The 44,992-nt window shown below is 66.8% G+C and carries 28 protein-coding genes and 2 pseudogenes; 12 read left to right on the top strand and 18 right to left on the bottom strand.

Going from position 1 to position 44,992, the window contains the following annotated elements; all coding sequences use genetic code 11:
- Positions 1 to 1,018: 1,018 nt before the first annotated feature.
- Positions 1,019 to 2,235, top strand: a protein-coding gene (locus F8M74_RS28860; RefSeq protein WP_228560345.1) for an IS3 family transposase whose coding sequence is annotated in 2 segments (ribosomal slippage) — positions 1,019 to 1,361 and positions 1,361 to 2,235 — 1,218 coding nt in all. Because the reading frame shifts where the segments join, the coding sequence is not laid out codon by codon here.
- A gap of 288 nt (positions 2,236 to 2,523) precedes the next feature.
- On the opposite strand, the gene F8M74_RS28855 is transcribed toward F8M74_RS28860, so the two are convergent.
- Positions 2,524 to 3,936, bottom strand: a complete 1,413-nt coding sequence (locus F8M74_RS28855; protein WP_141256260.1) for a serine hydrolase — start codon at positions 3,934 to 3,936, stop codon at positions 2,524 to 2,526.
- Between the two features lie 1,661 nt (positions 3,937 to 5,597).
- On the opposite strand from F8M74_RS28855, the pseudogene F8M74_RS28850 reads away from it, so the two are divergent.
- Positions 5,598 to 6,600, top strand: a pseudogene (locus tag F8M74_RS28850) (integrase core domain-containing protein).
- Between the two features lie 527 nt (positions 6,601 to 7,127).
- Positions 7,128 to 8,537 (top strand): hypothetical protein, encoded by a 1,410-nt coding sequence (locus F8M74_RS28845; protein ID WP_141256259.1) that lies wholly within the window; start codon positions 7,128 to 7,130, stop codon positions 8,535 to 8,537.
- Between the two features lie 773 nt (positions 8,538 to 9,310).
- Here F8M74_RS28845 and F8M74_RS28840 read toward each other — a convergent pair.
- The 3 genes from F8M74_RS28840 to F8M74_RS28830 form a co-directional block, all read right to left on the bottom strand.
- The gene (locus tag F8M74_RS28840) at positions 9,311 to 9,649 is read right to left on the bottom strand and encodes a hypothetical protein (RefSeq protein WP_141256258.1); all 339 of its coding nucleotides are present in this window, start codon (positions 9,647 to 9,649) and stop codon (positions 9,311 to 9,313) included.
- A gap of 273 nt (positions 9,650 to 9,922) precedes the next feature.
- Positions 9,923 to 11,041: an aldo/keto reductase gene (locus tag F8M74_RS28835; RefSeq protein ID WP_141256257.1), complete on the bottom strand. Its 1,119-nt coding sequence runs from the start codon at positions 11,039 to 11,041 to the stop codon at positions 9,923 to 9,925.
- A gap of 612 nt (positions 11,042 to 11,653) precedes the next feature.
- Positions 11,654 to 12,091, bottom strand: a complete 438-nt coding sequence (locus tag F8M74_RS28830) for a hypothetical protein (protein WP_225888708.1) — start codon at positions 12,089 to 12,091, stop codon at positions 11,654 to 11,656.
- 1,064 nt (positions 12,092 to 13,155) lie between these two features.
- Here F8M74_RS28830 and F8M74_RS28825 point away from each other — a divergent pair.
- Entirely contained in the window at positions 13,156 to 14,151 is a 996-nt protein-coding gene (locus F8M74_RS28825) for a deoxyhypusine synthase family protein (protein WP_141256255.1), read from the top strand.
- Positions 14,152 to 14,730: 579 nt separating this feature from the next.
- On the opposite strand, the gene F8M74_RS28820 is transcribed toward F8M74_RS28825, so the two are convergent.
- From F8M74_RS28820 to F8M74_RS28805, 4 genes are all read right to left on the bottom strand, one after another.
- On the bottom strand, positions 14,731 to 15,930 hold the full coding sequence (locus F8M74_RS28820) for a hypothetical protein (RefSeq protein WP_141256254.1): 1,200 nt from the start codon (positions 15,928 to 15,930) through the stop codon (positions 14,731 to 14,733).
- Between the two features lie 422 nt (positions 15,931 to 16,352).
- A complete protein-coding gene (locus tag F8M74_RS28815; protein WP_141256253.1) occupies positions 16,353 to 17,567 on the bottom strand; it encodes a methyltransferase in 1,215 nt (404 codons plus the stop codon).
- A 228-nt stretch (positions 17,568 to 17,795) separates the two neighbouring features.
- A complete protein-coding gene (locus F8M74_RS28810) occupies positions 17,796 to 18,146 on the bottom strand; it encodes a calmodulin (RefSeq protein ID WP_141256252.1) in 351 nt (116 codons plus the stop codon).
- A 183-nt stretch (positions 18,147 to 18,329) separates the two neighbouring features.
- Positions 18,330 to 19,724, bottom strand: a complete 1,395-nt coding sequence (locus tag F8M74_RS28805) for an ELWxxDGT repeat protein (RefSeq protein WP_228560344.1) — start codon at positions 19,722 to 19,724, stop codon at positions 18,330 to 18,332.
- A 558-nt stretch (positions 19,725 to 20,282) separates the two neighbouring features.
- Between F8M74_RS28805 and F8M74_RS28800 the strand changes: the two genes are divergently transcribed.
- Positions 20,283 to 22,952 (top strand): DEAD/DEAH box helicase, encoded by a 2,670-nt coding sequence (locus tag F8M74_RS28800; RefSeq protein WP_141256250.1) that lies wholly within the window; start codon positions 20,283 to 20,285, stop codon positions 22,950 to 22,952.
- Positions 22,953 to 23,170: 218 nt separating this feature from the next.
- Positions 23,171 to 25,276, top strand: a complete 2,106-nt coding sequence (locus F8M74_RS28795; RefSeq protein WP_141256249.1) for a serine hydrolase — start codon at positions 23,171 to 23,173, stop codon at positions 25,274 to 25,276.
- Between the two features lie 331 nt (positions 25,277 to 25,607).
- Here F8M74_RS28795 and F8M74_RS28790 read toward each other — a convergent pair whose 3' ends face one another.
- On the bottom strand, positions 25,608 to 26,573 hold the full coding sequence (locus F8M74_RS28790) for a hypothetical protein (protein WP_141256248.1): 966 nt from the start codon (positions 26,571 to 26,573) through the stop codon (positions 25,608 to 25,610).
- Between the two features lie 36 nt (positions 26,574 to 26,609).
- On the opposite strand from F8M74_RS28790, the gene F8M74_RS28785 reads away from it, so the two are divergent.
- Entirely contained in the window at positions 26,610 to 27,080 is a 471-nt protein-coding gene (locus F8M74_RS28785; RefSeq protein WP_141341610.1) for a hypothetical protein, read from the top strand.
- Here the strand turns inward: F8M74_RS28785 and F8M74_RS28780 are convergent.
- The 6 genes from F8M74_RS28780 to F8M74_RS28755 all read right to left on the bottom strand — a co-directional run bounded on the left by F8M74_RS28780 (position 27,071) and on the right by F8M74_RS28755 (position 34,591).
- Positions 27,071 to 27,952 carry an NAD(P)-dependent oxidoreductase gene (locus tag F8M74_RS28780; protein WP_228560340.1) on the bottom strand — a complete coding sequence of 294 codons (882 nt, stop codon included), beginning with the start codon at positions 27,950 to 27,952 and terminating at the stop codon, positions 27,071 to 27,073. The two genes, F8M74_RS28785 and F8M74_RS28780, sit on opposite strands and share 10 nt — an antisense overlap.
- A 62-nt stretch (positions 27,953 to 28,014) precedes the next feature.
- A complete protein-coding gene (locus F8M74_RS28775; RefSeq protein WP_141256245.1) occupies positions 28,015 to 28,743 on the bottom strand; it encodes a hypothetical protein in 729 nt (242 codons plus the stop codon).
- Positions 28,740 to 30,704, bottom strand: coding sequence for a serine/threonine-protein kinase (locus F8M74_RS28770; protein WP_216620392.1), 1,965 nt, complete (start codon positions 30,702 to 30,704; stop codon positions 28,740 to 28,742). The genes F8M74_RS28775 and F8M74_RS28770 overlap by 4 nt, the downstream gene beginning before the upstream one ends.
- A 53-nt stretch (positions 30,705 to 30,757) precedes the next feature.
- A complete protein-coding gene (locus F8M74_RS28765) occupies positions 30,758 to 31,033 on the bottom strand; it encodes a hypothetical protein (protein WP_141256243.1) in 276 nt (91 codons plus the stop codon).
- A gap of 864 nt (positions 31,034 to 31,897) precedes the next feature.
- Positions 31,898 to 32,653, bottom strand: coding sequence for a Dickkopf N-terminal cysteine-rich domain-containing protein (locus F8M74_RS28760; protein WP_020478912.1), 756 nt, complete (start codon positions 32,651 to 32,653; stop codon positions 31,898 to 31,900).
- 192 nt (positions 32,654 to 32,845) lie between these two features.
- A complete protein-coding gene (locus F8M74_RS28755; RefSeq protein WP_141256242.1) occupies positions 32,846 to 34,591 on the bottom strand; it encodes a sigma 54-interacting transcriptional regulator in 1,746 nt (581 codons plus the stop codon).
- A gap of 179 nt (positions 34,592 to 34,770) precedes the next feature.
- Here F8M74_RS28755 and F8M74_RS28750 point away from each other — a divergent pair, with 179 nt between their 5' ends.
- On the top strand, positions 34,771 to 37,587 hold the full coding sequence (locus F8M74_RS28750; protein WP_228560338.1) for a carboxypeptidase regulatory-like domain-containing protein: 2,817 nt from the start codon (positions 34,771 to 34,773) through the stop codon (positions 37,585 to 37,587).
- Between the two features lie 208 nt (positions 37,588 to 37,795).
- On the opposite strand, the gene F8M74_RS28745 is transcribed toward F8M74_RS28750, so the two are convergent.
- The 3 genes from F8M74_RS28745 to F8M74_RS28735 all read right to left on the bottom strand — a co-directional run bounded on the left by F8M74_RS28745 (position 37,796) and on the right by F8M74_RS28735 (position 40,560).
- Positions 37,796 to 38,950, bottom strand: a complete 1,155-nt coding sequence (locus tag F8M74_RS28745) for an ankyrin repeat domain-containing protein (RefSeq protein WP_141256240.1) — start codon at positions 38,948 to 38,950, stop codon at positions 37,796 to 37,798.
- A 297-nt stretch (positions 38,951 to 39,247) separates the two neighbouring features.
- The gene (locus F8M74_RS28740; RefSeq protein WP_141256239.1) at positions 39,248 to 39,775 is read right to left on the bottom strand and encodes a DUF1993 family protein; all 528 of its coding nucleotides are present in this window, start codon (positions 39,773 to 39,775) and stop codon (positions 39,248 to 39,250) included.
- Positions 39,776 to 40,209: 434 nt separating this feature from the next.
- Positions 40,210 to 40,560, bottom strand: a complete 351-nt coding sequence (locus tag F8M74_RS28735) for a calmodulin (RefSeq protein ID WP_141256238.1) — start codon at positions 40,558 to 40,560, stop codon at positions 40,210 to 40,212.
- A gap of 499 nt (positions 40,561 to 41,059) precedes the next feature.
- On the opposite strand from F8M74_RS28735, the gene F8M74_RS28730 reads away from it, so the two are divergent.
- From F8M74_RS28730 to F8M74_RS28715, 4 genes and pseudogenes are all read left to right on the top strand, one after another.
- The gene (locus F8M74_RS28730) at positions 41,060 to 42,412 is read left to right on the top strand and encodes a hypothetical protein (RefSeq protein ID WP_163884604.1); all 1,353 of its coding nucleotides are present in this window, start codon (positions 41,060 to 41,062) and stop codon (positions 42,410 to 42,412) included.
- 520 nt (positions 42,413 to 42,932) lie between these two features.
- Positions 42,933 to 43,928, top strand: coding sequence for a DUF2380 domain-containing protein (locus tag F8M74_RS28725; protein ID WP_239005019.1), 996 nt, complete (start codon positions 42,933 to 42,935; stop codon positions 43,926 to 43,928).
- Positions 43,925 to 44,392, top strand: coding sequence for an NUDIX hydrolase (locus F8M74_RS28720; protein ID WP_141256295.1), 468 nt, complete (start codon positions 43,925 to 43,927; stop codon positions 44,390 to 44,392). Before F8M74_RS28725 ends, F8M74_RS28720 begins: the two co-directional genes overlap by 4 nt.
- A 49-nt stretch (positions 44,393 to 44,441) precedes the next feature.
- Positions 44,442 to 44,866 (top strand): annotated as a pseudogene (locus tag F8M74_RS28715) (transposase); the annotation flags it as partial.
- Positions 44,867 to 44,992 lie beyond the last annotated feature (126 nt).

Here is a 44,992-nt window from a genome sequence, read left to right as displayed (position 1 = left end):
CGCCGGGAGTGGGGGCGGGTTCCGGCTCGCCGGCTCCAGTGGATGGGGCAGGGGTGCCCTCGTCAGGGGTGGTGGGCCCGTCACCGGGCACGGTCTCATCTCCAGTCCCGTTACCGCCGCATGCCGCGGACAGCAGCAGTGAGAACGTCGTGACCGCGAATGCCATTCGGAGTTTCCGCAAACTTCGTTGCCTCCAGCGGGCCCCGCGCGAGAGGCACACCGTCACGCTCGGGAGCGGTCTCCCAGACGTGGCGGGCGCCAACCTGAACGGCGGACCCTGCGTCTGTTTGAGTGGAAGGCCCGAGTCTCGCGCCAGCGGGCGAGGACGAGCCTTGTGACGAAACTCCCAACGCACGCGGCGGTTCTGAATTCCTGCGCAGCCACTTCCGCTGTCGCCCCGAGAGGGCGTGCTCGTCAGCGCTTGCCCGTGGGGCCGCTCTCTTGCTGGAGCCCGGGTGTCCGGTCCGCAGTCCCGCCCCGCGGTCCAACGGATGGCGCCGTCGACAATGACCGCGTTGCTGTCAGTGTCTCCGTCGACGACGAGCGCTCCCGTGGTGCCGCACAGCGCGTCTTGGGGCGACTTGACGTATAGGCGGGAAGAGGCCCCTGTTGAGGGTGAGGGCTGGAGCGGAGGGGCCGAGGAGGGCCACTGACGGGGCCTCCCGAGCGATGCTCCCGTCCGGTGGACAGGCCGCTTGAACCCCCTTGGGGTACACGCCTGTCCAGGCCGCGCTCCCCTCAGGTGCGTGGCAGGGCCTGACTCGCTTCTTCCACAGCTCCGCGTCTGCCATGCGCGCCACCTTGCGCGCGCCGGCTCAGCGACGCCAGACGGGGTTCGTGCAGCGAATACGGGCCGACCGGTGCTGCTACTGCTGGACCAGGCCAGCTGTCACACCGCCCAGCGGTCGCAGGCCCTTGCTGCGCAGCTGGACATCCGCCTGCTCTGGTTGCCCAAGCAGCGTGGTGTAGCCCCCTGAAGAGTCGGACAGGCTCGTTCGGCTAGAAAGCGAGTCTGACGATGGAGAAGAAGACCCAAGAGGGAGCCCCGGAGGGGGCGGAGAAGGGCAAGCGCCGTCGGCGGTACTCAGCGGCGGAGAAGCTGCGCCTGGTGACCGAGAGCGAGACGCCTGGCAGCAGCGTGTCCCTGGTGGCTCGGAAGTACGGCATCAGCCCCAGCCAGTTGTTCCGCTGGCGGCACCTGAAGGAGGCGGGCGGCGTATCCGGGCTGCAGGCCGGGGAGGCCGTGGTACCCGAGTCCGAGGTGCAGGCGCTCAAGGCGCAGGTGCGTGAGCTCCAGCGGCTGTTGGGCAAGAAGACACAGGAGGCGGAAGTGCTCCGGGACGCGGTGGAGTTGGCCCGCGAAAAAAAACTACTGTCGCCCGCGGCCTTGTCGAAGCTGGGAGGCATCCTGTGAGCGCGGTGGCCCGGGCCCTCGGCGTGGCCCGCTCCACCCTGCATCGTCCCCTGAGCCCTCGGGAGCCCCGCTGCCTGGGCGCTCATGCCGACGCCGAGGTGCTGGAGGGACTCAAGGCCGTCGCCCAGCAGCGCGCCACGTACGGCTACCGCAGAGCCTGTGCCCTCCTCAACCGGCAGCGCCGGGCGGAGGGGAAATCGCCCGTCAACCATAAGCGGGCTTACCGCCTCATGCGCGACGCCCAGCTCCTCCTGCAGCGGCACACGGGTAAGCCGACACGCACCCATGAGGGCACCATCATCACGTTGAAGTCCAACCTGCGCTGGTGCAGCGACGGCTTCGAAATTCGCTGTTGGAACGGCGAGCGCGTTCAGGTGGCATTCAGCCTCGACTGCTGCGACCGGGAGCTCATCGCGTACCGTGCGTCCGCCGAGCACCCCACCGGCCTCACCATCCAGGACTTGATGGCCGAGACGGTGGAGGCCCGCTTCGGCTCGGGCACCTCGAGGGTGCCACACCCGGTGGAGTGGCTGTCGGACAACGGGCCTGTCTACACGGCCACGGACACCCGCGATTTCGGCCGGAGCCTCGGCCTGCTGGTATGCACCACGCCCGCCTACTCCCCGGAAAGCAACGGCATGGCCGAGGCTTTCGTGAAGACGTTCAAGCGCGACTACGTGTACGTCAATGAGTTGCCCTCGGCTCCCCACGTCCTCGCCCAGCTGCCCGCCTGGTTCGACGACTACAACCGCTGCCACCCTCATCGCGGATTGAAGATGATGTCACCCCGCGAGTTCCGTACTGCCAATTTCCAAGCCTGAGCTGTCCGATTTGACGGGGGCAACTCCACAGCGTCCCGAGCTCAACGCCATGGACCACGTCTGGAGGGAGTTGAAGCTGCACATCTGGCCAATCGCCAGTACCCCAGCGTCGGTGCTCAGGTCGACGCCGCCGTCCTGTGGGTGCTGTCGCTCACTCCCACCCAGGCCCTCCGCAAGGTGGGTATCCTCGCGGAGGCAGCGAGCTCCACGGCGAGGCGGCGGAGGTGGGCCAGGGCGACGGCGTCAAGAGAGTCGTCGTCGTACAGCCCGAGGTCGTAGTCCGAGGCCTTAGGGGATGTGCTCGTTCAGGCGGAAGGCGGACACCCGGCCATCCGGGATGAGCGACACTCTGTAGCGGAGGGTCTTGGGCCCGAACTGCACCAGGTACGTGTAGAGGCGGTCGTCACCCACCACTTCCCGCTTGACCAGGACGAGCGGCCCCGCCGGCGCCAGGCTTTGCAGCAGTTGCTGATAGAACGGCACGGCCTGGCCCCAGAACCACCAGGGGGCGTACGCGAACTCGACTGGCTCCATCGTCCCGGCCCGTGCCTGCTCAAGCAGCGTGGTGAGCCGGGCGGTGACCTGCGGCTCGAGGTCCGGGATGGGGGTCAGCGGGGGCACGGCGAGCGCGGGGTTGACGATGGCAGCAATACCTTCCACGAAGGTCATGGGGTTTGACCCACTCGAGTTGGCCAGCACGACGATGGAGAGAGAGTCCCCGATGAAGCGGGAGTAGGTGGTTCGGAAGCCCTGCCACCCACCGGTATGCTGGTGCAGGGGCTTGCCATTGCGCTCGAGGATTTCCCATCCAAAGCCATAGGGCTGGGTGGCTCCGCTGTTGAGCTTCACGGGGGACAGGATTTCCTGCCAGCTCTCCGGGCTCAGGATGGAGCGCTGCTCCACGGCGGCATCCCAGGCCAGCATGTCCTTCACGGAGAAATAGAGCGCACCGTCCCCGGTGGTGTTGAGGGAAGGCGAAACCCACTCCTGGTTCTTCACCTCGCCGCGGACCACGCGGTAGCCGGCCGAGCGGTTGGGAATGATGTCCGCCTCGCTGATTCCGCGCGCCGTCTTCATTCCGGCGGGCCGGAAGACGTGCTCACCGAGGACGTTGGTGTAGTTGGTGCCCGCGACGCGGTTCACGATGATGCCCAGGAGGACGTAGCCGGAGTTGCTGTAGTTCCACCGTAGACCGGCGGGAAACTCCAAGGGCAACTCGTAGATGAAGTGCGCGAATTCCTCGTCCGTGTAGTCCTTGCGCTCGTCGAGTAGTCCCTCGAGGTCCTGGATGCCGGAGGTGTGCGTCAGCAGGTGGCGCACTGTGATGGGGTGCCACTTGGCGGGCGCGTCGGGGAAGAACTTCGTGATGCTGTCGGAGAGCGAAATCCTGCCCGCCTCCACCTGGTGCATCACCGCCATTGCGGTGAATTGCTTGCCCAGGGAGCCAGATTGGAAGAGGGTGTCCTTGCTGACAGGAACCCGATGCTCCAGATTGGCAAAGCCATACCCCTTTGCCAGCACGACCCTTCCGTGGCTCACGACGCCCACGGCGAGGCCGGGCACATTCTGTCGTTTCTGCTCCGCGCGGACGAAGGTGTCGATCCGCTCGCGGAGCGAATCATGTGCGGCGGCGGGGCGGCTCGTGAACAGGCCTACAAGGAAGACAGCAACCAATGTGATGGATTGCAAGAAACCGCGCATGGGAGCTCCTCATGCCCGGACGGGTATGGGTCACGGGGATGCTCACGAGAACATTGCTCCCTCTGTGCTGTAAATAATTGTGGTGAATTTCCCTTTTGTTGGAAGTCGCAATGCTCAAATCAACCGTGCGATTCGCGTATTCGCACAATGCGCTTCACGCCTGTGGAGGGTTTCTCACGTATAGGCGGGATAGAGGCCCAGTTGAGGGTGAGGGCTGGAGCGGAGGGGCCGAGGAGGGCCGCTGACGGGGCCTCCCGAGGGATGCTCCCGGCCGGTGGACAGCCCGCTTGAACCCCCTTGGGGTACACGCCTTCCCAGGCCGCGCTCCCATCAGGTGCGTGGCAGGAGCCTGGGCCTGTTGGCTGTCTTGAGCCTCAACACCACGCGGCTGGGGTGGCCCTCGGTGCCGGGGCCAACCTCGCACAGGCCGTGGGCAAGCCCAGGTGCTCCAGAATCGCCCGCACCCTGAGGGGCCCCCTTCACGTACGCCAAGACCCTCAAGCCTGCCTCCACACCTCACGCAGGCGAACACGTCAACATCGGACGTCCTCCTCCGCAGCTCTGCCCAGTCCACGTAAGCGTTCACCGTGCCCTGTCGTGCCGGACTCCCTGGGGGCGTGAAACCTCCAGGCCTCGTGAAATGGAGGCGTTCATGGGGCTGGAGAAGGAGTTGGAGATGTCCCGTTGTGCGGAGGCCGACGTGGCGGGACCCGCAGCCAGGGCTCGAAGCGCAGTAGGGGAAGGAATCGGCCCATGGCGGAGCCATTGGCCGTCACAGGTCGGCCGACGAGGGGCGGGCTTGCGCCGACACCGACTTCCCGCCGAGCACGCGAGGGCTCGACGATACCGAACGTGTCGCATGTCGATGACGGGCGGCTCGGCACCGGCCTACAGGCCGAGTCGGCGGTAGCCGAGTCTCTCGTAAACGCGGAGGGCACCGGCGTTGGCGGGGGAGACGGCGAAGACGCCGTGCCTCTCATGCAGCGTACGTTCCAGAATCCCTGTTCGAAGAGGAGATCCGCGAAGGGCAGCTGACCGTGGTGCTCGACGCGTATTCGTCGATGGATCGAGGGGTTCTTTCATTACTACCCGAGTCGTGCTCAGTGCTCGACACCCCTCAGGCTGTTCATCGAGGTGGCAAAGGAAATGCTGCGCAGGGACGGGAAGCCGTCGAAGTAGAAATTTCCTCAAGGTGCTGCTCTTGCAAGGATTCTCCGGGCGGTGTGACGTCCGGGCGACCCAGGTGGTTGGCTGGGCTCGTGTGGGCTGTGGTGGCGCTGAAGTGGGTGCTCGGCGCGTGGAAGACGAGCGCTCCGGGTCTGGTGTGTCAGTTCGGCCATTGGCGAGTCAATCTCGGCACGTTGACGCGTCAATGGCCTCCAAATCGCTTGTCAAAGCAATCTGGACGCCTGGGAATGTCCTGGCCTGCGGACTGCATGGTCATTTCGCCTGGCGCGCTTCAGAGGCCGTTTTTGAGCGCGCCACATCCAAGAACGGACGCAAGCGAAAGAAACCATGAACGCCTCCATACCATCCCGGAAGCAGGGCTCCCGGTGGCTCCCAGCGCTGCTGGGGCTCATCCTGGGAACCTGGTCTGCCCCCCCGATTTTCGGACCAGTTGAAGCGTGAGAGAGTCCTCGCGGCCAGGAGGTAGGTCGGTCGTGAGGAAGAGCAGGTTTACCGAGGAGCAGATGGTCCGCATCCTGAGGGAGGCGGAGGCGCCTGGGGCCAGCGTGGTGGAGGTGGCCCGGAAGCACGGCGTCGCCGAGCAGACGCTCTACCGGTGGCGCCAGAAGTTCGGGGGCATGGAAGCCAGTGATGCGGCGCGGCTCAAGGAGTTGGAGAAGGAGAACGCGCGTCTGAAGAAGCTGCTGGCCGAGAGGGACCTCGAAATCGAGGTCATGAAGGAAATCTTCACAAAAAGTGGTGAGCGCGCCCGTCCGCCGTCGGCAGGTGCGGCACGCCATGGGGAAAGGCGTGTCGCAGCGCCGGGCGTGCGCGCTACTCCAGGTGGCCCGCAGTAGCCTGGGCTACGCCAGTCGCAAGGAAGCAAAGGACGCGGCTCTGGTGGCGCAGTTGCGCAACATCGCCCGGGCACGCCCCAGATTCGGCTACCGGCGAGCCTGGGCCCTGCTGGGGCGCGAGGGGGCCGCGGTCAACGTGAAGCGAGTGCATCGGCTCTGGAGGAAGGAGGGACTGGCGCTCTCTCGGAGACTGCCAAGGAAACGGCTTCGACTGGGGCAGCAACGCCAACCCAAGCCGGAGGGCATCAACTCGGTGTGGACCTGGAACTTCGTGCACGGGCCGCCGAAGTACCTCAGAAGCGACAACGGCCCCGAGTTCATCGCCAAGGCCCTGCGCAGGTGGCTGGAGGCCAATGGCATTCAGACTGCCTACATCGCTCCAGGCAAGCCCTGGCAGAACGGTACCAACGAAAGCTTCAACGGCCGCTTCCGGGACGAATGCCTGTCAGCGGAGTGGTTTTCCACCAGGAGGGAGGCCGTCGTCCTCATCGAGGCGTGGCGGCGCGACTACAACGAGAAGCGTCCGCATAGCAGTCTGGGCTACAAGACACCTGCGGAGGTCGGAGCTCGCCGTGCCCATGCCGGCCCCGTCGCATCATCCCTCGAGCACGGCATCAGCAGCGCCGCAGGACTCTCGTAACGCGTGGTCCGAAGAACGGGGGCAGAACACTGCTGCTCTTGCAGGAAGAACGTCACCGTGTCCCCCTGCCTCATCTGCGGAGGAGAGGGCGCGAACGCGACGTCGGTGGCTCGGATCGTGACGCGAATGTAGTTCATATGGGTTACCTCGATTCTTGAGAGGGGACAGCCTGGTTGCTGCCATGTGAATGGCGGCGCTGCTCCTTTCGAGCATTTGGAGAGATATCGGCTCGAAGTGCATTCGGTATACCGGCCTCTCGGGTATGCGAGGCCCACGGCTTCAGATGGTGCCCAGGCTGTCTCATCAAGAGGCCCGCGCTGCGCTGGGCTCCGCTGACATGTCAGTGACACGCCGATGACGTGTCAGTTCCCGGCAGCCGCCTCGCTTCACAGCGCGGCCCTCGCGGGGCTCGCTCTGAGGCCGCACTATCGCTGGTGTTGGCACCAAGCGTGCACTTCCGTCTGGGCGCAGCACGTGAGGGCCACTCGCTCTCACCTCCAACACCTGAAAACACAGGAGCAGAAATCGTGAGCAAGCTACTCTCCATTGGTTCTCCCAGCCTTGTCGCTGACCTCGTCGGCCAGAATGAGAAGCTGAGCATCTTCCAGGCCTCGCTGGCTGACGGCGCCAGCCTGTCCGGGGTGGATCTGCTCTACCTCAATGGCTTCGAGTTCTCCGGGCAGGAGCTCGTGAAGGCCGGGCTGATCACTCAGGCCTTCGAAAAGGGCATCCCCGTCCTCTACGAGATGTCTGATCCAGACGCGATGGCTCAGGTCTCGGCCTTCACCTGCAACGCGCGGCTCGTGCTTCTGCAGCCGCTCAAGAGCCGGCGCGCCTCCTATATCAGCATCCTGGATCCTCACGGCATGCAGCAGGTCAGGTTCACCCAGGAGGAGACCCGTCTCTTCATGCACGCGAAGAGCCCCGAGGGCGGCGCTGCCAGCCGCAAGGCCTTCACGCCCGCCTATGCGGACTACGAGTCGAGCGCGCCGGTCTACCGGGTGGCCAGCAATCCCGGGGCGCTGGCCCGGCTCGTGCGGACGCACCTCGACAAGTTCTCCGAGGTGGATCAGTTCGTGGGGACGACGTCCTTCTTCGCCCCGGGCAGCAACAACATCCCGGACTACGCCAAGAATGAGGGCTACGTCGGTCTGCTGCCGCACTCCTGGAGCCCTGATTCGAAGAACGCGCCCGGCTGCCAGGGGCAGATCAGCGTCGACTTCATGTATGGGCTCTATTCCGTCACCAGTCCGAACTACAAGTACCTCCAAATCCAGACGGTGGGCACCGGGTGCAGCATCACCGGTTCACCGCAGCCCAATAATTGGGACTCCGGGTACTACCAGGAGCAGATCGAGGTCAGCTACGGCCCCAGCTCCAGCAACCTGCCCTCGGGCTCCGCCATCGACAAGACTGCGCCGGAGAACTCGGTCAACTCGTCGTCGGTGTCCGCTACGACGGGCTTCTCGCTGGGAGTCTCGTTCGGTAGGGACGGCTCCGGCCCCGAGGCCTTGGTCTCCGTCACCTACGACTCGTCGAAGACGACGACCATCACCCTCACGGACTGGGTGGTGATCAACCAGTGCCCGCCCACGCAGGGAAACTGGAAGTTCAACATGAACACCGCCGATGACGGGACGCCGTACACGGTGGGAAACCCCACGACCCTGGTCTGGGACGGGGTCCTCAACTTCGGCGTCCGGGGCGTCCCGGTCCTCTCCCGGAACAACAACATGCCCACCAACGAGACGGTGTGGCGCTTCCCCAACAACTGCAAGGATACGGTGCCGTTCTCGTTCAACATCACGCAGCACATTGCGCGCTGCCAGATCACCTGGTCGAACGGCTTCACCTACCATGCCAACACGCCCAAGAACGCCCTCTGGTACGGCACCCATTGGAACTTCAACCTGGGCGCGGTCAGGCCCACGTTTTGAGTCCCCGAGCTCCAGACCCCGGGCATTCGTAGACAGTGACACGGGGGCGAGCGCTGCCGTCCGGCCTTGACTCGCCCCTGTGTTGGCCCGCCGGGCGGCCTGCTGACATGACGTATAGGCGGGATATCGTATAGGCGGGATAGAGGCCCAGTTGAGGGTGAGGGCTGGAGCGGAGGGGCCGAGGAGGGCCGCTGACGGGGCCGCCCGAGCGATGCTCCCGTCCGGTGGACAGACCGCTTGAACCCCCTTGGGGTACACGCCTGCCCAGGCCGCGCTCCCATCAGGTGCGTGGCAGGGGCCTGGGCCTGTTGGCTGTCTTGAGCCTCAACACCCCGCGGCTGGGGTGGCCCTCGTGCCGGGGCCAACCTCGCACAGGCCGTGGGCAAGCCCAGGTGCTCCAGAATCGCCCGCACCCCGGGGGCCCCCTTCACGTACGCCAAGACCCGCCGCCTGCCTCCACACCTCACGCAGGCGAACACGTCGAAGTCGAACGTCCTCCTGAGCAACTCGGCCCAGTCTACTCGCGGTGTCCTCTCCTTCATCCGCTCCTTCCTGGCCGCTGACTGGACGGGCACCATCACGTGGCATTCCGAGGTTCCAGCCTGGAGTCTCAGCGTCAACGCGACATACTCGGAGACGGGGAAGGGCACATCCAACTCGTGGGCACCTATAGCGGCGACGTCTGAGCCGCCCACGGCCGCACACGCCTGGCCTTCCACGGACAGGCGAGGCGACCGGACGCAGCAGTTGGACCGCCGCGGGAGCCACTTATGTCAGTGTGCACCAACCGTGCTCGCTGTCGTAGAACAGGCCGCAGCCGTTTTGAACTCATACACGAACGTGATGCCTCCGCTGTCGTGCACGTGGATCGCCATGTGGATTCCGTCGAAGCCGCTCTCGAACTTGCCGCTCATCACCGTCACTGGCGCGTAGAGTGGTCGAGCGTTGCCGAGCACGCCGCTGAACTCGATCGTCGAGTGCCGCACGGCGTTGGCCGCGAGGGCGCCTTCCGCATCGGTCTCGGCGTGAGGCGAGAGCTTCGGCTTGCGTCTCACCGAGATTGCCCGGTGGACTTCCGAAGCGCTGGCACTGCCCGCCGTATCGAGCAGCACCTCTCCGCTCGTCGCCGGGAGCGACCACACGCAGCTCGGGAGTCCGTGCGGCGGGGCGCCTTGCGCTGTACACACACGGACCTCGTTGGGCGCAGCGGCGAAACTCGCGTGCGAGAGCGTTGTCAGCACTGCCATTGCGACAATCGATAGGGTCGTTCACGTGTTCATGGGGACCTCGTGAGCCGGGCGCCGCGCTGGCGACGCCCACACTTTGTCAATGCAAAGGGGTTGGCAGCCCAAACAGCTATGGGTTGCCTCAAACCGTTGCACGGTCTACCGGGGCTGGAGCGGTCCCCGGAACCCGCTCGGCTCCGCGCTCACCGTGGTATTGCCCGCGAGCATTCCCTTCGTGAAGAAGGGGTTTTCGAAGAACACGTACGGATTGAAGAGCTCGGGGCGACTCGCGGCGTCCAGTCTCGCGGAGAGCTCGTGCGGTAGCTTGAAGTCCAGCGCATGGAGGTTGTCCTCCAACTGCTCCAGCCTGCTCGCGCCGATGATGGTGGACACGACGGCCGGACGCGTCGCCACCCAGTTGAGCGCCACCTGGGCGGGCGAGCGCTTCACCTCTTTCGCCACAGCGACGAGCTCCTCGACAATGGCCCAGGGGCGCTCTTGCAGGAACTTGTCCGCCACGGGGTTTCCGCTGGCGAGCAGTGCATGGGCGCGCCCGTCACCCTTCGGCTGGTTTCCGTCGCGGGTGTACCTCCCGGTGAGGAGGCCCCCGGCCAGGGGGCTCCACGGAGTGAGGGCGGCCCCCATTGCCAGTGCGGCGGGGAGGTGCTCGCGCTCGACATTGCGTTCAGCGAGCGAGTACTCCAGTTGCAGCGCGGCGACCTTTTCCCAGTGGTTGCGCTCCGCCAATGTCTGTGCGCGCGCGAAGTACCAGGCAGGCACGTCGGAGAAGCCGATGTAGCGCACCTTGCCCTCGCGCACGAGGCCGGTCAGCGTCCCCATCACCTCCTCCACGGGTGTCAGGCCGTCCCATACGTGCAGCCAGTACACGTCCACGTAGCTCATCTTGAGGCGGCGCAGCGAGCCTTCGAGGGCGGCGTAGATGTGCTTGCGGCTGTTTCCGCCCGCATTCGGATCCCCCGGAGACAGGTTGGCGGAGAACTTGGTGGCGATGACCGCCCGTTCCCTCCCGCCATGCTTCGCGAAGTAGTCGCCGATGATCCGCTCGCTGGAGCCGGAGGTGTACGCATCCGCTGTATCAATGAAGTTACCGCCCGCTTCCAGATAGCGTGTCAGCAAGCGGTGTGCGTCCTCACTGGTGATGCCCCAGCCCCAGTCGGTACCGAAGTTCATGGTGCCCAATGCCAGCGGGCTCACCCGCAGGCCCGTCTGGCCGAGCAGGTGGTACTTCGCCAAGGAATCGATGATTCGCGTCGACATGGGGTGCTCTCCATCTGTGGTGATGGGGTGTGCTCCCCATCGCCCTGCTACGGATAGAAGAGCGCCTGCATGAAGGCAGCCCGCTTCTTGCGCCTGATTGATGGGGGCTCCCCGGCTCGCCGTGGTCACGACCGGGAAGTCCCTCCGTCCCCACCCGTTCGCGTAGCTCGTCGAGCGCGCGGCGGCGCAGTCAGCTCGTGTGAAGTCCGTGGGCCGCGCCGCGTTCATGACGTGTCGGTTTCTATGGCTGACGCGTCAGTGCTCAAGCTCGGCATGCACTTCGTTCCGCGAATCCCAGTGAACGAACATGCACAATCCGAAGCGCACGGCTGTTGCCATGCCGCTGGTTCATCCAACGGAGTGAACCCGTGAAGATTCCCTTCGTGAAAATCGCAGCGGACTCGATGTTTTCAATATGGTCGCCATCGAGCAGTGCAGCAACGTCATGGCAGCCGGTGGCCCAGTACCGGCGCGATGCCCTGGAGATGGATCGGGAGCCGGTGTTCCTCAGCAGAGGGCCCTCGCGGAGAATCAGGAGGACCGCGGCCGGGGCCCTCTGGACTCGCGGAGCGGCACGAGGCTGTGCCCTCAGTCTCAAGCACGCCGTCCGCGTCAGAAGTGGAGCGTTCCGTGGATGAAGGTGAGCTTCGGGCTGCGGAATCCCATCATGATCCACGCACCGAGGAGCTTGACGAAGAACGGGAACGGTTGAGTCTTCCCATTCGGGACATCCTCGGGAAGCACCACGCCGGGCGGGAGGTCGCTGGCCATGGTTCGCATCTCGAGCCGGGGCAGGGTTCCCTCGGGCCAGAGGCCGCCGTAGAGGCTGAGCCAGTGGCCGTTCTCGAACTCGAGGAAGACCGGCGTGTTGCAGCAGGTGGCGACGACCCGGCGGGTCTTCGCCTCGGGCGTGAGGCGAAGCTCCTTGAGGTGGCTGGTGCCTTCCTGGAAGTGGACGCGGTCCTTGCGGTAGAGCACGAAACGCGTGGCGCCATGGGGCTCCAGGATTCGGGGGGCCGAGGGGAGGGTTTCCAGCCTGGCGCCAGCCATACGGCAACTGTTGCAACAGCATTCGACGCTGACGATGGGTGCTCCCTCCACCTGGAGGTGGACCTTTCCGCAGGTGCAGCGGAGCTGAGAGGGCGGTTTCATGGCCGTGCTTTCTACTGAAGGAGACCGCCGAAGAGGCGGCGGGCGTACCGGTCTATACCGCAGAGCCTACCGTTGCCCTTGGGCAGGGCCTTCTCGCACCTCGGTTCAGACGTATAGGCGGGATAGAGGCCCTGTTGAGGGTGTGGGCTGGAGCGGAGGGGCCGAGGAGGGCCGCTGACGGGGCCTCCCGAGCGATGCTCCCGGCCCCCTTCACGTACGCCAAGACCCTTAAGCCTGCCTCCACACCTCACGCAGGCGAACACGCCAACATCGGACGTCCTCCTCCGCAGCTCTGCCCAGTCCACGTAAGAGTTCACCGTGCCCTGTCGTGCCGGACTCCCTGGGGGCGTGAAACCTCCAGGCCTCGTGAAATAGCTGTGCACTGAGGCCACGCCCCCGCTGCGATGGCACAAGGTCGTAGAGGGCGCGCGTATCCGCTTACGTCCGGCCTCGCGCTCACCCCGAGTTGACCGGCGAGCGCATCGTCGAGAAGCGCGAACGCGAGCCCCTCCGACGTGAGGGGGGCTTGGTGCGAGAGCCAGGCGACGTACCGCGCCGCATCAAAGGGATTCGGAGAGCCGATTCCGTGGTCCTCAAGCGCCGCGGCTCGTCTGTGCTCCCGGTCAGAGAGGTGACTCGGAGAAAGGCAGGCCGTCGTGCCGACACCGCTCCAGCTTCGCGTTTCTCGGCCTTTTCAAGCGAGGAGCCCCTGCATCACGCTGCAACCTGGCATGGGCCGCAGGGCAGGCTTGCACCAGGGGTGTTCGTTTGATACGCGAAATCCTGCCGGTTCCAGACGGTGTGGCGCGTGATTGTCGCCTCCGCTGCCGGTGCTCCATCCGAATGTTCGGAAAAGCTGGCGGGCTCGCTCGTGCTGCAAGGCGCGGCGTTCCCTTCACTTCGTTCGTCCGTGCCGTTCCCCTGGGGGCGGTGCGGGCGTCTTCTCCATTCGAGGACATGACATGACCATTTCCGTTCGATGCGTGCTGCGGCACCACTTCCGGCACTTCAACGCCCGGACCCTCGTGGATGCAGCGGACGCCTGGGCGGCGCACGCCGATGACGGTGGCAAGATGATGGTGACGCTCGCGGGTGCCATGAGCACGGCGGAGCTGGGGATTTCGCTCGCCGAGATGATCCGCCGCGACAAGGTCCACGCGATCACGACCACGGGCGCGAATCTGGAGGAGGACGTCTTCAACCTGGTGGCCCAGGAGCACTACGTGCGGGTGCCCGATCCCCGCAGCCTCACAGCGGAGCAGGAGGCCGAGTTGCGCGACAAGGGGCTCAATCGCGTGGCAGATACCTGCATCCCGGAAGAGGAGGCGATGCGCAAGGTCGAACGCCCCCTCCTCGAACTCTGGCAGAGGGCGGAGCGGGACGGGCGCCGCCACTTTCCCCACGAGTACCTCTACGAACTGCTCCTCTCCGGCGCGCTGGCCGGCTCGTACCAGGTGGATCCTCGACATTCGTGGCTCCTGGCGGCTGCGGAGAAGCGCCTTCCGATCTTCGTACCGGGATGGGAGGACTCCACGCTGGGCAACGTGTTCGTCGCCAGCGTGATGCGCAAGGAGCTGGAAACCTGGAGTCCAATCCGCGGCGGCGCCGAATACATGGCGGCCCTCGCCGACTGGTACCGGGAGACCTCCTCGTCCGCGAAGGTCGGCTTCTTCCAGATCGGAGGGGGGATCGCCGGCGACTTCCCAATTTGCGTGGTGCCGATGCTGCGCCTCGATTTGGAGGAGGAGGTCCCCTACTGGTCCTACTTCTGCCAGATCTCCGACAGCACGCCCTCGTTCGGCTCCTACAGCGGCGCACCGCCCAACGAGAAGATCACCTGGCACAAGGTCGACGTCGACACGCCCCGCTTCGTGATCGAGTCCGATGCGACGATCGTGGCGCCGCTGGTCTTCTCGTACGTCCTCGACTGCTGGGGCGTGCGCCAGAAGAAGGGCTGAAAGAGCGGCTCTGGAGACCCTGCCGGCGAGGTGCTCCGGCTCGGGCTCCACAAGCGCTCCGCCATCGACTCGGGCGTGCGGATCGGCTCCGCCGCCCGGGTGCTGCCCGCCAGCACCCGGGGCGCGATTCGCATGCAGCCCCCAGAGCAGAAAGCCGAAGAACGGGCCGGTTGCCGTGAGCAAAAGGCCGAGGGCCCTGGCCCTCCATCGGCGTATACGCGGTTTGAGCCTCCCCGGATTTTGTCGGGCAAGCTCAGTGTGCGTGCAGAGTTCGAGGATGTCTACCTGGGTCGCCCTGCACACGAAACTGCTGGATACGAACTGTCTCACTTACGTTGGCAGAGAGGGATACCTCGCCAGGGCACACGCGACCGCCAGCCACCCACGGACTTCTCGTGAGCTCCTGGAGACCGGGGCGCTCTGGCTGCTCGCATCCGTGAGTGGCTTGCAAGGTCTCCGTCGTGACCAAGGAGCCTCCGGCCCAGGCCGCCCCCTGAAGTGACGGTGGAGGGCTGCTAGGAGCGCGTCGGGCAGTCCTTCCCACACCCGGTGTCACAACAAGTCAGGGGGACAGGCCCGTCAGGGTTTCAGCCCCAGCAGGAACAGGTCGCGGACGCCAGAAGGCACGAGCGTCTTGGGCCCAACGTCGAGGGGGGCGATGAGGCCTCCCAGAAACACCGACGCCCCCGCTTCGTCAACCGACACGCGATAGCGGTCAATGGCTGTCGACACATCCGGCGGGTGGGCCATGGGAAAGCCTCTCGTCCAGCGGGGATGTCCGTCGACCCGGTCGTACTTCGCGGCGAAGAGGTTGGTATCACTTCCAGGCACGCCGCTGAGCGGCCCGAGGCCGAGGTCATCTCCGTCCTCATACCTCCCCACGACCACCAGGTCGTCGCGGTGGTCCAACGAAATATCCAGCACCTCGCGACCGAACTGCTTCGCCCAGCGCTCCTCGTTCGCACGGGTGAGCGCGACGACAAAGCCATCCTGTGAGTGCTGGGGGAAGAACGTCTGGCCTCCGAAGGAGAGCGGCGACATGAAGGTGCCGGTGAGGACCACGCGATTTCCGTGCACTCCCACGCTCTGTGCGTAGCCAAGGGTGGTGTCCAACTGCCGCTGCCACAGCCGCGTCCCCGCCGGGGAGAACTTGTTCACGAAGGGAATGACATCCAGCGGCGGATACAGGTCCGTGATGATGGTTCCGGCCATGTAGAGGTTGTCGTCCTCGTCCGTGGCGACGCCGCCTGACTCACCGAAGTACGGCGATTCGACGTAGCTCCACTGGTAGCTGCCCGTTGGCGAGAACCGGAGGAGGACGGGCGCGCTGTCCGCAACGACGTACCCGGTGTCGAAGTAGATGGCTCCTCGCAGCACACCGGTGACCGCGATGTTGCCATGGCTGTCCGTGAGCATCTTTCGCGCGCCGAAGAAGCTGAAGAACTCCAGCGGATAGGCGAGAGACCAGACGTGGCGACCACTCGCGTCGAACGCGGCCAGGAACACGCCCGCCAGGAATTCACCAACGGTGAGCGGGCCCCCGCCCAGGTCGATGCTTCCTTCGAAGGTGCCGGTCACAAGCACGTGCCGCGCTCGGTTCGTCGCGAGCGCCCTCACCTGCGCGGGCACGGTCCGAGTCCACACCCGCTGACCATTGGGGCGGTACTTCGCAAGGACGGAGGCCCGCGTTGCGGACTTCCCCAGTGTCCCCTTCGCATCTGACAACTTGCCCTCGAATGCCGCGGCGATGAAGAAGTTTCCGTCTCCATCATGTGCCACGTCGGCTGCCACCTCCTCGCTCGGACCGGTGAGTCGCTGTGCCCACCGGGTCGCGCCAGACAATTCCCGAGGACTGGAATCCAAGCTGTGCGTCTGTGCTGTGGTGGCCGGCACGACGTCCACGGGCGCTTCGTTCCCAGCGCCACATCCCAGGAACAGTACGGCGAGCACCGCGAGACTCCATCGCATGAGCTGTCGCATGACATTCTCCTCACTGGCTTCGCATCCAGGCCGTAGCCGTCCGCGAAATGGGCTCATGCTGATGCGGAACGAGGACTCGGGACAGGGACCTCTGGCTCCACGACTTTGCGCTGTCCTGTACGAAATGGATGGACCGGAGCGCTATCCATGACGCAACGGAAGAGAAAAAACTATCTGCATTGGCGGAGCCCACCGAATAGATGGCCCGGCCCGAGACGTGCTCAAGCGCTCCGCGACGCGATGAGTGCGAGGTTGCGCGGAGACAGGCGCGGATCGAAGAGCTGGAGGAGCTCGACCTGGAAGCCCAATTCCTCCAGGAGGATCGCGCGATCAAGCAGGAGCACGACCTCCAACGCCCTCGCGAAGCGGTCCCTCAGCAGATGGCAGAGCAAAAGGTCCCGTGTCTCGGCGCGAACGGACACCTCGAAGGCATTCAGCTCGGCGTCCGTCATGCGGGGATCGAGGCCCAGGCGCTCCAGGCGGTCGCGCGCGTAGACGGCGAAGCATTCGGCGTAAAGCGCCCGGGGCGCGTCCCCGGCTCTCACGAAGCCGCGTTCGGGAAAGTGCCGCCTCGATAGGAGATCGAACGCGAAGCGCCACGCATACACCCGCTTCATCCGCGCGAACTCCACCTCGGTCTTGTGATGCCGTCCCCGCGTCGTCAACGCCAGGGCATGTGGGGTGAAGGGCAGCGGATGCTCGCTCCCGAAGCGGGAGACGGGGTAATCCCGTGGGACCTCCAGTTTGTCGTAGCAGCAGCCGATGTTCAGGACGAAGCCCGCCCCCTGGCTCTTGCGGATCTGCGTGAGGGCGAGCGGCCCGCAGGTGTGCAGACCAATCGAGGCGCGGTCCCGGCCGGAGAAGAGCGGATCGAGCTGTGGTTGGAGCCCGTCCTCGACGGAGGCCTGGATGAAACACAGGGTGTCCCCGCCTGGGGGGGGGGGTCGCGTCAGCCACCGTCGGCCCTTGTCCTGCAGCGCGGCGTCCCGATCGATGCTGTGGAAGGTCCACCCGAACGTCCGCGCACAGAGGCGGGCGAGATGTCCCATGCCGCCGCCGATATCGACCGCTTGGTGGATGAAGCGCGTTCTCGGCGCGAGCAGGGCGAGCACCCGCTCGAGCTCGTGGGTCTTCTTGGCGCTGAGGCCCTGCGTCTCCGCGACAGTCAGCGCGTGAAGGCCCTCGTGCCAGGGCAGCGCCGTCAGTTCCTGGAGCGCGCCCAGGAGTGCGCACAGGGCCGGAGGCGGGACTCCCGCGAGCGTCCCCTGGTCCAGCCGCTGCTCGCCCGCTTCATCGAGCGACCGGGCATAGGCCAGCCAGTCCTCAGGATAGGCGGCGCCGGACCCGGGCCAGCCCTGGAGGATGGAGCGGGACCAGAGCGGGGACCAGGGCCGGAGTTGGTGCGTGAGCGCTTCGAGTCGCGCCTGGAAGTCCATGTCGGCGCATTCTATGCGCCGCTGCTCCGCCGGTTGGCGATGACGGTAGTCGCGGGGGCGTCCTTCTGGGCGAAAGGCCATAGGACCGGCCTTGTCCGCGCTCCCATGCGGTGCGCGGCAGGGGCCTGGCTCGCTTGGCTGGGACAGCTTGAGCCTCAACACCACGCGGCCTTGCGTGGCTTCTTCGGCCACGCAGGGCTCTCTGCTCGCGGACCTACCTGAAGGGGATCAGGTGACTTCGCGCGTCAGCTTGGAGTCCCACGGGCACCAGTGCCCGCCCGGGAGGAATGCACCGCCCGCCTCGTCGAGGTGGTCTTCCACATACGTCATGTTGGCATCGCAGACCTCGATGGCCATCGCGAAGAAGCGGATGGTGCTCGGGTCCAGGTGGAAGGAGAACTTCGGGTTGTAGGCCGCGGCCCGCTTGATGATTCGTCCGTGGACGTGGACTTCGTTCCGCTCCTCGCCAGAGAGAATCTTCCGTGCATGTGCAATCGTCTTCTCGTCAGCCAACTCGATGATGAACTCCAGGTTGGGCTGGGAGTGCTGCGTGAAGGCGAATCGTACCGTGTTTGCCATTGAAGGGCTCCTTGGGTTAGGGGCCCCATATAGGCGATTGTCCTCACTCGCTTGTATCACCTGCCGGTAGCGGTGGTGTGTCTTGAATGCGGCGTCGCGAGGTGTGTCGTCTGAGGCAGTCGCACGGGGCGGGGGCGGCCTCCGAGAACCGGCAGGCCGCCAGTGCGATGGGTTGGCGAGGCGTCAGTGACTCGCGACCTGAGGCCTCGGCACGGGCAATACCCAGATCTCCCGGCCGAGTTGCCCATCCAGTGCCGTGAAGTAGATGAAGTCGCCCACGCGCAGCAGGTCCTGCGGATAGGAAGAGGCGGGGCCCGGGACGATGTCCTGCAGGAGCTTGGTGCCGCTCGGCTGTCCGTTGCTCACCCAAAGCTCGTGGCCGTGCGCTTCATCGAAGGCGTAGAAGACGACGCGGCCGTCATCGGTGGGGACCGGCGTGGGCGGTCGGAGGTCCGGAGAGACGATGAGTGGCTGGTACAGCAGCTTCGTTCCCTGGGCGGTGGCATCGGTCCGCCACAGCTGGACGTCGAAGGGGGCGGGGCTGCCGATGTCGTAGAAGAGCGTGAAGTAGAGCTTTCTCTCGGTCGCCGTGGACGTGGCGACGAAGATGAAGAAATCGAAGGGAAGGTCGGCGTAGGGGTTGGGGATGCTCGCGACGAGATTCGAGCGCGGGTGGCAGGAGGGGTCCGGGTCGAGCTTGCGAATCTCCGTCACGGTGAAGCCCGGTGTGAAGGTGGCGAAGTAGAGGCGCTCCTTGAACAGGGCGAAGATTTGCGCTTCCGAGCCCTGGGGGCCGGGAACGGTGTCCTCGACCAGCTCCGTGCCCTTGGCCGTGCCATCGCTGCGCCACAGTTCTCGGCCGTGCACGGCGTCGTCCGCGGAGAAGTAGAGCACTCCCTCCGCTTGCGTCAGGCTCCGGGGGAACGAGGAGGCGGCACCCGGGTTGATGTCCTTGACGAGGCGGGTTCCGGAGGCGCTGCCGTCACTCACCCAGAGCTCCACTCCGGTGTCGGGCATCCCGAGGCTCATGAAGAGGCGGTTGCCCACGCTCGCCAGGTCAAAGGGCCCGTTCACGGTGTCCATCGGCCCCAGGTCCTTCACGCGCACCGTGCCGGCCGAGGTGCCATCACTGCGCCACAGCTCCAGGTTCTCGGCGGCGATGAGGGTGGGCCGGACCGACCGGAAGAAGTAGAGCTTGTTGCCCACCGCGATGAAGTTCGCCAGGGAGGCGGTGCCGCCCTCCGGGGCAAGGTCCTTCACCTGACGCGTGCCCGCAGTGGTGCCATCACTCACCCACAGGTCCGCGCCGTGTTCCATGAAGCCTTCGGTGAAGAAGAGCTGCTGGCCGACGACGGTCAGCCGTCCGGGAGAATCGTCCAGGTGCTTTACGGGGACAGTGCTCGCTGTCGTGCCCGCGCTCCGCCACAGCGCGCCCTGGTCCGCCTCGAAGTCGAAGGCGGAGAAGAAGAGCTTGCCGCGGAAGGACACCAGATCCGTTGGCGATGGGCCACCCAGCGGGTCCGGGAATGGCCCCGGGGGAGGCGGGTAGATGTCCTTCAACAGCGTGGCGGGCCCCAACTTCGGGAGTGGGGCATCCCAATGCGAGGTGACCTCCTCGGGGGCGTGTTCCTCGGAGAGCGATGCTTCTGGAAGAGGCCCGCCGCATCCCGCGGTTGCCAGACAGACCCATGCCACTTGCCACCATGCACGCATGATTTCCCCTCGTTCTCGGGTGGGCGACAGCCCCGATGGCGATAAGTCCGGAGCAGAGCCGCCGCCAGGGGGCGCGCCGGGTTCCTGGTCGCAAATCTTCAGCAGGTCCAGTCGCGCTCACTTCCATCGCCTCGTGATGCTTCGTTGATGGATGAGAACGCGACGCAGGCTCCCGCATGCGGGCGACGGCTCCCGCGAGCACGCGTCCTGTGGACGGTGCGGTGCTCTCGGCCGGGACTCCCGCGTCGTGGAGTTGGGCTCCCTCGCGCCGCAGGCTACGTTCACCGGGCAGCGCCTGGACTCGCTAGCCCGATGGCCGAGTACGTCATTCCCTGGCGCACACGGTTGCCTGCTTCCCCGGGGCCGGGCCTGCGCGGGCGAATCGCTTCCCCTGGACACCGCCCGTGCGTATCACTGGCCTTCGTGCGTACGCCCACCGACCGATACCTGCCGCCGCGCCCCGACGCTTCCTCCGCCGTCACGCCCCAGCGCGGGCGGGTGGTGGTCATCGCGCCCACGCGCGCCGCGTGCGAAACCATCGAGCTGGCGCTCGGGCTGGAACTGCGCACGTACCTGGAGGAGCACCACGGCGAGCGCCTCCGCGAACTGGCCCGGAGCGGGCAGGGGTTTGGCATCGTCGCGGGCACTGGCACGGGCAAGACGCTCGCCATCCGCCCCATCGCGGAGGAGCTCGTGGGCCGGCGGCCCCTGCGGGTGGCGGTGGTCAACCGCGAGCGGGAGGCCACCGCGCAGACGCCGCTCGCGGACGTGGCCATCGTCACCACCGGCATCGCACGGCGCTGGTTTCAGGGCGGCGCCATCCGGCGCGAGGACACGCTCATCGTGGATGAAATCCACCAGACCTCCGCCGAACTGGAGCTGTGCCTGGCCCTGGGCAAGCGCGCGGGCTGCCGCTTCATCTGGTTGTCCGCCACCGTGGACCCGGCCTTCTACGCGCGCTACCTGGACAGCGCGGAAGTGCTCCAGGTGTCCTCCTTCGACCCGAGGAAGGCGGCCCGGGTGGAGGTGGAGCGCCGTCAGCCGCTGTCCTTCTTCGACGAGGACTTCCTGCGGGAGGTGCAGCAGCAGGGGCGCGGCGTGGGCGTGTTCCTGGCCACGCGCGCGGGCGTGGAGGAGGCGGCGGCCCATGTGCGCGCGAACGCGCCGGAGCTCCATGCGGCGCACTACCACGGCGGCGAACCGCTGCGTGCCATCCGCCCCTTCCTGGAGGGCACGGCGCCCCGGCCTTTCGTGCTCGCGATGACGGCGGCGGGGCAGAGCGCGCTCAACGTGCCGGGGCTGGACACGGTCGTCATCGACGACATGCGCTTCACGAACCTGGTGGAGCGCGGCCGCAACGTCCTCACCCGCGTGCACCTGGGCAACAACGAACTCTTGCAGATGGCGGGGCGCGTGCACGGGCGGGTGGAGGGCGGGCGCGTCTTCATCCTGAGCGACCGGCCGCTGCACTTCGCCTCGCTGAGGCCCACCGAACCCGAGTTCCAACTCGCGGGCGAGCCGGAGCGGGTGGCGCTCACCGCCGCGGCCCTGGGCGTGCGGGCGGATGCGCTGGACCTGCCCGTGCCGCTGGACCGCAATGCCTATCGCCGGGCGCTCGCGAAGTTGCAGGCGCGCGACATCGTGGACGCGGAAGGGCGGCTGTCCGACTACGGCCGCGCGGTGGAGGCCCTGCCCGTGGAGCGTCCGTGGGCGGAGCTCATCGTCAACGCGGAGGACGCGCTGCTGCCGTTGCTCGCGGTGTGCAGCTCGGTGGAGTCGCTGCACAGGATGACGCGCGAGGAGCGGAACCTGGACGGGCTGCTCGTGCCCGGAAGCGACCACCTGACCGCGTACAACCTCTACGCCGAAGCCTTCCGTGAAGCGGGCAGGGTGGGGGAGGTGCAGGGGCTGCCGCGCCACGTCTTCCATGCGGAGAAGCTCGCGGCCTGGGCGGAGGTTCGTGGGGTGCTGGTGAAGGCCCTGGAGGACGCGGCGCTCGCGATGGCGAGCGTGTACCGGAGCGTGGGGCTGGCGCTGCCCGCGCGCATGCCCTTCGCGGACCCGCGCGTCCACCGGCGTTTCTGCGACCTGCTCGCACGCTTCATGCCCTTCGACCTGGTCATCGACGAGCGCACCGCCTGGGGCGAGGTCGCGCGCGTGTCGAAGACGAGCGTGTGTGGCAACCTGGGCGCGGTGGCGGGCACGCTGCGCTACTTCGCCGACCGCAACGGCGACTCGCAGGCCGGCATCGAGGGTACCCAGCTTCCCCAGTCACTGCTGCGCCGCTACGCCCGTCGTCACTCGGCGGCGCCGGTTTACGACGTGCGCTTCCGCTCGGTCGTGCTCGAAAAGCGGGTGGACTACTTCGGCTTCGAGCTCGAACGGGAAGTGGAGGTGCTGCGCGCCTGGGGGCCAGAGCTCGCCAAGGGGGCCCGGCACGCGCTCGCCGAGGCGCTGGCGCAGGGCGAAGCACCCCATCCCGCGGTGGACCGGCACCGGGTCGCCATCGCCGAGGTGCGCGAGCTGTGGCGACGCTCGGGTGGGACCACCGCGCCGCTGGGATTGTCGGAGCTGACCGCGCTCTACGCGGCGCAGTTGGATGGGGTGGACACGCTCGACGACTTCAAGGAGCGCCCGCTGCGGCTCGAACTGGACGCGCTCGTGCCGCCCGCGACGCGTCAGGCGCTCCTGGCGCTCCCGGACGCGGTGGAGGTGCGCGAGCACGCGGTGCCGCTCGAATACGACGTGGAGAGACTGTCGGACGGAGCCCCGCGAGGCGTGGTTCGGCTGCACCTGCCGGAGAAGCTCGCGCGCACGCTGGTGGAGGAGGAGCTGCCGCTGCTCGACCGCCCCCATCGCTTCAGCGTGGCGCGGGGCCGGCGGGGCGTGCTCGAGGCTCGCTCGCTCCTCGAGCTCCAGGAACTGCTCGACCGGCCCTGGATGCCGGACGAGATCGCCGAGGCCACCCGTGAGCGTCCACTCCCGCGACAGGACCGGGAGCGCGGCGCCCCCAGGCCTGGGGGGCACCGGGGCCATCACGGCAAGGCACCCAGGAATGGAAGACGGCCGGGCGGTGGCGGACGGCGGCGCTGACCTGACGCACGGGCAGGGCGCTCACCACGCAGTGGGCGGCGCGGTCCAGGGGCTCGCGTCCTTGTTCCATTCGCCCTCAGCCACCTGGTGTGGGCTGAATAAAGCAGACGGATGGAAGGCCTGTTGAGAGGTGGCGGACGCTGGGGGGCGGCGCGATGTGGGCCAGCCTGCTGAAATGCATGTGGGTTTGGCACTACGCGCGAGGGGGGGCTCTATTTTTGCTGTCCGCGGCTGAGGGGAAATGCGCTCTGGATTCGTTTCCTGTTGGCAGTACCAACGTCAAGCAGGAGCTCTCGAGCATGAAACCTTTCAGAATGAGGCCGCTACTGGCAGTCCTGTCAGTGCTGGTCGTATCCCTCGTGGGATGCGGGGTGCCAGAGGAAGAGTCCCGAGCCTCTACTAGCGCCGATTCCCAGGCACTGGCCGGTCCATATGATGCCTGGATTGCCCGCCACGGGCTCACCAACGCGCAATATCAGACGGAGTTCAGTACCTGGGTGGGGCAGGGCTATCGTCTCTCCTATGTCAGCGGTTACGAAGAGGGGGGCAGTGCCCGTTACGCGGCCATCTGGGAGCAGACGAGCGGCCCGGCCTGGCGGGCCTTCCACGGGCTGACTTCCGCGCAGTATCAGACCACCGTCGTCAATCAAAATGCGCAGGGATACCGCCCGGTGGTGGTCAACGGGTACAGCGTCGGGGGCGTCGCCTACTTCGCGGTCATCTTCCACGTGGACAGTGGTGCCGCGTGGGTGGCCCGCCATGACCTGAGCGCGTCCCAGTACCAGACGGAGTTCAACACCTGGGCGGGGCAGGGCTACCGGCTCGTGCACGTGAGTGGCTACACGTCCGGTGGCGCGGAGCGCTACGCGGCCATCTGGGAGCAGACGAGCGGCCCGGCTTGGCGGGCCTACCACGGGCTGACCGCGTCCCAGTACCAGTCCACGTTCAATACCAACGCGGCCCAGGGTTATCAGCTCGCGAAGGTCAGCAGCTACAACGTGGGCGGCACGGACCGGTACGCGGCCATCTTCCAGGTTTCATCGGGGATTCCGACCGCCGCGCGTCATGGGCTCTCCTCCGCCGCGTATCAACAGGCTGTGACGGACCTCAAGAACCAGGGATATCGCCCCGTCCTGGTGGCGGCGCACAACAATGGGAGCCAGCCCGAGTTCGCCCTGATCTGGCAGAACCTGACGTTCAGCGCGACCGACCTGCAGCACATTGACGACACCGTCCAGCAGGCGATGACCAGCACGAACACCGTCGGACTGTCGCTGGCCATCACCCGCCACGGGCGCCTCGTGTTCGCCAAGGGGTATGGCCTGGCCGACCGAACCAGCAACACGCCGGTCAACACTTCCCACCGCTTCCGCGTCGCCAGTGTGTCCAAGCCGATGACATCCATCGGCATCATGCGGCTGATTGAAAGCGGCCAGATACGGCTGACGGACCGCGTCTTCGGCAGAGGGGGATTGCTCGGTGAGACGTTCGGTGCGCAGAACACCTACGTGGACAGCCGCGTCCTGAACATCACGGTCCAGCACCTGCTCGAGCACACCGCGGGCGGCTGGGACAACGACGGCGCCGACGGCACGGGCGACCCCATGTTCATGAACACGGGCATGACGCACGCCCAGCTCATCCAATGGGTGTTGCAGAACGTGCCGCTCGAGTTCGCGCCTGGGACGACGTACCAGTATTCGAACTTCGGCTACAGCGTCCTCGGCCGCATCATCGAGCGGGTCACGGGCATGACCTATGACGCCTATATGCGCGCCAACGTGTTCACGCCCAGCGGCGCCACCAGCTTCGCCTTGGGGGGAGATACGTTGAGCGCGCGCCTGCCGAACGAGCCCGTCTACTACCAGCTTGGCACCGGAGCCTTCAGCCCGTACGGCATGCCGGTGCGTCGCATGGATGCGCACGGCGGCTGGGTCGTCACGCCCATTGATTTGCTGCGCGTCGCCGTGCGAGCGGATGGGTTCTCCACCGTCCCTGACCTGCTGAGCGCGAGCTCGCTCACCACGATGACCACACGCACGACGGCGCCCGACACCTTGGGCAACTCCGTCAACTACGCCAAGGGCTGGTCGGTGAACAGCCTCCCCAACTGGTGGCACGGCGGCTACATCCCGGGCACCCGGGCCCTGTTGGTGCGGACCGATGACCGTTATGGGCCCAGCCGCTCCGAGGAATTCACTTGGTCCGTCATGATCAATTCCAACAACAGCTCCGGTTCGGGCACGCCCGACATCAACCTCGAAGGCCTCATGTGGAACGTCGTGAACGGCGTCAGCGCCTGGCCCGCGCACGACCTGTTCTAATCAGGGGCTCCACCGGATTCTCCGGGAGGGCTCGTAGGACCGGCGGGGCTCGAAAGGGCCTCCGCCGGTCCGTGATGCAGCTCACCCCCACGCGCGCTTCCTCCGCACTTGCTTGGGGGAGCAGAAATGGCCGCAGTTCGACGCTGGCTTTTTCTTGTGTTGCTTCGTACCTGCCTGCCAGGACGTCTTCGGAGACTTCGTGGGCAGCGCGCCACATACTTGGTCGAACATGTGGCGCGCTTGATCTTTACGTGGCTTTGCGAAGAGACAACGCCACGAACGTCAATTCACAGTCGAGGAGTGAGACCTGAATCAACCAACCGTCGCGGCATCAAGGGCTGCCGCATAGGCCGTAACTGCAATTCCATCTGAATGCGAGAGTGGCATGGTATCCGCCTCCAGCATTGTTGAAGGTGTCCCACCGATGGTTGCGAATGTAGTGCTCGAACTTGCCACAAGCAACGAGTGGAGGACAAGTCGAGTAGCTGCCACTGTAGGCACCAAACGACCGCCAGTATCCTGGAGAAATGCTCCACGAGCCGTTCACAGACAGTTCATAGCTAAACCAAGCGCCGGCAACGGTGCCAAATGCCTCGATCTTGGCGAACGACGATTTTGAATTTGCAGACGCCCATCCATTTCCCGCGACATTCATCCAGCACTGAACGAAGTCCCCGCTCTTGTAGCAGAAGTCATTCAGCAGAGAGGAGGTAGTGGTCGACGTCGGTGACTGGCTGATGGTCGAGAGCCCGTCTCCATGTTGCTCGCCATATGCCGGAACAACTCCCTCTGAAGACTTGGCATCAGGAACAACTGCCGCCCGCGCAGGCACATGGGAATCATCTGAGTTCGCACGATGCGCAGCCGCCCTGACCAATGATTCCGGCGGTGCGGCGCCGCCCGCAAGTTGGCGAAATAGGTCGAGGGGGGAGTGAGCGGCAAGCTCGCTGTCATTCAAAACCGGTTCATCCCCCAGGAGCCCGCTCTCCGACACGAGGATGCCATCAGGCTGCAGTTCATAGAAGTCGACAAAGTGCTTCGGAGCAACCTCGATACGAGCAATCAAGTGATTGAGCGCATCGAGTTTCGGACTCAGTTTCTGTGCGGCATCGAGTGCGGCCGATGGGTCTGACTCGTAGAGGTCGCGGATGTGCATGATTGCCAGGCGCGCCTCGGCATGTGACGAGGGATTTAGTTCTGTTGGTACTGGCCCTTCATCACGAGAGTCACCGCATCCCGTTGCCAACAGCGTGACCGTCAACATGGGTTTCAGCCAAGACAGGTGCTTGTTCTTCATTGCTCGCTCCCTTGTTTGAAGACGATGTGTCACTCGGTGCTTCTGCTTGTGCTGCCCTTCCTCGGTGCCAATCACTATTCGGTTAAATGCGCTTTAATTGAACTCAATCAAGGTAACAAAACTCTCGTCAATCCCGGCATGCGCGACAGGCGATCATTCTTGGGTCAAGTTCAGAATCCAACACTTCAGTATCCGGCACGGGCAAGCCTTACTGCCAATGTAAGTGAGGTCGCTGCTGAGCACGTGGCGACGGTGCGCCTCAAGCGCGCCGAGGCACTGCTCGGCAAGGGCTGGCGTGTCGAACTCGAGTACCAGGGGCCGAGTGGGGACGACCAGACCGAGGTCTGGAGCATCGGCCCTGATGGAACGCAGGACGACCATGACGACTGGTACGAGCCGGTCGTGGTGGCGCGAGGCAAAGGCGGTCAGTGGGTGAATTTCTCAGGCGCCGCCGGCGGTGGCGGGCGGTCCTCGCGGCCTGCACGGAGTCGCGATCGTCAGTCTTGAGTCAGGGTCCGGAACACGGCCGGCAGCTCCTGGTCCCCCAGTCCCGCGCTGACGGCTCGCTTGTAGTTGTCGAGCAGCTCCTTCGGGAAGCGTGCGCTGATGCGGGCGTCCTGGCTCAGCCGGACGATGTGTTCGATTGCGGCGACGTGGGTGTTGAGACTGCACTGGTCGCCTGAGAAGCCATTCTTCTCAATCATGTCCTGCGCGGCGTCGGCGGTGACGGAAATCAGGCCGAGGAAGGAGTTCTTCTGGGCGAAGAAAGCCTTCGGATCCAGGCCTTCCGCCTTGCACATGGCCGCGGCGTGCAGGAACGCCAGGGAGCCGCCGTAATAGGCCTCGAGAATCGCGCAGTCGAGCGTCGCGGCAGCGCCAATCTTCTCGTCGACGTACACGGAGTTCTTGGCAATCGCCTGGAGGGTCTCGACGTGCCGGTCGAAGATGCCGCGCGACCCTGCGTAATAGACGGTCGCGTACTCGGTGGCGACGAAACTCGGGTAGGCGAGGATCGCGGCATCCAGGTAGTCCACGCCGTGGGCTTGGGCCCAGGCCAGCCCCTCGCGCGCGTCCGCGGGTGAGCCGCTGGTGAGCTGAACGAGCGTCGTTCCAGTCAGTGCCGCCGCGACGCCCTTCTCCGAGAGCACCTCGGCGGCGGCAGCGTAGTTGGAGAGGGAGACGACGACGAGCTCGCGTCCCGAGACGGCCTCGACGAGGCTGTCGAAGGCACGGGTGCCACCACCGACAGCGGAGGCTTTGCTGGGAGTCCTGTTCCAGACCGCGACGTCGTGGCCCGCCGAGGCGAAGGCTCGCGCTAGTGCGCTTCCCATGAGACCACAACCCACCACCGCCATCTTCGCTGAACGAATCGGGTGCATGTGCAAGCTCGTTTTGACTCCAGGTTGTACGGCAACCCCGAAACGTGGAGCCCGCCCGTCACTCAAGGAACCGGGCGAACTGGTGGGGCGGGCGTCAACACCAACCCATCTAGGACACCATACGCATAGGCCACCGCGAAGGCATAGGCTCCCACCAGGTATGTCACGTTGAGCGTCCGCGCCGTCCCCGCGTCGCTCGCGCTGTACCGGCCGTCCGGCCCGCGCAGCGAGAGCGAGGTCCCCAGGGAGACTCCCGCCGCTGCGAGTCCCAGCCCCTGCGTCACCGCCAGCACCGTGCCCATCCCCGAGCGCCCGTGCTTGAAGTGCCCCACGCCCAAGGGCGCCAGATACCAGGCGCGGGTCAGCGCCGGCGAGGCGGGCACCTCGTCTTTGCGGATGGGGTCGACGATGGGGGAGGGCGCCGGAAACAGCCGAGGACTCCGCTGGGCACGCAGTTCCCCAATGCGTGTCTGGTGTTGGGCACGCGCGCGCTCGACGAAGGCGAGGAAGTCCGGTGGATACAGCAGCGGGTCCAGCGCCGAGTCGCCGTGAATGGCCAGCCCTCGCACCACCTCGTCCTCCGCGCGGGCCAGCTCCTCCTGTGCGTGATAGGTGGCCGCGAGCAGCAGGTGCGCTTCTGCCTCCAACGCCTCTCCGTCGAGCCGCAGCGGATAGAGCAGGGACTCCAGCTCGGCGCGGGCCTTGGGCAGCTCGCCGGATTGGTAGGCACCGCGCGCGCTGTCGAGCGGGGACGCCGCGAGCACCATCAGCATCAAGGCCGCGCCCATCATGGCGTCACGTCCAGCGCCACTTCGAGACGACGACCGGCGACCACGTCCACCTCTTGCACCAAGGGTGGTTCACCCGCGCGGCGTGCCGTTACCGTGTGTCGTCCATGTTCGACCATCACCGGACCAGACAGGGGGGCGACGCCCACCTCCCGGCCGTCCACGAAGAGCCGCGCGCCCGCGGGAGCGTGGATGCGCACCTCTGCCTTGCGCGGTGACAACACCACGTCGCGCGTCACGGTCTCCCCTGGCGCGAGCGTCACCTCCTGTTCGACCTCGTCGCACAGAGGGTTGACGAAGCGCAGCCGGTAGGTCCCCGCTGGCAGCGAGAGTTCACGCACGCGAGGCGTGTAGCCGTGGCTCTCGCCGTTCACGAACACCTCCGCCCACGGGCGCGCCGTCACCTTCAACACGGCGGGACGCGCGGGGAGGGTGGTTCCCTCGTCCGGTCCTGGCGCTGGCACCAAGGGCCGCGCGGCCCCTGTGGGCTCGGCTCTCGCCGAGTGCCCTGTCGGCAGGGGCGATACGGCCCGCTTCGCCGAATCCATTCCCCCCGAACGCCCTGTCGAAATGGATGGCCGAGCCGGCTTCGCCCCGGCACCGTCCGCCGAGCGTTCTGCCGGCACGAATGCCCCGGGCAGATTCGTGGTGTCACTTCCAGCCGAAGGCCTCGGTTCCCGCGAAGCGTCCAACATGCCTGGTTCCGTCCCCGGGGCAGGCATCTCCTGGCCCTGGGGCGTGGGCGCATGAAGGCGTTCGCCAGTGGAGGCGCCGTCAACGGATGCCGTTCTGGGGGAGGACTGCCCTGACGAGGGCTCCGCGCCACGCGGTGTCTTCACGCCTTCGACGCGCTGGTCCGGCCTCATCCACCAGCCCGCGGTCGCGCAGAGAATGAGCCCGGCGCCCACGGCGCCAGCCCTCCACGCGGAACGCCTCGGCCGCTGACGCAACAGCGCCACCACCTCGGCGGACGTCGGCTCCAGCGACAGCGCGGCGTTGAGGACCTTCGCGGCCCGCGCCCCCTCGCCGCGCGCCAGCAGTCCGCGCCCCTCCTCCAGTAACCGCTCGAAGCGCGCCCGGCGCCATCGATTGGCGCGGGCCACCGGGTCTCCCAAGAACTCCCGCGCCACGTCGGCAGGCGGGCCGACCTCTTGTTGGAGCAGCTCCTCCAGCGCCAACGCCAGCGCGGCCCCGTCGCGCGGTCTATCCCGTGCATCTTTCGCCAGACACCGCGCGACCAGCGCTGACAAGGGCGCGGGCGTGCCTGGCACCACCTCCGTCAGTGGTGGCGCATCCTTCGTCATTACCGACGCGGCCAGATGCGCCGCGCCCTTGCCCGCGTGCGGCGTGGTGCCCGAGCACAGCTCGAACAGGATGACACCCACCGCGTACACATCCGAGGCAGGGGAGTACGCGCCTGTGTCGATGCGCTCGGGCGCCATGTATGGCAACGAGCCCGTCACCGCCCCGGTACTCGTGAGGCGCTCCTGGTCCTCCAGCGCGGCGAGTCCAAAGTCCGCCAGCTTCAGCGGCCCGCCTTCCGCCACCAGCACGTTGTCGGGCTTCACGTCGCGGTGGACGATGCCGCGTGCGTGCGCCGCCGCCAGCGCCCGGGCGAGCTCCCAGCCCAACACCATCACCGCCTCGGGCGGCACCGGCGAGAGCCTCCCGGCCAGCGCGCGGAGGTCCTCGCCCCGCACCCACTCGCAGACGAGGAACGGGCCATGGGCCTCATCCTCGCCGTAGTCGTGGACCTCCAGGACGTTGGGATGATGGAGCGAGGCGGCCAGCTCGGCCTCCCGCCGGAAGCGCTCCGCGCGGGCCGTGCCGCCTCCTGGGTGCATCCGCTTCAGCGCTACCGGGCGCGACAGCCGCACGTCCGTGGCCAGGAAGACCGTGGCCATTCCCCCACGCCCCAACTCCCGCTCGAGTCGGTACCGGCCCGCAAGCACTTCACCCGTCATCACCCGGGCATTCTCCGGGAGCGCGCTCCCGCGAGCAACCGGGCAAATTACAGCTACAGCCGACAGGCCTTCGTGTCCCCCACCTGCTCGCAGGCGCCCGTCGCACCCCCGGGGCAGTCCCGGTCCAGCCGGCAGGGCTGCCGGCACCGCAGCTCCGTCCCCGACGACAGGCACACGCTACAGGGCGCGCAGTCCAGCGAGTTCTCGCAGTCCTCTCCCACCGAGACCGGGGTACCCGAGCACTCCCGCACGCACAGCCCGTCCGGAGCGCATTGGTAGCCCGCCTCGCAGAGGTTGCTCCCCGGGTTGCACTTCTCCTCGCACCGCATTCGCTCCCTGGGGCAACTGGCGAAGTCGGAGCACTCGAATGTGTCCCTGCACGCCTCTCCAATCCGAGCCCCCGCGACACAGCTCGCATTGGAGCACCGTCGCCCGTCGCGACACGTGAAGTCCGTCGAGCACGTCAGCGTACACGTCCCGCCGACACAGGCCGCCGCTGCATCCGCGCACTCGCACGGCCGCGTGCACGCTCCTCCCACCTCCACCGTGCTCGCGCATCCGGCGTCCGGCGTCCCGCATCCCGAGCCCGTACAGCCGGCATCCGGCACCTCGCATCCCGAGCCCGTACAGCCGGCATCCGGTTCCTCGCATCCCGAGCCCGTGCAGCCCCCATCCGTCGGCGTTGTCACCGGCACACATGCACTCAGGGGGCCGGACGCGTCGGGCACGGGCCCACAGCCGTATCCTGGCCGAGCACATGCCTCGCCACAGGTCCGCAGGCACTGCCCCATCCCCGGCGCGCACACGCTTCCTGCCGGGCAGGGCGCCGCGTCGGAGCACGCCAGCAGGCAATACCCGCCCGGAAAGCCCGTGCCACAGGTGCGCCCCGGCCCGCAGTCCGCATGCTCGCCGCAGGCATCCCCAATCCGCACCGTGTCCACGGGCTCGCAGTCACCTCGCACGCAGACCTGCCCTTGGGGACAGCTGTCGGGCTCGTCACAGCGGATTCGGATGTCGAGCGGACAGCCCGGCGCGACGAGCAGCACCAGCGCGGGCAACAACGAGAGCAGGAGGAGTCGGCGCATCACCAAGGCCCGGGCAACTCTAGGCGGAGGGAGGCTCGAAGAGCACCCCCCAACAACGCCAGAGGCCCCGTGCTCCCCGACTGGGGAACACGGGGCCGTCTTCGCCAGCTACATGCAGGTACCCATGACGCCCGGCGCGCTGAAGCACTGGCCGCTCTTGCAGTGGCTGTTCTCCGCGCACGGGAAGCCGAAGGCACCCGGGCTGCAGAACCCGAGGACCGCGCCGGAGAAGGGCTTCACGCAGCTCCACGCCGAGGGGCAGTTCGAGTTGTCACTGCAGAGCCCCTGCATGCAGAAGCGGCCCTTGTTGGGCAGGTATCCGTCGTTGCACACCGCGCCGCCCAGGCCCGTGGGGCACACGCCGTCCTCGGGGCAGGGCGCGAAGCTGGCGCAGTACGGCTGCTGCGAGCCCTGGTCCGCTGCGTCCAGACACACCGCATAGGTGTCGCAGCCGTCCTTGAAGTCGCTGGTGTTCGGGTTGCACGAGGGCGGGTTGGCCGGAGGCGCCAGGCTGCACAGGCCCTCGATGCAGACCTGGTTGCTCAGGCACTGGCTGTTGGAGCTGCAGGTCGGCACCTTCTTGTTCTTGCAAAAGGAGACGGCCATGCCCGTGTCCTCGAGGTCGCAGTACTGGTCCGCCGCGCAGTCCCCGTTCGACTGACAGCCGATGGCACACAGGCCGTTGAAGCAGAACTGCCCGGAGGGACATGCCTTGCTCGCGCTGCACAGCCCCGCGCTCTGCTCATTGGGGTTGCCGTCGGGCCCCTCGCCGTCATCGTCCTTCGTGCTGCCGCAGCCCATGACCGTCAGCGCCAGGAACAATCCCATCACCACATGCTTCATCGTCGTCTCCGTCAGGTTCATCTGCACCGTGGCGGTTCTCCGCCTTCGTGCGATGGGCAACACCAGAGCAAGGTGCGTGCCCAGGCCTCGCGAGACATCGAATCGCCCCGATTCCACGGGGTTGCATGACGCCCCTGGCCCTCCGAGCACCCGACGCTGGGGGAAACGTGCCAGGACTGGCACGCGGACAAGCCCTCCAGAGGAGGCGGCCTGTCAGTCCCCCTCGCCGAGGTAGCGAAACAGCGAGCGAAGACCGATGCCCAGCGCCGCCGCCGCGTCCTTCTTGCTGCCGCCGCAGTGGGCAATGGCCTCCCGCACGTAGCGCTGGACGAACGCCTCCCGCGCCTCCTCCAGGGGAATCATGGGCGCTGCGTCGCCGCCCAACTCCAGGTCCTCGGGGCGCAACAACTCGTCCGTCGCCAACACCGCGGCGCGGCGCACGCGCGACACCAGCTCTCGCACGTTGCCGGGGAAGGGGTGCCCCCGCAGCGCCTCCGAGGCCTTCTGCGTGAAGCCTCGCGCCTTGCGCGCCTCTTGCGTCAGCACATGGTGGGCGATGAGCAGCACGTCCTCACCCCGCTCTCTCAGCGGCGGCACGTCCACACGCACCTCTTCCAGCCGGAAGCGCAGGTCCGCGCGGAAGGTGCCTCGCCGCACCGCTTCCTCCAGGGCCACATGTGTCGCGGACACCACGCGCACGTCCACCTTGCGCGGCTGGTGTTCGCCCAGGCGGGTGACCTCGCGCTCCTGCACCACGCGCAGCAAACGCGTCTGGAGCGACAGCGGCATGTCCCCAATCTCATCCAGGAAGAGGGTGCCACCGTCGGCCGCTTCCACCAGTCCCGCCCGCTCCGTGCCCGCGCCGGTGAAGGCGCCACGCGCATGGCCGAACAGCTCGCGCTCGATGAGGCTCTCCGGCAGCGCGGCGCAGTTGATGGCCACCAGCCGGCCGCGCCGGCCACTGCGCCGGTGGAGCGCCCGCGCCACCAGCTCCTTGCCCGTCCCTGTCTCGCCTGTGACGAGGACGTTGAGTGGCGTGGGGCCCAGTCGCTCCACCTGCCGGTACAGGGCGCGCATCGAAGGGGATTCGCCGATGAGCCCCTCGAACGTCGCGGCTTCGATGCGGCGGGTGAGGCCCTCCACCTGCGCGCGCAGCTCCGTCAATTCGCGCCGGGTCGACAGGAGCAGCGCCGTCAGCGCGGAGAGCGCCATGGCCTCCTCCAGCTCCATCGCCGAGAAGGCCGGAGCGCCCAACCTCCGTCCCAGGTACACCACGGACAGCGGCACCGGCTCCACGCGCAGCGGCACCACCAGCGCGGAGCCCAGCCGCAGTGCTTCCATGCTGGGCGCCCGGGCCAGCGCCGCGTCTGCCTCTACATCGGCCACCCGCACCGGAGCACCCGAGGTCAGCACCCGGTCCACGAGGCTGTCCACCACCGCCGCGTCGGGTCTGGCGCCCGTGGAACACAGCACGCGCCGAGGTCCCTCCCGAGAGTCCGCGGCGACGAGGAAGCCCACGTCCGCGCCCACCACGTCGGCGAGCCCCCGCATCGCCACCTCCAGCAGCTCCAGGGAGGGGCGCTGCACCAGCAGCCGCGAGGACAGCTCCGCGAGCACCGCCACCAGCCGGCCGTCTTGGCGCCGGGGGGCCACCTCCGCCGCATCACCCGCGACGGACTCCACCGCTTCGATGAGCTCCAGCTCCACCGTGCCCACGCGGAAGCGGTCCCCGGGCTCAAGGGGCGCCAGGTCCACGCGCCGCCCTCGCACCTTGATGTCACAGCCCTTGCCCGCCGGGGACACGCTCCAGCCTCGCGCATCGCGGAACAGCAGCGCGTGGCTCGGCTTCACGCCGGGCGCAAGGAGCACGGCGTCACAGGTGGCGTCGGAGCCCACGGAGACGACGGGCTTGTCCAAAGAGAGACGGCGGCCGTCGGGGAGGACCAGAAGCTGGGGCATGGCGGGAGCGGATGACGCAGTCGCATATCAGGAATGCGGGAGGCGTGCGCATGCGGGGCCCGGAAGGAGCCTGCAGCGGCCACTCCATTCCACGGAATCGTAGAATCCATGTACCGTCAGGAGCTTCGCCGTTCCCTGGCAGTCCTTCCCATTCCCGGTTCCTCCGAGTGGCACACCCCATGCGCCTCATTCGTCCTTCCTGGCTCTGGGCCCTCCTGCTGGCCCTCTCCGCCTGTTCCTCGACCTCCACGACCCCCTCCGACGCGGGGACTCAGCCCGATTCGGGGACGCAGCACGGGCGCATCGAAGGCCAGGCCATCCTGGAGGGGGCCTCGTCCCACTCGGGCATCAGCGTCTCCGTGGAAGGCGCTTCGCTGCGCGCCACCACGGCCACTGACGGCCGCTTCGTCTTGGAGAACGTCGCCTCGGGCACGCACATCGTGGTGGCGAGAATGTCCGGCTACTCGGAGGCCCGACAGTCCGTCACGGTCGCCGCGGGAGCAACGGCCTCCGTGAGGCTCGACCTCGTGCGTGGACGGGGTTCAATCCTCGGCAATGTCAAGGTGGAGGGCGTCCTGGATTCCTCGGGCGTCACCGTCACCCTGGTGGAGACGGGCGCCAACACGACCACGGACGCGACGGGGCTCTTCACCTTCTCCGACCTGGCCCAGGGCACCTACACGGTGGCGCTCCAGAAGACGAACTACGTGGCGACGCAGCAGACGGTGGACGTGCGGGGCACGGGCTCAACCCTGGTCAACCTCTCCCTGGCTCGCGAGCGGAGCAGCGTGACCGGCGTCATCCAGCTTGAAGGCTCGAGCAACCACGCCGGCGCCGTCGTCACCCTGGTGGAAGCGTCCCTCACCGCGACCACGAATGCCGAGGGACAGTTCAACATCCAGAACGTGATGACGGGCACGTACACCCTGCGAGTGCGGCGGGAGAACTACGTGGACACGCAGCAGGCCGTGGAGGTCCGCGCGAACCAGCCGAGCCAGGTCAACCTGACGTTGTTGCTCGTACGCGGGGACGTGGCCGGCACCGTCCAGCTGTCGGACGGAGCCACCCCCTCGGGCGTCACCATCACCGTGACGCAGACGGGCGCCAACACGACGACGAACGCGCAAGGCCAGTTCACCTTCACCGGGCTTCCGCTGGGCACCTACACCCTGACCGCCCAGAAGGAGGGCTACGCGGTGGTGCAGCAATCCGTCACGGTGCGCACGGGCGCTGCGGCCACGGTCGCCTTCACACTGGTACGGGCCCAGGGCCGCGTGGAGGGCACGGCCCTGCTCGAGGGCGCGAGCAGCCACGGCGGCATCACCGTCACGCTGGCGGAGACGGGGGCCACCACGACCACGAACGGCCAGGGCCGCTTCGCCTTCAGCAGCGTGGCCGCGGGCACGTACACGGTGGAAGCGCGGTTGAGCGGCTACGCTGTGGCGCGCGAGTCCGTCCAGGTGCAGGAGAACCAAGCGGCCACCGTCTCGCTCTCGCTGACGCGCGAGCGGGGCAACGTGGCTGGTGTCATCCAACTCGAGGGCGGGAGCGCGCCGGTGGACGTCAACATCACCCTGGCGGGGACGGCCTTCAGTACGCGTACGAACACCGGGGGCCAGTTCTCCCTCACGGGCGTCCCCACGGGCTCCTACACCTTGGAGGCCCAGAAGGACGGCTTCGCCACGGGCCAACGTACCGTGGAGGTTCGCGCCGGCGAGCAGGCCCAGGTCAGCCTGACGCTGTCCCGCGCTCGCGGGAACATCTCGGGCGTGGTCCTGCTGGAGGACGCCAATACCACCTCGGGCATCTCGGTGGCGCTGGTGGAGAGCAACGCCTCCGTGTTGACGGACGCCCAGGGCCGCTTCTCCTTCAGTGGCCTCATCGTGGGGACGTACACGCTGTCCGCCTATTGGACGGGTTATGAGATTCAAGAGCGGAGCGTGGTGGTGCGGAATCAGGAGACCACGGTGGTCAACATCACGCTGCGGCGCAGGCCCGGTGTGGTGATGGGCACCATCCAGCTCGAAGGCGAAAGCCACCACGAGGGTGTCACCGTGTCGCTCTCCGGCCATGGCGCCACCGCGACGACGGATGCCCAGGGGCACTTCGTCCTCGAGGACGTGCCCCAGGGGCGCCACACCCTGGCGGCCAGCAAGGCGAACTACGCGAAGGCGGAGGCCGCGCTGGACGTGCGCGAAGGCGAGCCCCAGCCGGTCAGCCTGGCCCTGTCGCGGCTGGGCGCGCTCGAGGTCTCCGCGCCCAAGCTGGCGGTCCAGGGGGGACACCTGACCTTGACGGGCTCCGGCTTCGGCGCCGAGCGCGGCCCCTTCACCGTCACGGTGGGAGGAGAAGCCGTCACCGACTTCATCTCCTGGTCCGACACGGAGGTGGTGGCGCGGGTGGCGCACCACGTCGCTCCGGGCGAGCACGACATCGTCGTGACGCCCGGGGTGCCCTGGCGGCGACACACCACCACCTCCGTGTGGGTGGTGCCCCAGAAGACCGTCGCCTATGGGGAGCATTGGGGCGTGGGCGTCCTTGCTTCCAATCACGTCTCCGTCTGGGGTGAGCCCTCCCTGGCCGACATCCACCCGATTCCGGCGGGGCTCACCGACGTGGTGAGCGTGGCCACGTCGCGAAGGACTGCCTTCGCCCTCCAGGCGGATGGCACCGTGGTGGCGTGGGGCGGTGACCTTCCCTCGGACCTGAGCGTCCCGGCCGACCTCACGGAGGTCGTGGCCATCGCGGGAGGTGATTCCTTCGTCCTGGCGTTGAAGGCGGATGGCACCGTCGTGGCCTGGGGCGAAAGCGCCATCGCCCCGTCCTCCGACGTGCGGGACGTGGTAGGCATTGCCGTCACGAGCAACGCCAGCCAGGCCTTCCTCGCCGATGGCACCGTGGTGACGTGGGGGCAGGACAACGAAGGACGGGCAATGCCTGCCGAGCAGCTCTACCTGCCGCCGCACGACCTGGTCCTGCGCGTCCCGGCTCGCTAGCCCCGCACACCATGGGCGACGACAGACGTCGCCCATGGTGCTGGTTGAAGGACGTTGGCCAGGGTGACGCGCGTCCCGTTGGCGCGCGCGTCGAGGCTGCGTGAGTTCCGCCAGGCTGGCGCGGTGAGCAACCTTCGCTGCATGCTTCAGACGGCCCATCCGGCAACTCCCCTGACTCCACCGTGGGATAGGGGAGTGGTGCGGTCGTTCAGTCGTCCGACCGTCCCTTGCGCGCCGTCTCCAGCAACTTGCGAATGGCATCGGCGTGCTTGCCATCGGTTGGCGCCCAGTCGGCGGGCATGCGGCCGGCGCGGTCGCGAATGAACGGGTCGGCACCGGCTTCGAGCAATACCTGCACGAGCGCCGGCATCGCATGCGCCAGCGCGCGTTGCAGCGGTCGTTGTCCTTCATCGTCGGGCACGTTGGGATCGGCACCCGCGGCCAAGAGGCTGCGAATGATGGGGCCGTGCACGCGTGCCGACGGTTTGAACAGCGCCATGTGCAGCGCGGTGAGTCCCTTGTCCGTCCGGTGGTTCACCTTGGCTCTGCGTGCGAGCAGGAGGTCCACCGCACCCAGTTCGCCACTGCGCGCGGCCAGCATCAGCGCCGTCGGGTTGCCCTTGAACTGGGTCCAATCGGGGTCGAGGCCGGCGTCCAGCATCCGCTCCACCAGTTCGAGATTGCCGGCGGCGGCCACCGAAGGGAAGTCCTGGGTCGCCCACTGGCTGCGTGCAATGCCGCCGGAGAACGTCCATTCGGGTTCGGCAGCGGCACGGATGTCCTTGCCCGTGGCCCTTTCGACAACCTGTGCGCGCCGTGCCTCCGCCGCCTGCCGCGCACGCTTCTTGCTGCCGCGCCAGAAGGAATGCGTGGCCGGGTAGCTCGCCGGATCGCTCAGGTAGTTCGACAGCGGGACATGGCCATTCTCCAACGCCACGATGGAGGGCAACTTGCCGTCGTTGTCCGCCTGCTCGCGATCCGCGCCGGCTTCCACCAGGCATCGTGCGATGTCGGCAAAGCCATTCGCGGCGGCCATCCACAGCGCGCTGGCACCGGTTTCGTCCCCCGCGTTCACATCCGCGCCGGCCTTCACGAGCAAGCTCACGAGAGCGGCAAAGCCATGCTCAGTGGCCGCGACCAGCGGCGGCTGGAAGGCCGCTGCATTCGGGGCGGCCTTCGCGTCCAGCAGCGCGCGCACGGCAGCCTCGTCACCGTGACTGCAGGCATACGCCAACGGCGTGGTCTGGTAGCCGTGGAGGTCGACTTCATCGGGGTCGGCCCCTTTTGTCAGCAGGTCCTCTACCGCGAAGACATCGCACTGCTCGATGGCAGCGAACAGGTTATCGGGCTTGTCGAGCTTCATGAGCGCTACCAGATGGAGTCGTGGTGTTGGGCTGGACGCCGCAGCATCGAAGCCTACCTCCTCAAGCGTCCGTGTGCGCGCCATGCTTTGCCCGTCGTACGGCCAGCGTCGATGAACGTCGGGGCATCCGTGTCATGACCCAGGACGTACCCTGGGGGGCATGGGCACATAGGGCCGGGTGACGATGCGCGTCGAGCTGGGCGCCTCAGCGCGGACAGCCAATGACCACGCCGGGACCAGGGCGCATGACGGTGGACTCCAAGTCCTCTTCAGTCATTGAACGCCGACGCCATCGACTCAGGTCGCTGGCTGGCGCAGGTAGGCGAACATGTGCGGGACGTAGTCGGCCTTGCCAAGCTGCACACCATTGTGCCGCAGAATGCTGTAGGCCGTGACCAGGTGAAAGTAGAACTGTGGTGTCACCCAGTTCCGCGCGTATTCGCTGCCGGTCATGTCGAAGGCCATGCCATTGGGCAACTCGATGGACAGTTGGCGCTGTGCGCCTTCCTCTATCCGCGCCCTGTCAGCGTTCGACAGCAGTTGTAGCGTTCGCTCAATCAAGGCGTTCGCTTGTTCCATGTCATCCGGCGCGTCTAGCGCCGACAGCGGATGCTGGCCAAGCCGCAGCACTGCTTCCTGCGCCTGGGTACAGGCGAACTGCACCTGGCTGGCCAGGTTGTGCATGTCAGGTGCCAGTCTCGACTGGAGCAGGTTCTTCGAGTCGCAGCCCAGCTCGCGAGCATGCGCCTCCCCCTTCTTCAGGAAGCCTTGCAACGCGCGCAGCATCTGCGCGAAGCAGGGAACGGTCATTTCGTAGATCGACATCGGTGCCACCTCCTTGAATGACTCAACCCTAGCAGGCTTGATGCGCACTGCCAGGCGCTCTGTCAGGCCCCTGTACTTGTTGGACAACGCGCGCGGAGGTGGATGGCGACACGTCATGGCGACGTGAGCTTGGCGGTCGTCCCGAAGGAGGGTGGGATTGCCTTCGCGAATCGTCCTCGACGCAGGAAGGTATACCCAACGCCGGGCAATCCCGGCGAGTGACGCTGTTCCGCCCCCGTTCTTCGGACCACGCGTTGCGAGAGTCCTGCGGCGTTGCTGATGCCGTGCTCGGGGGATGATGCGACGGGGCCAGGTTCGCCGCTGCGAGGCTGGCGAATTGACGGTGGGCGGCTGCGGAATCGGCGCGGTCGGTCTGGGACGTCTCGACGCTGTGAACTGCGTACTCACCACAGCTGCCCGGCCACCTTCTTACCTCAAGTCACCTCACGCGTCAGCTTGGAGTCCCACGGGCACCAGTGTCCGCCCGGGAGGAATGCACCGCCCGCCTCATCCAGGTGGTCCTCCACGTACACCATGTTCGCGTCGCAGACCTCGATGGCCATCGCGAAGAAGCGGATGGTGCTCGGGTCCAGGTGGAAGGAGAACTTCGGGTTGTAGGCCGCGGCCCGCTTGATGATTCGTCCGTGGACGTGGACTTCGTTCCGCTCCTCGCCAGAGAGAATCTTCCGTGCATGTGCAATCGTCTTCTCGTCCGTCAACTCGATGATGAACTCGACGCCCGGTGAGCTTGGCTGCATAAATGCGAAGCGGATTGGGTTGGCCATGGTGACCTCCTGGAAGTGAGGTTTCATGGGTAATCGATTGTGAATGTGAGTACAAGTCCGTTGCTTGTGTGTGAAGAACTTTCGATGGGTGTTCTGGGTGTGGCTGATGGGTATACATGGGTGTCGTCGGTGATGACCCACCCGCGGCGCCAGGTGCTCTGTGAGTGTTTGCGTTTGACTTCCCATGGTTCTCGCGCCTTGACGCGATTGAGCGAGAGAGTGGTTGTGTGTGGGGGGCTTTCCACTGCTTTCCGCGGCGTGCTGCGCAACGGTTTCGACTTCCGGCTGCGCCCTGCCTGCGCTTTCCCGCTCGCCAATGGACTTTCGCCTGAACTGGGCAGGTCCACGGCGTGCGTTGACGAGGCGGCCGACCGTTTAACGGCGGCCCTCAATCCCTCTCTCCCTGACTGATTCACCACCGGCACGGCGCCAGCCGCCAGGCCGACCGGGAGACGTGTGTTTCTCGTGCCTCATTTCGGGGCACGCACAGGAGGCGTGTATGCACAGGAAGCGAAGGTGTCTGTCCGCGCTGTTGCTGCTTGTCTTGCTCCCCTGGCCGGGGTGGGCCTCGGGGCCTCCCTTGCCCGAGGAAGAGGCGCCGTCCACTCCACCGGCCTCGCCCGCGCGCAGGTGGTACTACCTGACGCGCCTGGAGGCGACGACGTTTGCGTTGCTCCCTCGCGCATGCGCTGGTGGTGATGACGGCTTCATCCAGGTGGAGCCCACCCTCATCATCGATGGTGGCCCCGAATTCGGTATCAACGTGGGCGCCCCCGTGCGCTTTCGCCTGTGGGGTGGTGGCGAGGGTGCGGGCCTTGTGCGGCGGGAGGACTGGGACTCCCTCTCGGACTGGGGGCAACTCGTCCGTGGCCTCAAGTTCGGCTCGGACAACGCGCCGCTGGGAGTGTGGTTCGGTGGCCTGGACAGCTACAGCCTGCTCTCCGGGCATTTGGTCCGCCGCTACTCCAACCGCGCGAATCCGGACTACCACCCGGCAGGAGGCTTCCTCACCGGCACGCTGGGGCCCCTCTACACGGAAGCGTTCGTCTCGGACGTGTTGGGCGCACGGCTGATGGGGGCGGAGTTCTCCCTGGACATGGAGCACGTCTTCTTCGGCAAGGCCAAGGAGCACAGTCGCTACACCCTGGCGTTGTCAGCCGTTCATGACTGGGGGCGAGCGGGTGGACGCGCGCCCTCGGTGACGCTGGCCCATGCGGATGCAACGGCGGTTGTGGTGGTGCGACCTGACTACGAGGTCCACCTGGTTGCGGGCTGGGGCGGGCGTCCTGGCGAGGGCGGCGCATGGGGGGCCGTGGCGGGCGCTGGGTTGGACGCGGGGACCGAGACACTCAACTTGCGGTTGCGGCTGGAGGCGAGGCGCCAGCAAGGCGGCTTCCGGCAAGGTTTCTTCGGAGCGGACTACGAACTGGCGCGCTTCCAAGCGGCGGGCCCGGATGGCGTGCCTCTCGCGGATGCTGGCTTCCCGGACGGCTACTCGGCTTTCGGTGAGGCAGAAGTGGGCTGGGACGCCGTCAGCTACGGGGGCCTCTACAAACACCTGAAGCTGTCGCTGGGAGCGGAGGCGTTCTCCTGGGGGCGCTTCGACGTCGACGGGCGCGTGGCGGTGCAGCTCTTCGAGCGCAGCTTGGAAGTGGCGTTGAAGGGCCTGGGCGTGGGTATGGGGCAGCCCGGAGCGCGCTACCTGGGGGCGGCGGAGGTGCGCTGGAGATTCCTGGGCGGGAAGCTCTACGCGATGGGGACAGGCGGCACATTGCTCTTCCCCACGGCGGAAGGGACGCTGCGACCGGGGGCATTCGCCTCGGTGGGCCTGGGGGTGGACAATGCGCGCTAACGCCCTGCTGGTGGTGGCGGTGCTGGCCACGGGGGCCGCTTCGGTGGAGCATGCCTCCGGGCTTGGCGGAACGTTGAGCTATGCGCCGCGCGTGGCCGTGTCTCCCGCGTGGGAAGACGCGCTAGACGATGAGCCTCCGCGTTCCTTGGACGCTTCTCCGTTCTCAATCTCGGGGCCCGAGGAGGACCAACGGCGAGCGCGCCAGCGGGGGCCACGGCACGACGCAACAGGGGCTGTGCCTGGCACTGCGTCCGTAGCTGTCGGAGGTGGAGTGCAGAGCGCCGTAGCGGTGCGTCAGGCAACCCTCGACGCCATTGATGAGGTGAAGCGCTCCCTGGAGGGCATCGAAGCCGCGCGCTCTCAACTTGCGTCGCGTCCTTTCTCTCTCGGTGGCCGGGGACTCGACGGGGTGTTTACGCGCTATCTCGACCATGGCTCCAAGCAACTGACGTGGCTCCGAGGAACGCTGGGGAGTGCCACGGCGCTGGCGGGAGTGGCGTCGGAGGTGGGGGATTCAGGAATGGAGCTGGGCATCCTCCAGATGACGGGGCCCCGGCTCCAGGCCGCGATGTTCGGAACCCTGCTGCTGGCGACCTGGGTGGACTTCCTTCAACTTGCTGATGCCTTGCTCCGCGACTGTCCCATGTGCGGTTCCGAGAAGCTGTTCGCGGACTTGCATCGAGTTCAAGGCAAGGTGACTCCGACGCTGGCGGACCTCGCATCGGAGGACTCGGAGCGGATAGAGGCGGCCGCGACCGCGATGCCCGCGCTGATGGGGGAGTTGACCCACGAGTTCGACACGATTCGTCGGGATGCGCGCTCGGCCATGGAGGTGGGCGGCAAGGTCATGGTTGCGGCGCAGGTGATGGAACTGCTCGCCCTGATTTCCACGCTGAACATGTCACTCCCCCGGCCACCCCCAGCGACGCTCGGTGTGGGGCTCGTCATGAGTTCGGGAGGAGTCGTGGCTGGCTCGCGGCTCGTCGTCTCGGCAGAGTGGGTGGAGATGATGCGAAGGCTGGTTCAGGCGGGCGTCATTTCCCTCCCCGCCGTGAGCGCCGCAGTCCGCATTCATGGTGGGCAGGTGCTGATGGCCCAGGCGAACCAGGACTTGCCCGAGGGCGTGCGTGAAGCGCTGGGGGATAGTCCCGAAGTGCGCAGTATGAAGGTGACGGGCAAGGCCGGTGCGGGCATGGCCGACGCACCGAAGCATCACGTCATGCCGCAAGAGCACCGGGAGTGGTTCGAGCGGCGCGGTTTCAAGGGCGACATGGACATCGACCAGTTCTGCGTTCGGCTGGAGCGGGCTCACCATGAGGCGATTCACGGTGGGGGGAGCTGGAAGCTGGGGCGCACATGGCCAGGTGCGTGGAACCGGATGATCATGAAGGCCCTGCGCGATGCCGAGGTAGAAGCTGGACGCAGGTTGACGCGGAATGCGGTCCTGGACATCGTTGCAGATCGAATGAAGGACTACCGGATCCCGATGAAATTCGTCACAGGGAGAAGGCGATGAGCGACGGAGCAGCTTGGCAGGGCAACATTAAGGCTCGCCTGTACGAACGGGTCCGCGAGCGAGGCTACGACTCACTGACCGCCTTTGCCGACGCGCGGCCTGCCGTGCCGCTATTCGCCCTAGCCGATGAGCTGGGCAACGACGTTGCTGCGGTGCAGTTGTTGAGTGGCCTGCTGTACGAGGCGGAGCAGCACAATCGGGTCACGCGCTTCGTCCGTGATGTTCTCGTTCGCCTCTTGTCTCAGAGCCTGCCCAACGGGTGGCCAGCCGTGATGGATGACGCAAACGTGTTCAAGGTGGCCAAAGCACTCGGTTCTTGGTCCGCATACACTCCAGAAACCCATCAGGAACGGGGCAGATTGGCGAGGGCGGCACTTCGCGCCAACCCTCCCCCTGCTGGCTGGCGCCCGCTCGGTCCTGACGACGAGCTGCTTCGGACGCTTCTTCCAGACGACGAAGCATGAGCTTGGCCCAGTTCCGTGGACACCCGAGATGTGATGGAAGGAGCACGGGATGTCCGCAACTGACGAGAAGCCGAAGAAGCCCCGTAGGCCGCGCCGGGAGTTCACCGCGGAGTTCAAGGCGGGTGCGGTGAAGCTGGTGCAGGAGGGCAAGTCCATCCCTCAGGTGGCCAAGGGCTTGGACCTGACAGAGTCGGCACTGCGCCTGTGGGTGGAGCAGGTGAAGACGGACCGGGGCGAGGGCAAGCCCGGGGCGCTGACGACGGACGAGCGCGAGGAACTCTCCCGGCTGCGCAAGGAGAACCGCGAGCTGCGGCTGGAGCGGGAGATACTAAAAAATGCGGCGGCCTTCTTCGCGAAGGAGATGAAGTGAAATTCGCCTTCATCGACGCGAAGAAGGCCGTCTTTCCAGTCGCCACGCTCTGCCGTCACCTGGGCGTCTCCCGCAGTGGCTACTACGCCTGGGTGAAGCGTCCGTAACCGTCCGGCCAGCGACGTGGCGTGAGCGGTTGCAGACGGACGATGGCCGTGACCGGCACGCGCCGCGAGGATTTAGAGGCTGGGCTGGAGGAGTGAATCGGGCGGGTCGGCGGCACGCCGCCG

The organism is Myxococcus sp. CA023, assembly GCF_010998615.1.
GTDB lineage: Bacteria > Myxococcota > Myxococcia > Myxococcales > Myxococcaceae > Myxococcus.
The sequence above is the reverse complement of the archived record's forward strand: the minus strand, read 5'-3'. Positions and strand labels throughout refer to the sequence as shown.

Excerpts from the sequence above, each read along its gene's own strand:
- F8M74_RS28855 (WP_141256260.1), bottom strand. The coding sequence starts at position 3,936 with ATGCGCGGTTTCTTGCAATCCATCACATTGGTTGCTGTCTTCCTTGTA.
- F8M74_RS28835 (WP_141256257.1), bottom strand. The coding sequence starts at position 11,041 with ATGTCGACGCGAATCATCGATTCCTTGGCGAAGTACCACCTGCTCGGC.
- F8M74_RS28830 (WP_225888708.1), bottom strand. The coding sequence starts at position 12,091 with ATGGCTGGCGCCAGGCTGGAAACCCTCCCCTCGGCCCCCCGAATCCTG.
- F8M74_RS28825 (WP_141256255.1), top strand. The coding sequence starts at position 13,156 with ATGACCATTTCCGTTCGATGCGTGCTGCGGCACCACTTCCGGCACTTC.
- F8M74_RS28815 (WP_141256253.1), bottom strand. The coding sequence starts at position 17,567 with ATGGACTTCCAGGCGCGACTCGAAGCGCTCACGCACCAACTCCGGCCC.
- F8M74_RS28810 (WP_141256252.1), bottom strand. The coding sequence starts at position 18,146 with ATGGCAAACACGGTACGATTCGCCTTCACGCAGCACTCCCAGCCCAAC.
- F8M74_RS28790 (WP_141256248.1), bottom strand. The coding sequence starts at position 26,573 with ATGAAGAACAAGCACCTGTCTTGGCTGAAACCCATGTTGACGGTCACG.
- F8M74_RS28780 (WP_228560340.1), bottom strand. The coding sequence starts at position 27,952 with ATGCACCCGATTCGTTCAGCGAAGATGGCGGTGGTGGGTTGTGGTCTC.
- F8M74_RS28775 (WP_141256245.1), bottom strand. The coding sequence starts at position 28,743 with ATGATGGGCGCGGCCTTGATGCTGATGGTGCTCGCGGCGTCCCCGCTC.
- F8M74_RS28770 (WP_216620392.1), bottom strand. The coding sequence starts at position 30,704 with ATGACGGGTGAAGTGCTTGCGGGCCGGTACCGACTCGAGCGGGAGTTG.
- F8M74_RS28765 (WP_141256243.1), bottom strand. The coding sequence starts at position 31,033 with ATGCGGTGCGAGGAGAAGTGCAACCCGGGGAGCAACCTCTGCGAGGCG.
- F8M74_RS28760 (WP_020478912.1), bottom strand. The coding sequence starts at position 32,653 with ATGAACCTGACGGAGACGACGATGAAGCATGTGGTGATGGGATTGTTC.
- F8M74_RS28755 (WP_141256242.1), bottom strand. The coding sequence starts at position 34,591 with ATGCCCCAGCTTCTGGTCCTCCCCGACGGCCGCCGTCTCTCTTTGGAC.
- F8M74_RS28750 (WP_228560338.1), top strand. The coding sequence starts at position 34,771 with ATGCGCCTCATTCGTCCTTCCTGGCTCTGGGCCCTCCTGCTGGCCCTC.
- F8M74_RS28745 (WP_141256240.1), bottom strand. The coding sequence starts at position 38,950 with ATGAAGCTCGACAAGCCCGATAACCTGTTCGCTGCCATCGAGCAGTGC.
- F8M74_RS28740 (WP_141256239.1), bottom strand. The coding sequence starts at position 39,775 with ATGTCGATCTACGAAATGACCGTTCCCTGCTTCGCGCAGATGCTGCGC.
- F8M74_RS28735 (WP_141256238.1), bottom strand. The coding sequence starts at position 40,560 with ATGGCCAACCCAATCCGCTTCGCATTTATGCAGCCAAGCTCACCGGGC.
- F8M74_RS28730 (WP_163884604.1), top strand. The coding sequence starts at position 41,060 with ATGCACAGGAAGCGAAGGTGTCTGTCCGCGCTGTTGCTGCTTGTCTTG.
- F8M74_RS28725 (WP_239005019.1), top strand. The coding sequence starts at position 42,933 with ATGGAGCTGGGCATCCTCCAGATGACGGGGCCCCGGCTCCAGGCCGCG.
- F8M74_RS28720 (WP_141256295.1), top strand. The coding sequence starts at position 43,925 with ATGAGCGACGGAGCAGCTTGGCAGGGCAACATTAAGGCTCGCCTGTAC.